This window comes from Psychromonas sp. SR45-3 (genome assembly GCF_014163575.1).
In the GTDB taxonomy this organism is placed as follows: domain Bacteria; phylum Pseudomonadota; class Gammaproteobacteria; order Enterobacterales; family Psychromonadaceae; genus Psychromonas; species Psychromonas arctica.
Genome location: NZ_JACJDP010000027.1, coordinates 1 through 54,473 on the forward strand (window position 1 = coordinate 1; position 54,473 = coordinate 54,473).

Genomic DNA, 54,473 nt, shown 5'->3' on the forward strand with positions numbered 1-54,473 from the left:
CTTAAAACTAACATTAATTAATAACTGATTAATGTTAGTTTTAAGTTTTAAGTTTTAAGTTTTAATTTAACCGTTACTTCTTAATTTAACAGTTATTTATCAAGCGTAGGGCCGGCAGATAATAATACCTTACCTTCTTCCTTGTCCGTATAACGTGCAAAGTTATCAATGAATAGATGTGCTAGTTTTTCAGCTTTCTCATTCCATTCCGATGCATCGCTATAAGTATCTCTAGGGTCTAAAATATTGCTGTCTACATTAGGTAATGCAGTCGGTACTTCTAAGTTAAATAGTGGAATCGTTTTAGTTTCAGCATGTTCAATTGATCCATCTAGAATCGCATCAATAATCCCGCGTGTATCTTTAATTGAAATACGTTTACCAGAACCATTCCAACCCGTATTTACTAAGTACGCTTCTGCACCACATGCTTCCATTCGTTTTACTAATTGTTGTGCGTATTGAGTTGGATGTAAGCTCAAGAATGCTGCGCCAAAACAAGCAGAAAATGTAGGAGTCGGCTCTGTGATACCACGTTCAGTACCAGCTAACTTGGCAGTAAAACCAGATAAGAAGTGATATTGAGTTTGTGCTTTAGTCAATTTAGAAACCGGTGGTAAAACCCCAAATGCATCTGCTGATAAAAAGATTACTTTTTGCGCGTGTCCACCTTTAGAAATTGGTTTTACTATGTTTACGATATGATCTATCGGATATGAAACACGTCCATTTTCAGTTTTACTTGCATCGTCATAATCAACTTCACCTTGCTCATTAATCATCACATTTTCTAGTAAAGCATTACGTCGAATTGCACCATAAATATCAGGTTCAGCTTCGGCGCTTAATCGAATAGTTTTCGCGTAACAACCACCTTCAAAATTAAATACACCATCATCATCCCAGCCATGCTCATCATCACCGATTAATGCACGTTTAGGATCTGTTGAAAGTGTTGTTTTCCCTGTTCCTGACAAACCAAAGAAAATTGCCGTATCGCCAGCTTTGCCTATATTTGCAGAGCAATGCATTGACGCCATACCATTCAGCGGTAATAAATAGTTCATCACAGAGAACAAACCTTTTTTCATCTCTCCGCCATACCAAGTGCCACCAATTACTTGTATTTTTTCTGTTAGATTAAAGGCAACAAAGTTTTCTGAGTTGAGGCCATTTTTTTCCCAATCGGGATTAGTTGTTTTAGATCCGTTCATTACAACAAAATCGGGTTCAAAATCAATTAGTTCTTCAGCAGTTGGGCGAATAAACATGTTCGTTACAAAGTGTGCCTGCCATGCAACTTCCATTATAAAGCGTACTTTTAAACGAGAGTTAGCATTAGCACCACAATAGGCATCAACAACGAACAAGCGCTTACTAGAGAGTTGTTTTGATACAAGGCCTTTTAGATGTGCCCAAGTATCTTGATCAATTGCTTTGTTGTCATTTTTACCCTGATCACTCCACCAAACGGTATCGCGAGTTGTATCATCTTTTACTATATATTTATCTTTCGGTGAGCGACCAGTAAAGATGCCTGTATCAACTGCAACAGTGCCATTATTAGTAATCGTACCTTTTTCATAACCACTTAATGAGTCTGCAGTTTCTTCTGTAAACAAGGTTTCATAACTAGGGTTATAAAGAACTTCTGAAACATCGGTAATACCGTACTGTTGTAACTGTGTGGTCGATAGTGCTATTTGGGTCATAGTTAGCTCCATTATGACGTGTAATTTTATTGTAAAAGAAATGAAAACAAGAGTGTGTAGGGTAGGGGAATTGAAGTTATTTTTGTGGGAGCAGGCTCAAATAATCGATTAAAAAAAAGCCACAATAAAAATTATTATGGCTACTTCGTGATGTGACAACAATAGTTGATCAAATTAGTGTTTTTGATCCGTAGAAGTGAATAAAATCTGTAGATCTTTTTCCTTAAATGAATAAGTGGTTGCGCAATATTCACAACGCATATCAATACTCTCTTGTTCTTCTAAAATTTCTTTTATTTCAGATTCTTGAAGAGATGCTAAAGACGATAAACAGCGTTCTTGAGAGCAGCCACACTTAAAGCTAATGGGTTGTAGCTCAAATAAACGTACTTGTTCTTGATGATACAAACGGAATAATAGTTCTTCATTACTTAAGGTAAAAATTTCTTCTGCTTTAATGGTCCCGGCTAATGCACAAACATGCGCAAAATCTTCTTCATGTGTATCGCTGTGTGCAGGTAACGTTTGTACTAATAATCCCGCTGCTTGTGCTGGTGTTGCTTGACTATCGGCAAATAAACTAATTTTAGTCGCTAATTGCTCTGACTGTACAAAATAATCTTCTAAACACGCCGCTAAACTATCTTTTTCTAATGCCACTATACCTTGATATCGTTCACCGTTCTCTGGTGTGATAGTTATCATCAGGTTGCCTTTTCCAATTAACTGTAAAAAAGATAGCCCAGTGGTATCGCCTTGATAACGCGCCGTACCTCGCACTTCTAAATCTTGATTTGCATTAATGACAGCCATGCTCAGTGGACCATCACCCTGTATTTGAACGGTGATTTTTCCCTCAAATTTTAACGTTGCCGTTAATAAACTGGTGGCAATTAACAATTCACCGATGGTATTAGCTATTTCAACGGGATAGTCATGGTTATTGATGCATTGTTGAAAAGCTGTGTGTGCTTGTGCAATTTCGCCGCGAATTTCAAAATCATCAAATAGGAAGCGTTGTAGTTGGTCTGTCATAGTTTCTCTCAATATTTATTCTGCAACGATTAATCAAAATTCGCTGTGTTACGTTGTGTTTTTGCGTGTATTAATTCACGGCGTTCTTTTTTATTGGGCTTACGGTCTGGATGTGGTGCATTTTGTAAACTGAGTTTACGTAAAACTTGGTATTGTTCTCGCTTAGCGATACTTTTTTCTGTTTCTTTATAAAGCGTTTGCGCAATTGGCGCACCGCGACGCTGTTCTGAAAGGGCTTCAATGCAGACTTCAAATAAAAGCTCACCCTGTCGAATTGACAATAATGCCCCTAACTCTACATTTTTACTCGCTTTACAGCGTTGGCCGTTATAATGGACTTTACCACCTTGCACCATTTCACGAGCTAAGCTGCGGGTTTTATAGAATCTCGCAGCCCACAACCATTTGTCTAATCGTACTGTTGTTTCTTTCATATTTTTCACTCAAAAGCGGATTTTAGTTTAGCAAAAATCAACTTTGTTATTAAGTTAAAAGAAAATAATGAATTATTAAGGTAATTAAATTGGGGCAAAATTTGATAAATCAAGGCATAGTTGTGTGATAATGCTATATTCAAAGGGCTATTCTATCGCCAACTAAAGCATAAAGTTCCAGGATAGATCTCATTATTTGAGCTTACCTAGTTATGTTGATTTATAAAGATTGGCGTTGGCATTAGTATGGTAAATAAGAATGGTTAATATTCAGTGTAAATAAATAGGATGTAAAGAGTGGCGATAATATCCCTACTACCGAAAATAATATTGGCAGTTATCTGTGCTTTAATCGCCTATCAGATAGCGTTATTTACTTGGGCTGTTTATCCCATAAAAGACAGTACATATGAGTGGACTCCTCCTTCCATTGACCCAAAGACAAAAGCGGTAGCATTAAACTCTCAAAAAATTCAGCAACAGCATTTATTCGGAGAATTTCAAGGGCAACGTAAGCTGCCTGTCCAATCTACTCAAACAGATGCGCCTAAAACGCGCTTAAAACTGACTTTAGTAGGCATTGTTGCGGCTTCAGATCCTGAGCTTTCAAGTGTTATCATTGAATATAAAAATGTCCAGGATAGTTATTTTATTGATTCTGAGATTGAAGGGACTGATGCAAGTGTGAGCCAAATATATAGTGATCGAATTATTATTTCGGTAGGTGGTGAGGAACAAACGTTAATATTAGATGGTCTAGAACAAGCCAATAAAAGAATGGCCAGAATTGAAAATGGTCAAATATCTGCAAAAGGTCAAACTAGATCAAGTAAAAGAACTGAAATTGCACTTGATAGGAAGGCATTGTTGAAAAACCCTAGCAAGCTGCTCGATTATATTAGGATCTCCCCCGTTAGAGAAGGCAATCAGATCCAAGGGTATCGTGTGAGCCCTGGTAAAGATCCTAGTTTATTTGAAGAAGCAGGATTACAAGAAGGTGATTTAGCAGTAGAACTAAACGGTATTGATTTAACCGATATCAGCCAAGCGATGGGGCTAATGAAAGAATTCCCCACCATGACAGAAATGAGCTTAACCGTTGACCGCGATGGTGAGTTAAACGAGTTATTTTTTAGTATTCCGTAGTATAAAAATAAGTTTAAGCTGCTGAAACAAGTAAACAATGAGGTTGTTGTAATGATTTTAGGGATAAAGAAAAAATTGGTTGGATTGATCGGAGCCAGTATTTTTGTTTTGTTTTCACAGGCCACTTTGGTACAAGCTGCTGAATATTCAGCGAGCTTTAAAAATGCGGATCTGAATGAGTTCATTAATATTGTCGGTAAGAACCTACAAAAAACGATTATTCTAGACCCAGCTGTGCGTGGAAAAATCAATGTTCGCAGCTATGACTTACTAAATGAACAACAATATTATCAATTCTTTTTAAATGTTTTGGAAGTATACGGATTTGCTGTTGTTGAAATGGATAATGGGGTCCTTAAAGTCATTAAAGCAAAAGATGCTAAAGTAGCCGCAATTCCAGTCGTGGATGATGGAAGTCGCTTTAAAGGTGATGAAATGGTCACTCGAGTGGTGCCTGTTATTAATGTCTCGGTGCGTGAACTTGCGCCGCTATTACGTCAGTTAAACGATAGTGCTGGTGGTGGTAACGTGGTTCATTATGATCCTTCTAACGTTATTATGATCACTGGCCGTGCTTCGGTGGTTAATCGTTTAGTGAAAATTATCCAGCGCGTTGATAAAGCCGGTGACCAAGAAGTTGATATCGTTAAACTAGAGTATGCAAGTGCGCTAGAAATGGTCAATATGATCAATTCTATTCAGCAAACACCAAAAACCTCAAAAAATAGTACGAGTAGTGTACTTAAACCGCGTTTAGTTGCTGATGAGCGTACTAATTCAGTGATTGTTAGTGGTGAACCTAAAACACGTGCCCGTGTTATTAAATTAGTGAGGTCACTCGATAACGAATTAAAGAATAATGGTAATACCCGTGTATTTTACCTTAAATATGCCAATGCAAAAGAAGTCGTCGATGTGTTAACAGGAGTTAGTAAAGGCATTGAAGATGCGTCTGGTGGTCAGTCTGGCTCCTCTAAAAACATGTCTTCTTTAAATATTCAAGCGCATGAAGGGACGAATGCCATTGTGATTTCAGCGCAGCCAGCCTTGATGTCATCATTGAGTAGTATTATTCGTCAGCTAGATATTCGTCGAGCACAAGTATTAGTAGAAGCAATTGTGGTAGAGGTATCGGAAGGGAATGGTATTAACTTAAGTGTGCAATGGGCTTCTACGGCAGGTGCTGGAACGCAGTTTAAGGATAATGGCATAACCGCGAGCGAACTTGCAACTGGCGTTTATGCGATTAACAATGATGAAGACGATTATGAAGACCTCGCTTCATCGCTAGCATCAATTGCTGGTGGTGTGGCTGGTTATGTGGGTAGTGATTGGGGAGTAATATTACAGGCACTAAGTACGACAACAGGGTCTAATATTCTTGCTACACCTAGTTTGACTACGCTTGATAATCAAGAAGCTAGCTTTATTGTGGGTGATGAAGTGCCTGTATTGACAGGCTCTACATCTAGTTCATCGAATGATAATCCTTTTCAAACCATTGAGCGTAGAGAAGTCGGTATAAAACTGAAGGTCACTCCGCAAATTAATGAAGGTGACTCAGTGCAAATGGTGATTGAGCAAGAAGTCTCAAACATTAAAGGAAAAACCTCGGTAGATGTTATTTTTGCTACTCGTGCAGTAAAAACTACTGTGTTAGCTAAGTCAGGTGAGACCATTGTTATTGGTGGATTAATTGATGAAACAGTGAATGAAACTGTTGATAAAGTGCCGTTATTAGGTGACATCCCTTATTTAGGGCAGCTTTTCCGATCGACTAAAAGTAGTACTAAAAAACGTAATTTAATGATTTTCTTACGTGCAACCATTATTAGAGATGATCAAACTATGATGGAATTGAGCCAACGTAAATACGGTTTAATTCGTCAAATACAATTAGGTCAAACTGAAGATGGCATTGAATTGATGCCAAATAGTAATGTGCCAGTATTACCTGAATGGGGACAACCTGTTGAAATAGACCCTAACATGTTCCGTAAAAATCAAGAATATAATAAAGCGAAGCAAGAGGCGGCACAAAACAAAGAAGAGACAGGTCAAGTGAATGAGTAATTTAAGCGATATCGACGCGATTGACGAGGCTGAAGTAGTCGAGTTTACTCCTTCAGGACAGTTGCCTTTTGCTTTTTCCAAAAAGCATGAATTAGTCATGCAGCACAATGGACAACAGAGTGAGTTGTGCTTTAAAAAAACGCCGAATGTTGAGCTATTGATAGAAGTACGCCGTGTTATTGGTCAGGCTTTTACGATTAAACAAGTAGAGAGTGATGAGTTTGATAAGTTAGTGGCTCGCGCTTACCAATCATCTTCCTTAGAAACGCAACAATTGATGGAAGATTTAGGCGCTGACGATTTCTTTACTTTGGCCGAAGAGCTGCCAGCTAACGATGATTTATTAGAAGCTGAAGATGATGCTCCGATTATTAAATTAATTAATGCGATGTTAGGTGAGGCGATTAAAGAAGAAGCGTCTGATATTCATATTGAAACCTTTGAACAAACATTAATTATTCGTTTCCGTATTGATGGTGTATTAAGAGAAATATTAAAACCACATCGTAAATTAGCAGCACTGTTAGTGTCACGTATTAAAGTGATGGCAAAACTGGATATCGCTGAAAAGCGCATTCCACAGGATGGTCGTATTTCATTACGTATTGGCGGTCGCGCAGTAGATGTACGTGTATCAACTATGCCTGCAAGTCATGGAGAGCGTGTTGTACTACGTTTATTAGATAAAAATGCAGTTAAGCTAGAGCTTTCTACATTAGGCATGACCAAAGAAAATCACGTATTATTACAAAATCTTATCCATAAACCACATGGTATCGTATTAGTGACCGGGCCCACTGGCTCGGGTAAAAGTACTACGCTTTATGCTAGCCTATTGGAGATCAATTCTAGAGATAGAAATATCCTCACAGTCGAAGATCCTATTGAGTATGCCATCGATGGTATTGGTCAAACTCAAGTAAATACCAAGGTTGATATGACATTTGCTCGTGGTTTACGTGCTATTTTACGTCAAGATCCTGATGTTGTGATGATTGGTGAAATTCGAGACCTTGAAACTGCTGAAATCGCAGTACAAGCGAGTTTAACTGGGCACTTAGTATTATCTACATTACACACCAATTCTGCAGTAGGTGCGGTGACCCGTTTACGTGATATGGGCGTTGAACCCTTTCTTTTATCTTCTAGTATTTTAGGTGTACTAGCGCAGCGGTTAGTGCGCCGTTTATGCCCACAATGTAAAGCTCCGCATTCAGCAAGTCCTTCAGAAAAAGAAATATTAGGTATTACTGAGCTTGAAGAAGCCACTATTTATCGCCCTGATGGTTGTCGTCAATGTAACCATACTGGATATCGAGGGCGTACCGGGATCCATGAACTGTTAGTCGTTAATGAGGTGGTGCGTGAATTAATTCATACCGGGGCTGGTGAGCAAGCTGTGGAACGAGAAATTCGTAAAACCTCTGCGAGCATTCGAGATGACGGAATTAAGAAAGTATTACAAGGTCAAACGACGTTAGAAGAAATTTTACGTGTGACAAGAGAGGATTAGTGTGGCTACTTTTTCCTATAAAGCGTTAGACGCAAAAGGCAAACAAACTCAAGGAACACAAGAGGCAGACTCTGCTCGAATGTTGCGTCAACAATTGCGTAATGTAGGCTTGATGCCCTTAGAAGTTGAAGCAATAGCCTCAAAACGTAAAAGGGTTGGTAAGGCTTTTATTCAAAGTAAAATAAAAACTGCTGATTTAGCTTTGATCACTCGTCAGCTATCTACCTTAGTTGCTTCTTCCATTCCCCTTGAAGAGTCATTGCAAGCAGTAGCGGAGCAATGTGATAAGCCTAAAATTAAAAGCATGCTAGCGTCGGTACGTGGTGGAGTAATTGAAGGTCATACACTCGCAGATAGTATGCGCAATTACCCTATGATTTTTGATGATCTATTTTGCGCGATGGTCGCGGCGGGAGAAAAATCAGGACATCTAGAAAAAGTACTAGATAGGCTCGCTGATTACGCCGAACAACGACAAGAAATGAAAAGTAAGATGATGCAAGCGCTGATTTATCCGCTCGTATTAACCTTAGTGGCTATCTCTGTTGTTGCTATTCTATTAACGTCAGTAGTACCGCAAGTGGTTGGACAATTTCAGCATATGGGAGCAGATTTACCTGGGTCGACACTTTTTTTGATTGCGGCTAGTGATGCAGTAAGCGCCTATGGTTTGTACTTTGTAGGCTTCTGTATTATTGCTTTGTTGTTGTTTAAACATCATTTGCGAAAAGCGAATAACCAATTACGCTTCGACCGGTTTTTATTACGTATTCCGGTTGCAGGGAAAGTCGCAAATGAATTAAATACAGCACGATTTGCACGTACATTAAGTATTTTAAATAGCAGTGCTGTGCCATTGTTAGAGGCAATGGGTATTGCCGGTGATGTATTAAGCAATCAATATATTCGCTTAAAAGTGAAGGAAGCCGCTGAACGTGTTCGTGAAGGAGCAAGTTTGGGGAGAGCATTAGATAGTACTAAGTTGTTTCCTCCGATGATGTTACACATGATCGCCAGTGGAGAAAGAAGTGGTGAATTAGGTAATATGTTGGAACGATCTGCCGATAATCAAGACAAACAGTTTTCGGCACAAGTAACATTAGCACTAGGGGTATTTGAACCTGCGCTCGTTATCTCAATGGCGGGAGTGGTTTTGTTTATTGTTACAGCCATTTTACAGCCAATTTTGGCTCTTAATAATATGGTTTCAGGATAACTGAACTATACAATTTATATAATAAAAAAAGGTGAAAGCGTGAAAGATTTAAAACCAAAAATGAAACAAAAAGGTTTTACATTATTAGAAATCATGGTGGTTATCGTTATTTTAGGTGTATTAGCAGCAATGGTTGTACCTAACTTAATCGGTAATAAAGATAAAGCAGATGTACAAAAAGTTAAATCAGACATTATTGCCTTAGAAAATGCATTAGATATGTATAAATTAGATAACAGTGTTTATCCGACAACCGATCAAGGTTTAGAAGCATTAGTTTCAGAGCCAAGCGCATCTCCTGCACCACGTAATTATCGTGAAGATGGTTACATCAAGCGACTTCCTCAAGATCCGTGGGGTAATGATTACATTCTAAATAGTCCAGGTGTGAAAGGTAAAATCGATGTACTTTCAGTCGGTTTGGATGGTGAAGAAGGAACTGATGATGATATCGGTACATGGAACCTCAATGATAAATAATGCATAAATGTATTTGTGGCCATTCCAATGCATAATGTGAAAGGTTTCACTTTATTAGAAGTCATGCTGGTATTAGTGTTAATGGGCATGATTTCTGTTGGCGTGGTCATGACATTAACCAGCTCAGGTAACACTGCGCAAAGCAGCCAATGGCATGCGCAACGTTTTAGTACTTTATTACAGCTAGCACAGGATCAGGCATTAATTTTAAATACTGAATTTGGTATTGAGTTTAATGAGCAAGGTTACACTTTTGCTTTTTATAACTTTAGTAAAAGACAATGGCAACCTTTAGTAAACTCGCAGATCAATGGTTACATAACATTCCCAGACAATATTAGTGCCGAATATAATCTAGTGGGCAACGTTTGGGGGGAGTTAGAACAAGCACAGAAAAAAGCGGACTCTGACACTTTTGTAGAGCAATCATATCTAGTTAACATTGACGGTCAAACAAGACAGTCATCTATTAACCCACATGTTTTTATTATGTCTAGTGGTGAAGTGACACCTTTCAGCTATCAATTTTCTAGTACAGAGAATGTATCGCGTAAAGTCACAGTTAAAGTGGGCATGAGCGGTCAAGTTGAATTAACTAATGAGTGATTTATGAGCAAATTATTCACTTATCAAGGTATTAAAAAACATCAAGGCATGACGCTACTAGAAGTGATGTTAGCGTTAGTGATTTTAGCCTCTGCTGGTATTGCGGTAATGCAAGCCGCATCACAATCATTAAGTAATCAAAGTTATTTACAGCAAAAAACATTCGCAATGTGGGTAGCAAGCAACCGCCTTGCAGAGCTTAAATTACAACAGCAGTGGCCTGAATTACACTGGCGTCGAGAGGAAGTTGAGTTTGCGAATACTAAGTGGTATTTGCGCTTTCAAGGTGTAGCAACAGGTAATACGGATTTCAGGGCATTAGATGTTGAAGTGAGTGACCAAAAAGATGGGCAAGCGCTTGGGTATATAAGGACTTACATTGCCAAACCATAAGTACCATCAGCAGGTTAAACAAAATGGCTTTACCTTAATTGAAATTTTGATTGCCATTGCTATTTTTGCAACATTAAGCCTTGCTGCTTACCAGATATTGCAAGGTGTTTTACGCAGTGGAGAAATCAGCCGTGAGCATGATAAGCATTTAGTTGAAATTCAGCGTGGTATGTTATTAATTGAACGTGATTTTGTACAAATGGTGGCACGCATTTCACGAACAGGTAATGCCGAAGATGAAAAATTACAAGTATTGTATGTGGGAAAAAAAGTATTGGATTCAGATTCTGAAGGCATAGAGTTTAATCGCTTAGGTTGGACTAACCCACTTAATTTATTGCCTCGTTCAACTATTTTACGAGTAGGTTATCGCGTTAAGAATAATCAATTACAGCGTTTGTATTATTTACACCCAGATATTGTCGCGGGAGAGAAACCGGAACAACAAGTAATATTAAATGATGTTGATAGTTTAAGTTTTAGATTTTGGGATGATGATTGGATAGATACTTGGAATGCAGATAAAACAATACCTAAAGGTATTGAAATGACGATTAACAGCCAACATTACGGTGAATTAAAGCGAGTTTTTATATTGTCTGATAGTACGGTAGAAGATTAATGGTGAAACATCGTAAGCAACGAGGTATTGCATTAATCACTATTTTAATGATTTTAGCCATCATGGTGACCATTGCTGCCACTATGACAGGGCGAATGACCTCTAGCTTATTGCGCACAGAAGGACTTTCGTATTCAGAAAAAGTATATTGGTACGGGCAAGCGACCGTGGATTTTAGTCGCATGGTATTAGAAGATGATTTTGCCGATAGCGAAGTGATCAGTCTAGATCAAATATGGGCCACGCCAGATATCGTTTTTCCTGTCGACGAAGGATCGATTACTGGCAACATGGTAGATTACCGTCGCTGCTTCAATATTAATGCCATTGCCCAAGCTGACCAAGATGATACTCGTGCTTTACCTATTAGCCAATTTCAAATGTTACTGATTTCGCTAGGTGTTGAAGAGTATGCTGCTGAAATAATTGCAGAGTCTACGCGGGATTGGCTGGATAACAATGATACTGTCGATGTTTCACAGGGTGCAGAAGATAGATATTACGAGTCAGTGGGAGTACCACATTTAACCGCTAACCATTTGATGGTTGATGTTTCAGAGTTAAGAGCAATACAAGGGGTCACTGACCAGATTTATGAACGCATAAAACCTTTTTTATGTGCTCTACCGGCATCAAATCAGTTGATTAATGTGAATACGGTTAATAAAAAGCAACCACAAATACTATTTGCTTTATTTCCACCTGAATTGCTTATTACAATAGAGGATATTCAATCTATATTAGACGATAGACCAATTAGTGGTTGGGCATCTGTTGATGAATTTTTAGCATCAGAATTAATTGCCGATAAGTTAATACCTGATGTAATCAGTTCACAGTTAAGTGTCACGAGTGATTTTTTTCAATTATTTGGTTTAGCAGAGTTTGATCAGCGAGTAATGGTTTTCAAGCTATTATTTAAAGTAGAGAATAAAAAAGCGACGACTATTCGTTTCCAATATGCAGGAGTTGAAGAGGTGGTTGGCATGGAGATGTTCAAGTGAGTGAACAATTAATTATCCGCTTAGCAAGTGAAGCACACCAAACTATCCATTGGTTAGTTTGGTCTGAAAGTGAAAAAGAGATCATTGCGTCGGGTGATTTAGATAATGCACAGGCATTGAAATTGTTAGCGGAAAAAGCACAGTCTCGTAAAGTTATTTGCTTAGTGCCGGGCGTCGATGTCACATTAAAATCAGTAGTGATTAAAGGGACCTATACACGTCAAATGCAACAAGCTCTGCCTTATATGTTGGAAGATGACTTGGCTAGTGATGTTGATAAGTTACACTTTTCAGTTTTAGCTAAAAAAACAGACTTAGTTGAAATTGCCATTTGTTTTAAAAGTAAATTAACAATGTGGTTGGGTTGGTTAGCTGATGCCGATATTTTTTGTCAACGTTTGATTCCAGAGGCATTAACACTGCCCCTACCTACGGAGCAACAATGGCAAGCATTACAACTTGATAACCAATGGTTAATACGTACTGATGAATATCAAGCTTGGTGTTGTGAAAGTGATATGTTAAATAACATTTTGCAATTACACTTACTAGATAAACCAGAACAGCAAATTGAAAGTTATAGTGCCATACCCCATGATTGTATAGGCCAGTGGCAGCAAAAAGCAGTTGTATTGCCGATGCAATTGTTAGCAGAGGGGTGTCTTAATAATTCTATTAATCTGTTAACCGGTGAGTTTAAAGTTAAAAAAGAAAGTAATTTTCAATTCGCTAAGTGGAAGCTACCTGCAATTGCCGCTGCTATCTTGTTTATTGTGGTATTAATTAATGCTGTTATCACCACAAAACAAGCAGATCGAGAAACCTTATTAGTAAAACATCAAGTAGAGACTCTCTACCAAAAAGCTTTTGCTAATCAATCACCTTTACGATACAGCCGAATTAAGAAAAAATTGAAAAGTTTGTTGGCTGAGTCATCGATTGGTACACAGGCAGATGGTTTGTTACCGATGTTAAATGATTTGCTTCCAGTTTTTCAAGCGGTACCGAGCTTACAAATTTCAACGTTAAAATTTAATCGTGCAAACCAACAAATAAGTTTAGCGGTTAGTGCCGATAGCTTTCAGGCCTTTGAATTACTCGCCAAAAAAGTTCCTACTAAATATACGCTTGGCCAAGGGGCATTGAGTAATAATAAAAACCGTGTCAGCGGTGTATTAACGGTGAGGGTTAACTAATGTTTGAACAAATCAAAGAGTGGTGGGATAACATTTCAGAAAGAGAGCAACAGCTGACCTTTATTTCGCTGGTGGTTGTATTCATTGCGATTATTTATTTTCTTATTTGGCAACCTATTGCGACTAATTTAGCAGAGAGTCAGCAAAAACTACAAAGTAGCCAACAAACATTACATTGGGTAGAAAGTAATGCTAATAAACTCGTTGCTGCGGGTGTTGGAAATAATAAGACAACGGCGAGAAAACAAAATTTATCACAGTTGATTAGTAGTACTGCAAAGCGTAATAAAATTGTTATTTCTCGTATTCAAAACCGTAATGGCAGCGTTGATATTTGGATTAATCAAGTTGAATTCAACCAATTCTTAAAATGGATCACTGCATTACAAAATCAATACCAAGTACAAGTTAATAGTGCTGATTTAAATCAGGATAAAATACAAGGTATGGTTAAGATTAACCGTCTGTCATTAAGTTATTAGCATTGTAAAAGGGTTCAAATGAAAGTCAAAATAGCGATACTTGTTGTATTGGTTTACTGTGGTAGTTTATTAGTTAATCTACCTGCTGCAGCTGTTGTCAGCTGGATGCCAGCTTCAACGGTTAAAATCAATAATGTTTCTGGTAGCCTATGGAATGGACAAGCCAAACAAATTATCATCAACCCTAAGGTTACGCTCCATAATGTGCAATGGAATGTTCAATTAAAAGCATTATTGAATTTAGCAATAGGTGCTGATGTCTCCTTTTATAATGGCCCTAATAAAATGTCAGGCAAAGGTTTTGTGCAATATGGTTTAACAGGTGCAAGCGCATCAAATGTTATGGTTGATTTAACCTCCGCAGAATTACTCACATTGATACCAACTAAATTACCAGTAAAAATAGAAGGTGATTTTTCTGCAGTTATTCAGCAGATAAAGCAAGGTGACCCTTATTGTGAGCAATTACAGGGAAGAGTGGTATGGCATAATGCCTTTGTTTATAGTCAAATGGGTAATGTAAATTTAGCTTCTCCTTCCGTAGACTTAGGATGTGATAATGGCAATATTACTGCTTTTGTCACTCAAGAATCTGAGCAATTAAATACAAACTTAGATATTAATCTTGGCGAGGGTGGTATCTACCAATTAAATGGTGAAATTCAAGGCACAGATAAACTCCCCCCATCGATAGCACAATCATTAACTTGGATTGGTCCTAAAAACGACAGCGGTGCAACCACTGTTAGTTTTAAAGGTGTGTTATAAGCGGTCTACGTTGTCTGAATTCACTCGCGAGCTCTTCGACGTGCAGTCTAAAATCGGCTTGCCGTTCCGTTCACTGATGATTGTAAGTGGAATGGTGAGTGGGATGAATAAATGTCGAATTTTAGAGGCCTGTGGTTTTTTATTGTTACTTCGAACAGTACGCCCTTTGTCCATTTCTGAGCTTTTTAAATAGGTTTAAAATCATTAATCTATTCAAACTGATAGTAGTCGCATAAATTCCTATAAAAACGGCGCTAAAGAGAAACAGCCCCTAGTAATTATCCATGTATAAATATACACTGTGTTTGTTTACAGTTTTTTATTGCTTGGAGTTCATAATGAAAGAATTAACCAAACGCCAAGGCGAAGTCTTAGACGTTATTAAAGATCAGATTGCAAAAACTGGCATGCCTCCTACGCGTGTTGAATTAGCGAAAATACTTGGGTTTAAAAGCGCCAATGCAGCAGAAGAGCATTTGAAAGCTTTAGCACGTAAAGGTGCAATTGAAATATTGTCAGGCACCTCTCGTGGTATTCGTGTTGTTAGCGACCATAAAGATAATGAAATAGTGGCCGATGAAGGTTTACCTTTAATTGGCAAAGTCGCTGCTGGTGAGCCTATTCTTGCTCAAGAGCATGTAGAAGCACATTACGATGTTGACCCCGCTTTATTTCATCCTGCGGCAGATTTTTTACTGCGCGTTGAAGGTGAAAGCATGAAAGATATTGGTATTATGGATGGCGACTTATTGGCTGTACATAAAACTCAAAACATAAACAATGGCCAAGTTGTAGTTGCGCGTGTTGAAGACAATGTCACCGTAAAACGTTTTTATCGTGATGGTAAGCAGATAACATTAAAAGCAGAAAATGCTTTATTTGATGCGATAAAGGTCGACTTAGAGTATCAATCTTTTGATATTGAAGGGATTGCGGTTGGGGTTATTCGTACTGCAGATTGGATGTAATTGGCAATTAGTGTTATTAATAACCCTCTTCCAAACTTATAGTGTGAATTAAATGAAACGTTTAATAATAATTTTTAGTGCGCTGTTAATGATTTTATTTTTTATTATCGGTAGCACCCAATCTTTTCATTTAGTTCACAGTAAAAATGATGCCTTAGTGTTACAACAGACACGGCAGCCATTACCTGAATTTGCCTTTGAAAAAGCTGGGGAAGTCGCTTTTACCAACCAATCTTTAAAAGGAAAGTGGACCTTATTTTTTGTGGGTTATACTTATTGCCCCGACGTTTGTCCAACCACATTAGCAGACCTAGACCGTATTTACCCAAGCTTAGCCAATGATCGAAATACAACCACACAAGTTGTATTTATTTCTGTTGATCCTAATCGAGATAAAGCAGAACAACTGGCAGATTATGTGCACTATTTTAATAAAGCATTTATTGGCGTAACCAGCACCCATCAACAACTTTGGCCATTTGTTACTCAATTAGGATTGATTTATAGCTTGGTTGAAGAGGGGGAAACTGATGATTTTTATTTAGTTGACCATAGTGCTTCTATTGTTCTAATCAATCCTGAAGGTGAGTTTCATGCCACGTTTAAATCGACAATTAATGCACAGGGCATTAATCATGTTGATATGGATTTAATGGTTGAAGATATTAAAGCAATACAGGCGAATTATTAAAAGCGCTAATGGATTTAGCCTCATTTAGGGTTGCTGCTAAATCAGTAAGGGCTGTTTACCGTTGAGTTGATGTATAAACTAAACGGTAGGTGATCGCAGTTTATAACTTTTTTGTCCAAAATAATGCACTACCAAACTCAGGATCCAGCTGATAATCAGAAAAGCCAAGGCGCTGATAAGCTTTACAAGCAATGGCATTACCACTTAATACTTCTAGCGTTATTTTGCAGCAATCCTGCTGTTTTGCGACTTCTTCAATTTTTTCAAATAAATGTTTAGTAAGGCCTTGGCCTCTAAAATCATTGTGTACGACAACATCATGAATATTAAATAATGGCTTACAAGCAAAAGTAGAGAAGCCTTCTATCGCAGTTAGTAATGCAGCTGGATGCTCATCACTAAAAATTAAAACAATAAAAACATCATTCCTAGCAAGCAAGTTTGTGATTAAGTTCTCTTTGGCAAAGTCACTCAAATCTTCACCTCCACCCATAGGGTCACAAGCATAATGCGACATTAAGCTTAAATAAGCCTGTGCATGTTGTGGATTATGTAAGTCCGCTACAACCGTTTGAATATTAAGCATTACTATTCCTTTTATTTTTAATTATTGGTGTTTTTTTAGTCTAACTAATGTATCAAAATTATTCTACATAAAGTGAGGACAAGCTGGTGGAAGCGCTAGCATCGATAAAAATAATCAAGGATCAACATAGGAAGTAGTTAACTTTTGACAATAATTGAGGTCAAAAAATAGAGATAAAAAATAAATACAGCTGCTAAATTAGATTTAAGTATTTAAAATAGTTACTTTAGTGTTAGACTTCTAGATGTCTAAAAGGCCATTTTAAGGAAGTAATTATGCCAATTCGTATTCCAGATGATTTACCTGCATCAAGTATTTTAAAATCTGAAAATATTTTTACGATGTCAGAAACACGAGCTAGTCACCAGAACATTCGTCCTCTGCGCGTTCTGATCCTTAATTTAATGCCTAAAAAAATTGAAACTGAAACGCAACTCATGCGTTTATTATCTAATACTCCCTTACAAGTTGATATTGAACTGTTACGAGTGGACGCTAGAGCAACACGAAATACACCGCAAAAGCATTTAGATAAGTTCTACGGTGACTTTGAGCGAATCAAAAATCGAAAATGGGATGGCTTTATTATTACTGGCGCACCACTTGGCACCATTCCGTTTGAAAATGTATATTATTGGGAAAAGTTCACGGAAATAGTTAACTGGTCTCGCCATAACGTTACCTCAACGCTATTTTTATGTTGGGCGGCACAAGCAGCATTAAACATACTGTATGGATTAGAGAAAGAAACCCGTGATGATAAACTCTCTGGTATTTATTCACACCGAACGTCACATCATCATCATCCACTAGTAAGAGGGTTTGACGATGAATTTTGGGCGCCATTATCTCGTTATGCTGAATTTAATAGCCGTACTATTAAAGATAAAACAGATTTAACAGTATTTGCAGATGCGCCTGATGCGGGAGTATATCTTGCGGCAAGTCCTGATTGTCGTCAGGTTTATATCACTGGGCACCCCGAATACGATGCAAATACACTAAATAACGAATATTTAAGAGACCTTGAAGAAGAGCTAGATCCGGTCATGCCAATTAACTATTACCCGAATGATGATGAGAATGAAATTCCACATGCAATTTGGCGTAGCCATGGAAATCTCTTATATAGCAACTGGCTAAATTATTGTGTTTATCAGGTAACACCATACGATCTCAGTGACTTAATCTAAATTTTGTAAATAATTTATAAAGATGAAAAATAGTACTGGAAAAGGTAAAAAGCTCTCCTACAATTATTAGTAGCTAAGAGAGCTTAAGAGGAGTAAAGTCAAATATAGGCAGTGCTTCTGCGCAGTTAGCAAGTTGGTTATTCAGGAAGCTTAGTTATTAAAATTAACTTCACAATCGCATTAAATGCACTTGACCAATTTAAGCATTTTCACGTTAACAAACATAAAACGGAGGTATAAGATTATTTTAAATTTTACTCGTACCAGTGTACTGAAACCGCATCAAAAACTGAGTTGTTAATTTAAACACTCACCTACCCAACGGGGTAATTAGATACAGTTTTAGAAGTTAATACTGGTTGTATTCATTAATACAGGAGGATTAATTATTTTTACGTTTTATCATTTTATTGAAAGTGGGTGTCAGAGTTAGGAGTTTATATTAGTTAACTCATTGCCAACGGGCGTTTCTAACATTCACTTTTATCAAATTAGATAGTGGATTATTTGTAAAGTTTTATTAGTATCAAGTTAGTTTTTATTATCGATATTAATGCCTCTTTTAATAGTCACAACTCAATTGTTCTTTATATTTTAAAGCGAGCTAAGTAGCTCGCTTTTTTTATATACAATTTTTACGACTCGATTGAAATCTTCCCTTTAAGCTAAGTTGCTTTCCTGCGCTGCCTAGATCACTTCCCTAATATAATTGCTATTACATTAGTGAATATATGACCTGTTTCAACCATCAAAAAATTCATAATTTATAACAGAATATTTCAAGATAGAAATGGCTTTGAAAGGTTATGACTACAAGTTTTATGCTATTATTGACACTCATTTTTTACTCAGAATAAAGTAGCAGGGAACTCTATGTCGATAAGTGATCGTAGTGCATTAATTAAAGCACAGTTAGAAAAGCACATTCTTCTGATCGATGGTGGTATGGGAACCATGATCCAGGACCATAAATTTGAAGAAGCTGACTTTCGTGGCGAACGTTTTAAAGACTGGAAAAGCGACTTAAAAGGCAATAACGATCTATTAGTTTTAACGCAGCCAGAAGTCATTGCTAATATTCATCGTGAATATTTAGATGCGGGTGCAGACATTCTTGAAACCAATACATTTAACGCAACAACCATTGCTATGGCTGATTATGCAATGGAATCTATTTCTGCTGAAATCAATTATGAAGCCGCACGTATTGCGCGTCGTGTTGCCGATGAAAAAACCGATGAAACACCTGACCGTCCTCGTTTTGTAGCGGGTGTGCTAGGTCCAACAAACCGTACTTGTTCAATCTCTCCTGATGTTAATGATCCTGCTTTTCGTAACGTTACTTTTGACGAACTGGTTGTTGCTTACATTGAATCGACTAAAGCCTTAATTAAAGGTGGTAGTGACTTAATTCTGATTGAAACTATCTTTGATACTTTAAACGCAAAAGCCGCTGTTTTTGCAGTTGAAACGGTATTCGAAGAGCTCGGTTATAAAATTCCTGTGATGATTTCCGGTACTATTACCGATGCATCGGGTCGTACATTATCAGGTCAAACAACAGAGGCTTTCTACAATTCATTGCGTCATGCGGAACCCCTAACATTCGGTTTAAACTGTGCCTTGGGTCCCGATGAGTTACGTCAATACGTACAAGAGATGTCGCGTATCTCAGAAACTTATGTTTCTGCACATCCTAATGCCGGTTTGCCCAATGCCTTTGGTGAATATGACTTAGAAGCCGATGAAATGTCGGTGCATATTAAAGAGTGGGCTGAAAGTGGCTTTTTAAATTTAGTGGGCGGTTGTTGTGGTACAACGCCTGCGCATATTAAGGCGATGGCTGATGCCGTTGCGGGTATCAAACCGCGCGAATTACCAGAGATTGAAGTTGCTTGTCGTTTAAGTGGTTTAGAGGCGTTAACTATTCGTTCTAGTTCACTCTTCCAAAATGTTGGTGAGCGAACAAACGTAACCGGTTCTGCCCGTTTTAAACGTTTAATTAAAGATGAATTATACGATGAAGCGCTTGAAGTAGCGTTGCATCAAGTAGAAGCTGGCGCAGATATTATCGATATTAATATGGATGAAGCGATGCTTGATTCATTATTTGCGATGAAGCGTTTCTTAAACCTATGTGCTTCTGAACCTGATATTTCACGCGTACCAATCATGGTTGATTCTTCTAAGTGGGAAATTTTAGAAGAAGGGCTTAAGTGTGTTCAAGGGAAAGGTATCGTTAACTCAATCAGTATGAAAGAGGGCGTTGATAACTTTATTCATCAAGCTAAATTGATTCGTCGTTACGGTTTTGCGGTAATTGTGATGGCCTTTGATGAAGACGGACAGGCGGATACCCGCGAGCGTAAATATGAAATTTGTAAGCGCTCCTATGACATTTTAGTTAACCAAGTTGGCTTTCCACCGGAAGATATCATTTTTGACCCTAATATTTTTGCTATTGCCACCGGGATCGAAGAGCATAATAACTATGCTGTAGACTTTATTGAAGCAGTGAAAGATATTAAAGATAACTTACCTCATGCAATGATTTCTGGCGGTGTTTCAAACGTATCTTTCTCATTCCGTGGTAACAATCCTGTACGTGAAGCGATTCACGCTGTATTTCTTTATTACTGTATTCAAAACGGGATGGATATGGGGATCGTAAACGCTGCACAGCTTGCGATTTATGATGATATTCCCAAAGAATTAAAAGATGCCGTTGAAGATGTGGTCTTAAATAAACATGCTAATGGCACAGATGCTTTATTAGAACTTGCAGAAAAATACCGTGGTGATGGCGCTGAAAAAGCAGACGAGACCAAAGTATTAGAATGGCGTAGTCTGCCCGTTAATGAACGTATTGCACATGCATTAGTTAAAGGCATTACAGAATTTATTGAAGAAGATACCGAAATAGCACGTCAAAATGTGGATATGCCAATCGAAGTGATTGAAGGGCCATTGATGGATGGCATGAATATCGTTGGTGATCTGTTCGGCGAAGGTAAAATGTTCTTACCGCAAGTGGTTAAATCTGCGCGGGTAATGAAGCAAGCCGTTGCTTATTTAAATCCATTTATTGAAGCGACTAAAGCAGTGGGTGCAACCAACGGTAAAGTAGTGATGGCAACCGTAAAAGGAGATGTACACGATATCGGTAAAAATATCGTAGGTGTTATTTTACAATGCAATAACTATGAAATTATCGACTTAGGTGTAATGGTACCCACTGAGAAAATCATTAAAACTGCGTTAGAACATAATGCGGATCTGATTGGATTATCGGGTTTGATTACTCCGTCATTAGATGAAATGGTATATGTAGCAAAAGAGATGCAACGGCAAGGACTAACTATTCCGTTGTTAATTGGCGGAGCAACCACTTCTAAAGCACATACCGCAGTAAAAATTGAACAAAATTACGATCAACCCGTGGTCTATGTATCGAATGCTTCTCGTGCGGTAGGTGTATGTCAAAAATTATTGAGTCCAAAGCATAAACCTGAATTTGTTGAAAAACTGAATTTAGATTATGACCGTGTACGAGTACAGCATGCCAATAAACGCCCACGCAGTGCACCAATTGGTTTAACACAAGCACGTGCTAATGGTGCTAAATTGGATTGGGTAAATTACAAACCCACTGTGCCTAATCAATTGGGTGTGCAAGTAGTAAAAAATATGTCGATTAATGTGTTACGTGATTATATCGACTGGACACCATTCTTTATGACATGGGGATTAGCAGGTAAATACCCACGTATCTTAAAAGATGAAGTCGTAGGTGAAGAAGCAACACGTCTGTTTGCAGATGCACTCGCTATGTTAGACACGGTTGAAGCTGCCGGTGAAATCAGTGCATCGGGTATTGTGGGGATTTTCCCCGCAAATCGTGTTGACGATAATATTGAAATTTATAGCGATGAAACGCGCTCTGAAATCTTGCAAGTGAGTCATCAATTACGTCAACAAACAGAGAAAAAGCCCCCCTTTGTGAATCACTCTTTAGCGGATTACATTGCTCCTAAATCATCAGGTGTCGCGGATTATATTGCAGCTTTTGCTGTAACAGGCGGGATTGGTGAGCGTGAAGTTGCTGAGCGATATAAAGCAGATAATGACGACTATAATGCCATTTTAGTGCAAGCTATTTGTGACCGTTTAGCCGAAGCCTTTGCTGAATATCTACATCAAAAAACACGTAAAGAGTATTGGGGTTTCGCCGCAAATGAGACCTTAGACAACGACGATTTAATTCGTGAAAAATACCAAGGTATTCGTCCTGCACCAGGTTATCCTGCATGCCCAGAACACAGTGAAAAAGCTGTGATTTGGGATTTAATGAATGTTGAGCAAGAAATTGGAATGGAATTAACATCAAGTTACGCCATGTACCCAGGTGCAGCTGTTTCGGGATGGATATTCTCTCATCCTGAAAGTCGTTATTTTGCTGTTGCCGGTATCCAACAAGATCAAGTAGAAGACTATGCACAACGTAAAGGTTGGGATATGTTAACTGCAGAACGTTGGTTAGGTCCAAACATCGGTTAGATCCATAGTTTGTTAATAAAATATTGAAGAATACGGCCAGTTTAGCTGGCTGTATTCATTTAAAACCTATCAAATGGCTGAACATATAGTAGCTATAGCTACTTAGTCGTTATGTACTTCAATGTTGAATCCGCCCATTATCGTTCATCATCTGAGTGCATATTTTTCACATAGATGTAGGTTTTGGTAAATGAATTAATGTTGTGATCTTGTCTTACGCAGGGTAAATAAATTAATTCAGTGCATGGCTAGAAACTTATTCAAGCTAACGCGCCTCTGCATATTTTTTATTGGAATGTCTTCAGAGTACCGGAATTTGTGTGGAATCAAAAAATATAGCCCCCTATCTAGAAATTGTCATTTATTTTGATTTTGTTCACATTTTTGATTCAAAGTATCGTCGTTAATTATCCTTAGCAGCAATCTAAAAAGAAGGCTGATACCAACATTTTATTTCACTCGATGTGAGCATTTTATTCTTCAGCAGTTTGTTTTAGCTCAGCAGGCGAGTCGGGTGGAGTGTAAGCTAACCCTATGAATAAAGGCGTAAACGATTTTTTTAGCCGCAAAAGGTAATTAGAACGATTATTCCCTATGTTTTTAATCATCTATCCGAAACTGACTGCTCTTTATTTTGAATCAGTTAATAAAATTAGGATCTGTGAGTGAATTAAATTCTCAGTTTTAACATTATGATTTGTTTTGATTTTGTTCACGTTTTTGGTTTTAGGTTTAATGGATAATCTTTGCTCAACATTAATCTTATGAGAGTGGCTGATGGTAGAGTTTGATCTGAGTACGGATAAGAATCGAATCATTCAGGAGTTTGTTCCTGGTAAGCAGATCACTTTAGCCCACCTCATTGCAAATCCTACTGAAGAGCTATGTGAACGAGTCGGTGTTGATAGCCAAGGAGCGATTGGAATATTGACTCTTACTCCAGGTGAAACATCGATCATTGCAGGTGATATTGCTACAAAGGCTGCTGATGTTGGAATTGGCTTTCTAGATCGATTTTCTGGTGCGTTGGTAATTACTGGTTCAGTTGCTTCCGTTGAAGAGGCCCTTAAAACGGTTATTCAAGTACTGGATGACAACCTTTCTTATACCACCTGTAAGCTAACCCGAACTTAGGTATTTATATGAGCAAAGATGGTTTAGCTAGTATTGCGATTATTGGAGAAGTTGATGCGGGTAAGTCTGCATTATTGGATAAGTTAATTGCTCAGAAAACTGCTACTGGTAAAACTCAGGCTCCTATCTTTTATTGCGGTCATGTTGTTGATACTCCTGGTGAATTTGTAGATAACAGGTCTTGGAACGGCGCTTTATTATCAACAATCGCCAGTGTTAAAACCATCGTTTGCTTACAACCTGCAAATGCGAAGCATTTTGCTGTCCCTAGTGGGCTGCTCAGAGTTTATCCAAATAAAAATATTGTTAGTGTGATTAGCAAAATTGACGCAAACGATGCTGATATTGCCAAAGCCTCTAAGCTATTCAAGCAGAATGGTTTACCTGAGCCATACTTGCAAATTTCGATTTTTGATCAAGCATCGATTGATAGTCTCTATCAACATTTATTAGCGCTGCAGTCCGACCCAGTGCATGTTGTATAAATACCAATAAGGATTGTAGTTAATGAAAATACTTATTTCGGCAGCTGATATTCGACGCGTAAAGTCTGAAAAAAAAACGTATATAGTTGCTCCTGCTAAAGATTTTATTATTACTCCAGAAGCTCGGGATCTAGCCAGTACCAACGAAATTGCTATTCTTGAACACGAAGTTGAGACTAATCTTAATCCTGCCTCTATGGCCACTAAAGAAGTAGAAGCTTCAACAACGTTAACGACCGCACAATCTATACAAGCAGAAATTGAGGCGAGATTACCCAATGTAGATGGAAGCCAAAGTGACTTAATAAAGTCGTTAGTGGCTAAGGCAATGGCTAATTTTGATAGTAAAGCGCCAGCTTCTCCACGTCAGATTAACGATGATGGAATCGTGATGATTCGTGGTAATGCGGTTGAATTAGAGGAGTTTGATGGTGCGCCCGGCAAGAATATTGGATTGACGGATGTTTTAGGCGCTGCAGATGGCAGTAACATGGGGGTGGGTTATATGGGCTGGGAAAATGCTTTTTTTCCTTGGACCCTAAATTATGATGAAGTTAATGTGGTACTCGAAGGTGAATTACATGTGAAAACTGCATCCGGTACTACGATAGGTAAACCGGGTGATGTGGTTTTTATTCCTAAAGGTAGCTCTGTAGAGTTTGGTACACCAACCCACGTCCGTTATGTCTATGTGACCTACCCAGCAGAATGGTCGTAACCAATGACTAGTGTGTCTGACCCTAAATTTATTACTGAAGATTATCTACGTCAGCACTTCGGTTTAGCCCATGGTAGTGAGATTCAACTTACCCCTGGGTGTCGATTCACGCCCGCTGCACATGGGCTTTTGAACGATAAGAATATCAAAGTGCGCTGGCGTGACGAAAAAGGTCAGATGTTTATCGCTGAAAGTAGATCTGTTTCCAATGATGAGTCCGCAGACGTGCTAGTTAAGGTACACCCATTAAAAAGCAATAACATACGTCCTAAGAATGGCTGTTTGTTATGTGGCTCAGAAGTTGTAGATAAGCCTGCACTCATGACGCATCTTAATGACAAATTACTGGTACCCAAAACACATCCTAGAATTGAGCTGCGAGGCAAACTAGATAGCTGCATTAGTTATTGTGTCATCGTACAAACACAGATGGAAGAAAGCCCTCCCATGTTAAAAGGGTTTGTCGCAGATATTCGTTCCTATCTTGGACATGTACTACAAGCTGAAGTAACAGAACGAGAGTTGGAATTACCTGGATTAGGCGATTTTTGTGCTGACACAATTCATCAGTGGTCACATTATCCTCTCAAGTATTTAGAGCATGACCATATGCTACCAGATGTGAGTTATGGACCACTCGTTGCTCAACTGAATTACCTGCGTGCACTCATTCGAGAGCTGGAATTAATTTCTAGCCGAGTCTTTTTAGATGCCAGCATGCAACTTTCTCGTCCGGACATCATTGCTGGTCTCAATAGATTGTCGAGTGCAGTCTACGTGGTCATGATTCTGACCTGGCAATGTCAGAACGGGAAACAATCGTTGTTAGGGGAATTGCATAATGGAACTGCTTGAACGCTGTAGGGCTCAGTGCCGAAAACAGCCGAAGCGCATTGTTTTCCCTGATTCTGCAGATGTCCGTTTGTTGCATGCTGCTAATGAACTTAAATTACAGGGGTTAGCTGAGCCTATTTTGTTAGGTAACCCTTTTATGTTACGTGATCGGGCCCATCAAAGTGGGATTGCAGTACCCAGTTTAACTACTCTGACACCGGAATTTGCAGGTTGTTTTGATCAGATGGTTAGCCTTTATATGGCAAAGCAGAAGAAACCGATTAGCAAAGAGGATGCAGAGGAATTATTAAAACAACCACTGTATTTTTCTATGATGATGGTTGAACAGGGGTATGCCGATATTTGTATTGGCGGCAATATTTCTTCTACTGGTGACATGATCCGAGCCGCTATTAAAGGTGTTGGTGTATTACCTGGAGCCAAAACGGTCTCAAGCTTTTTCTTGATGCTTTCTCCCGATGGCAGTCAAGTGCATGCATTTTCAGATGCTGGGGTGATTCCTGAACCTACAGTCGAACAGTTGGCTGATATCGCCATCGATACAGCCACTAATTATAAGCGTTTAACTGGAATAGAGCCAAAAGTCGCGATGTTGTCTTTCTCGACTAAAGGCAGTGCGAAACATCCGGCTGCCAGTAAGATGCTAGAAGCGACGGAATTAGTAAAGCAGCGCGCGCCAGATTTGATTATTGACGGTGAAGTACAGTTCGATGCTGCATTTGTGCCTTCTGTCGCAGCTCAGAAAATGCCTAACAGTCCTTTGGTTGGGCAGGCTAATGTATTTATTTTCCCGTCGTTAAATGCGGGCAATATTGCGTACAAGGTGGCGCAGCGTCTGGGGGGGTATATCGCCCTAGGGCCTATGCTACAAGGGCTTGCACACCCTGTACACGATTTGTCACGTGGTTGCAGTGCTGACGATATTGTAGACATTGCCGTATTGGCATCAAATATATGTGATTAACATATTAACTTGTTGAATTTTAAGGAGAACATAATGGAAGCACTGGGCATTATTGAAACAAAAGGCATGACTGCATTAATTGAAGCGTCGGATGCGATGGTAAAAGCCGCGCGTGTTGAGCTGGTTGGTTACAAACAAATTGGTTCGGGTATCGTATCTGCCATGGTACGTGGTGATGTGGCTGCCTGCAAAGCAGCAACAGATGCAGGTGCTGCTGCTGCACAACGACTTGGTGAATTGGTTGCAGTACATGTAATCCCTCGTCCGCATTCAGATCTGGAAGGTATTTTTCCAATTTCTAATGCTGAAAAAACGACAGTTCCAGCAACTAAATCGACTAACAAAAAATAATTAACTCATTTTAAGGAAATAAAAATGGATGCTTTAGGTATTTTAGAAACAAAAGGTCTTACTGCACTGATTGAAGCATCAGATGCAATGGTAAAAGCCGCACAGGTTGAATTAGTGGGTTACCAGCAAATTGGTTCTGGCTATGTCACTGCTTTTATCCGTGGCGATGTCGCCTCTTGTAAAGCGGCGACTGATGCAGGTTCTGTTGTCGCTCAACGCCTTGGTGAGTTAATTGCTGTTCATGTGATTCCTCGCCCACACAGTGATCTGGAAAAAATATTTCCAATTAAAGCTAAGTAGTAGCCTCCTTCCAAGCCATATAGGGCTGAAGGTGGTGTTGAATAAAAAGGATAACTCATGAGAATAGCTCGCGTAATTGGCCATGTAATCGCCACAGTACGAAGTAACAACATGAGAATGGATAAGTTGTGTTTAGTTGAGTATATCGATAAACAAGGCAAGTCTTCTGGTGATGTTCATGTGGCAATGGACCAACTTGGGGCGGGTGAAGGTGAATGGGTCTTGGTTGTTGCAGGTAGTTCTGCACGAACTGCTTATAGCAGTGCGGAACAAGCCTCCCCAGTTGACCTTTGTGTTGTTGGTATTATTGACATAGTCGCATCTGAAGACGGGCAAATATATTGCAAATAGCAACAGTAAAAATAGTTAAGTAGCGATAACTCGTGTGTAGCGAGTTTGAATAAAAACTTAAACAACACTGGATTTAAGCAATGTGATATAGCGAAAAATTGCAGGAGTATCTCTACATGAAACAACAGGAAATAGAAGAAATTGTCAGACGCGTGGTAACGCAGTTGAGTGGACAGGTTACTGCTCCTGCATCGTTGAATGGTAATGATGGTGTATTTGAAAGTCTGGATGATGCGGTTGCTGCTGCAACTCAAGCACAAAAGCAGATTCGCAATGTCGCAATTCGAGATAAGATTATCCAAGCTATTCGTCGGATGACAAAGAAATATTCGCGTGAGCTGTCAGAAATGGCAGTAAAAGAAACGGGTTTTGGACGAGTTGAAGACAAAATTAAAAAACATCTTTTGGTCGCTTGTCGTACTCCAGGCACTGAAATTTTGGTCCCACAAGCTGTAACCGGCGATGCGGGTATGAGTTTGATGGAAAATGCGCCTTGGGGTGTTATTGCATCGGTGACTCCGAGCACCAACCCAACCTGTACTGTAATCAATAATGCTATCAGTATGATTGCATCAGGCAACTCGATTGTTTTTGCACCCCACCCAGCTGCAAAAGGTGTTTGTCAGCATACGATCCAATTGATCAATCAAGCATCGGTAAGTGTTGGCGGTCCAGAAAATATTTGCACTACTGTTTTGAAACCCTCATTAGATAATGCACGTGCCTTATTTACCTATCCAGGAATTCGTCTTTTAGTGGTTACTGGCGGTGATGCAGTAGTAGATGCTGCTCGCGAAATTACCGATAAACGCATGATTGCAGCAGGCCCTGGTAATCCACCAGTCGTTGTAGATGAAACTGCTGATATCGAACGTGCAGCTATCTCTATTGTCGATGGTGCTTCGTTTGATAATAATATTGTTTGTGCATTAGAAAAAGAAATTATTGCAGTGGACTCAATTGCCGATGAGTTAAAGGCAGCAATGTGTCGCAATGGTGCATATGAGTTGAGCGCTACGCAAGCAGAAGCGATTGCTCGTGTCGTATTAAAAGGATATCCAGGTGATAAACCATCTGCTGATCCTCGTTGGGTTGGTCGCGATGCCTCAAAAATTGCAGCCGCTGCTGGTATCGAAGTCCCGGATGAAGTCCGTCTATTGATATTTGAAGCAGACAAATCACATGTTTTTGCTGTGACAGAACAGATGATGCCTATTTTACCGTTGATCAGAGCGGCTAACGCGGATCAGGCAATTGACTGGGCTGTTGAATTAGAAAATGGAAATCGTCATACCGCTGCTATTCATTCAAAAAATATTGATGTATTAACTCGCATGGCACATGAAATGGATTGTAGTTTGCTGGCAAAAAATGGTCCTGCTCTAGCTGCAATTGGTGCAGGTGGAGAAGGTTGGACTACCATGACTATTTCAACACCAACAGGAGAAGGGGTAACCAATGCATTAACCTTCACCCGCAAACGTCGTTGCACGCTAGTTGACTCCTTTAGGATTGTGTAAATGACAACTACGACAATGATACCAACCATGGTAAATGACACAAAGCAGATCGTCGATAGTCAACGTCTTACTCTGATTGATCAGTATCTGCTGACAATCGAGAAGTTAGTTAATGATGTAACACCCGTGAAAGCACCAGCAACTTGGCAGGTCGGCATTGATCTTGGGACAGCGGATATTCAGACTGTTGTGGTAGATGGTGAAGGAGCCCCTATTGCAGCCTTTTTAGATTGGGCCGATGTGGTTCAGGATGGTGTAGTGGTAGATTATTTTGGTGCGTGTCAGATCGTGCGTAAACAACTAGAAAAAATAGAGCTAAAACTAGGATGCTCTGTGACTGAAGCGGTAACATCATATCCTCCTGGTACCGATGCTCGGATCTCTATCAATGTGGTGGAGTCTGCCGGCGTCGAGGTGACGAAAGTGATCGATGAACCAGCCAGTGTTGCTGCTTTATTAGATATTAACAGTGGTGCCGTTGTTGATGTTGGTGGTGGTACAACGGGTACTGCCATTATCGAAAATGGTGAGCTGGTTGTGTCACTAGATGAACCCTCCGGTGGGCGGCATGTTACCTTGACCATTGCGGGTGGCATGAAGATAACCATTGAAGAGGCAGAGCAGTTAAAACGGGGTGGTGAAAACGATCTAGTTATTGCCTCAATGACTAAACCTGTGATTGAGAAAATGGCTGATATCGTTGCAGGACACATAACAGGCTATCAACCGAATGCTATTTACCTCACTGGTGGTGGCACACTGATCAGTGGTTTTGCTCAAGTATTTAAGAAACGACTTCCAGATATTGACATTATTGAATTCTCCAAAGCACTATATTTAACCCCATTGGCGATAGCTAGTTATGGCTTAATGATCAAAGGGAATAGTTAAGTTATGGAAAAACACATGTCTGCTAACGATATTGCAACCGTGGTAAATCAGACTATCACACAATATTTGAGTGAATCTGGTGAGCAGCAAACAAAACGACCATGCTCAGGTAAAAGTTTTACCTTCCGCTCTCCAGCAATAACGGTAACAGGTGCTTATTGTGTTAGCCAGTTGGGGGATACGCTTCTAGAATTAGGCGCGACTCATGTGCTACTCGTTGCGGACAAGCTTGTACATCAACTAGGTCTGGTGTCTGGCTGTGAACAATCAATCACTCTTGCTGGTATCGGCTTGACTCTTTTTACTGAAGTGGAAGGAGAGCCGGATACTGTAATTATCAATCAGGGAATTAAGGTCTTAAAGCAAAGTAAAGCTGATTTTGTGGTTGGTATCGGAGGTGGATCTGCACTTGATGCAGCCAAGGGAATGGCGGTGATGATTGATCATCAAGGGCCTTTGGCTGATTTGAAAATTGGTGGTATAGCGTCACGTAAAGTGGGTCTTGGATGTATTCCAACTACTGCAGGTACGGGATCTGAAACGACCGATATTACGGTTATTCAAGATCTAGAGTACGGTATTAAGGTACCAGTAAAAGGACCTGCCTTGGTACCTGATTTTGCATTACTCGATCCCGTGTTAATGCTAGGGGTGCCCGATCATGTTACTGCTGCGACTGGTATCGATACCCTGACACATGCAATCGAAGCATATGTATCACGTGAGACTAATCCTTTATCTAAAGCTTACGCCTATCACGCAATTGAAACGGTTATTAAGTCTCTTCCGGTAGCTGTTGGATGTGGAGATGATTTGGATATGCGTTATGAGATGTCTATTGCCGCATATAAGGCTGGAATCGCGTTTAGTAATGCAGGACTTGGGTTAACTCATGCGATAGCACACCAAATTGGTGCTCAATACCATATACCGCATGGTGTTGCGAATGCGATCTTGTTGCCTTATGTGATGGCATTCAATGCACTGACCTGCGAAAAAGGTTACGCCGAACTGGCCGTTGCGATGGGCATCAAAGTTGAATCCATGACCCAGCGTGAGAGTTGTAATGCGGTTATTCAGATGGTTCGAAGCTTAGTGCAGGATCTAGGGTTACCAAACTCACTAACTGTTTATAATATTAATACAGGTGACTTACCGCAACTTGCTGAAAGAGCAATGTTAGATATCTGCCTCATCGGGAATCCACGCCAAGTCACTGCCACACAAATAGTCGTCTTACTTAATCGCGTACTTGCAAATGACTTTCCTGAAGGGTACTGCTAATGGAACGCAAAATCATTCACAGTGTCGGTATTGATATCGGCACCACAACAACACAAGTAATTTTTTCTGACTTGACTGTGGTTAACCGCGCACCTGCTAGCCAAGTCGCTGTTTATGAATTTGTGGATCGTTATATTTCTTATCAAAGCCCTGTTGTCTTCACGCCAATTAATCATCAAGGCATGATTGATACCGATCGTTTGCGTGTTTTTATTGACAGCCAGTTTGAATTGGCGGGTTTAGCGGGTAAAGGGGTAGAAAGTGGGGCAATTATTATTACTGGAGAGACGGCCAAAGCAGATAATGCGCGTGTCGCTGTGATGGACTTGTCTCAACAGCTAGGTGATTTTGTCGTTGCGACGGCAGGCCCAAATTTAGAATCTGTGATTGCAGGACGTGGTAGTGGTGCACAGAAGTATTCTCAGGATAATCACCAAAAAGTGATGAATATAGATGTGGGCGGTGGTACTTCAAATTTTGTTATTTTTGATTGCGGTCGGGTTGTTGATACTGCTTGTCTCAATATCGGTGGTCGCTTGATTGAGCTTAATGAACAGGGAGGATGTCATTACATTCACAAACCAGGCGTTGCTGTGATCAAAGAGTTGTTTGGTGACAGTTTTAACCCACGTGACTTGACACTTGATCACCTTAATCGTGTCGCAGTTCGAATGGCGGAATTAATTGTTGAACTGATTCAGGGCAAGATGACAAAGCTTACAGCACATTTACTACAAACTCCTGAACTCAAAGATATTGCTAATATTGATGCAATTTTCTTTAGTGGTGGCGTTGGTGAGTGTTACTACCAACAACAAAAAAAATCATTTGATAGCACTCAATTTGGAGATATTGGCCCCCTATTGGCACGTGCGTTATTACGCAATAGTGCGATCAGTGCAATGCCTATTTGCAAGCCAAGTCAAACATTACGTGCCACCGTTATTGGCGCAGGCGCTTACTCTTTGTCACTGTCCGGATCAACCATCTGGTTATATGCCGATGAATTACCACTAAAGAATATACCCGTCGTGCATCCGGCGATCGATTGGCAACAACCTACACCTGATATATGTAATGAAATTGTGATTGCCGCAGAGCGTATGGATCTGGTGCTAGGTTGTGACCGTTATGTGGTTGCACTGGATACCGGAATGCCTGAAAAATATTATGCGGTTCAACATGCAGCTAAAGAATTGGCCAAGTTTTATCGTGATCATGGCAACCATAATGATCCGGCATTGGTTGTTGTACAGAATGATATTGGCAAAGCATTAGGTATGGAATTACAACCTTTGCTCCTTCCTCAGGCGTTAACGGTTATCGATGAAGTGATAACGCGTGAGGGAGATTATATAGATATTGGTAAAAGTTATTTTGGCGGGGAGATAGTTCCTCTTACAGTGAAATCACTCGCTTTCCCGTCTTAAAAAGGAGTTGTGCATGAAATTGAAAACGAGCCTATTCGGTCAGACTTACCAATTTAAGGATATTAAAGAGGTACTTGCTAAAGCTTCGGATTTACGTTCTGGTGATATTTTAGCTGGCATTGCCGCAAGAACCGCACAGGAACGAGTTGCAGCTAAGTATGTTCTGTCTGAATTAACCTTGAAAGATCTCAGGGAAAATCCAGTGGTAAGTTATGACATTGATGCCATTACCCGAATCAATCAAGACGGGCTTAACCATTATGTTTACCAACAAATTCAGAATTGGTCTGTTAGTGAATTAAGGGAATACGTGTTATCCGATGAACCTTCTCTGGAAGAATTTCAGCGTTTACGTAAAGGTCTTAGTGCAGAAATGGTATCTGCGGTCGCTAAGATTTGTTCAAATTCAGACCTAATGTACGGTGCGAAGAAATTGCCTGTAGTTTCAAAAGCAAACGGCACTTTGGGGATTCCTGGGCGTTTTAGTTGCCGTTTACAGCCCAACGATACTCGCGATAATGTTGCATCAATCATGGCGCAAACCTATGAAGGGTTGGCTTATGGGTGTGGTGATGCTGTTATTGGGATTAACCCTGTTACTGATAGTGTCGAAAATACCACGCAGATGCTTAACTCTATTCAAGACGTGATCGATAAATGGAATATTCCAACACAGCCTTGTGTACTTGCGCATATTACTACGCAGATGGAAGCGGTACGCAAAGGCGCACCAGGTGGTTTACTGTTCCAAAGTCTTTCCGGTTCTGAAAAAGGGTTAGCCGAGTTTGGTGTTGACATTGATATGTTAGATGAAGCCTATGAAGTAGGCAAAGAGTATTGTCGATTGGCAGGTGACGATATGATGTATTTTGAAACTGGACAGGGTTCTGCATTGTCCGCAGATGCGCACTATGGAGCAGATCAAATGACATTAGAGGCGCGTTGTTACGGTTTAGCTCGACGTTATAAACCCCACATGGTGAATACGGTTGTCGGCTTCATTGGACCTGAATACCTGTATAACCACCAACAAATTATTCGTGCAGGTTTAGAAGATCATTTCATGGGTAAACTTTCTGGTTTGCCAATGGGTTGTGATGCTTGTTATACCAATCATGCAGATACTGATCAAAACTCCAATGAAAACCTAGTCACATTATTGGCCGCATCGGGTATCAATTTTGTTATTGGCATGGGTATGGGTGATGACATTATGTTGAATTACCAGACGACTTCTTTTCATGATACCGCAACGACTCGACAGCTGTTGGGGTTACGTCCTGCACCAGAATTTGAAGCATGGATGGAAACTATGGGGCTGATGGAAAATGGCCGCTTAACTAAAAAAGCGGGCGATCCGTCAATCTTCTTTAAGTAAGGGCGTGGCAATGAACGAACAAAAAATTCAGGATATTGTATCAACTGTGTTATCGCAGTTAGGGGAAACCAGCATTACGCCATCTGCAGTTACTAAAATTGTAGATGCGACCTTAGCTCCTCAACCGACGAAAAATGATGATGCACTACCAGATTTGGGTGGAATAAAATTCAAAAAATGGAACGGTGTCGTTGATGCATTGGATCCTAAAATTAATGATGACCTGATCAATCAGACCGATGCTCGAGTATGTAAAGGCCGTGCTGGGCCACGTCCGCGTACATCTGCACTTTTACGCTTTCTTGCGGACCACTCTCGCTCGAAAGATACCGTGATTAAAAATGTTGAATCATCTTGGTTACAGGAGCGAAATTTAATAGAAATTCAATCCTGTGTGACCGATAAGGATGAATATTTAACACGTCCAGATTTGGGGCGAAAACTGAATGACGAAGCAAAAAGCTTGTTACAGGAAAAATGTATTAAATCGCCACAGGTACAGGTCATCTTGTCTGACGGCCTGAGCTTAGATGCCGTAACGGTTAATCATGATGAAATTCTACCCGCATTGATGAATGGCTTGAAGAATGCGGGACTTACGGTAGGTTCACCTCTGTTTCTTCGCTATGGTCGGGTTAAAGCGCAAGATGAAATCGGGTTGTTGCTAAATGCGGAAGTAAATATATTGCTTATTGGAGAGCGGCCTGGATTGGGCCAATCGGAGTCGCTCAGTTGTTATGCAATATATAAACCTACTGAAGAAACAGTCGAATCCGATCGAACTGTAATTTCAAATATTCATGCGGGTGGTACACCGCCAGTTGAAGCTGCCGCTGTGATTGTAGATCTTGTCAAAACCATGTTGGCTCAAAAAGCTAGCGGTATTAATTTAAAGCGTTAATAGGAGTTAAGGATGGCTATTTTAGACAAAATTCAATCCTCGGTATTAGCAACGCGAGTGATCGCCTCAGTTGATCCTGCCTATGCAAAAGAGTTGGGCTTGAAACCTCACCATTACAGCATTGGTCTGATCACCTCTGACTGTGACGATGTTACCTACTGTGCCCTCGACGAAGCTACTAAAGCGGCTAACGTTGATGTGGTATATGCCAAATCTTTTTATGCGGGCGCCGACAATTCATCGGGCCCAACATCAGGCGAAGTGATCGGTATCATTGCGGGTAGTTGTCCTGCAGATGTAATAGCTGGGCTTGAGCGCTGTAAAGAATTTATTGAAAATGAAGCGGCTTTTCAATGTGCAGATGAAGCGGGAGAGCTCGTTTTTTTCGCTCATCTAGTTTCTTCGACAGGTTCATATCTATCGAAAGAAGCAGGTATTGATGAAGGTGGAGCACTGGCTTACCTTATTGCGCCACCGCTTGAAGCTATGGTGGGCTTAGATGCAGCGCTCAAAGCTGCCGATGTGAAGCTGATGAATCTATTTGCTCCCCCTTCTGAAACTAACTTTGGTGGTGGTCATTTAGCTGGTTCACAGGCTGCTTGTTTGGCTGCCTGCGAGGCATTTAAAGCTGCTGTTTTAGATATCGCCCAGAACCCAATCGCTAACTAATACGAGAATAACTAAATGGATCAATTCTTACAGAAAATTCAAGCTGGTGGCGTGATCGGGGCCGGTGGAGCTGGCTTTCCTACTTACGTGAAACTCGAGTCTCAAGCGGATGTTGTGATCGCTAACGGGGCAGAATGCGAACCATTACTGAATAAAGATCAGGTTTTGATGCAATGTAGTGCTCCATCGTTGATCGGTGGCATGATGTTAGCAATGCATCAAGTGGGTGCAAGTCGAGGCGTGATTGGTATTAAGAAAAAGCATGCGGACACGATCGCTGTGCTCCGTGATGCCATACCTGACAACATTGAATTGTTGGAGATGGATGATGTTTATCCTGCCGGTGACGAAGCTGAAATGGTTTATGAAGCAACAGGTAACCGTATTCCATCCGGTGGTCTTCCCAAAGACATCGGGGTGATGATCAACAATGTAGAGTCTTTTATCAATCTATTTCATGCGGCACAGGGGATACCTGTTACCGATACTATGGTCACCGTACATGGCGAAGTGAAAGAACCGTTCACTGCTTGGTTGCCGATAGGCATGAGTTATAGTGAAGTCATTGCACTTGCGGGTGGCATCACCTGCGATGACTTTGTAGTCGTCGAAGGTGGTCCGATGATGGGCTCTGTTACAGATGACTTAAGCAAACCTATCACTAAAATATCTAGTGGGTTATTAGTATTACCTGCCAGTTCTCGCGTCGCCACGATCAAAAATCGTAGTGAAGCTGCGCTTCGTCGAATTGGTAAATCGGCGTGTGATCAGTGTTCTATTTGTACTGATATGTGCCCTCGAAATCTGTTGGGTTACCCTATACATCCTCATTTAGCGATGCGCTCATTACAAGTTTCTGCCAATGATAACTCCAGCCTAACACAGGCTGCGCAACCTTGTTCAGAATGTAATTTATGTACTATGTGGTCTTGTCCAGAAGGGCTAGATCCGAGTCAAGTTTGTGCTACGACGAAACGTGACTTACGTGAAAATAATCTACTCATGACGCCCGCCCAGTTACAGGCAAAAACTAAAGATGTACATCCATTAAGGGATTACCGAAAAATACCTACTAAGCGCTTAATGCAACGATTGGAAGTATTGCAATACAGTCATAGGACGGCAAATCTTCTTGAGCCAATGTTAAATTTGGAAAAAGTATCAATACCGTTATCTCAACATATCGGTGCCCCCGCTTTAGCGGTCGTCAAGGTTGGAGACATTGTGAGCAAGGGCCAACTAATCGGAGCTGCAGTGGATCAAGCACTAAGTGTTTCTGTACATGCCAGTATCGACGGCACAGTGACTGAACTCAGTAATATCGTGGTAATTGAACGCACCGCTGACTTAATAAACAATAATTAGAAGAGTGAAAAAATGATAAATGCCATTGGTTGTATTGAATTGAATTCGATTGCGCGAGGCTACGTAGTGGCAGATGCAATGTTAAAAGCCGCAGAGGTTAACATCTTGTTTAACCGCACAATTTGTCCCGGCAAATTTATGGTGATGGTAAGTGGTGATGTTGCATCTATCAATGCCGCAGTTGCGACTGGATTACAGGTTGGTGCAGGTGAGGTTGTTGATGATTTAATCATTGCGAATGTACATCCTGATGTATTTCCTGCCATTTCTGGATCTCGCATTATTGAGCGTTCAGATGCATTGGGAATCATCGAAACATTTTCGGTTGCTGCAATAGTAGAGGCTGCCGATGCAGCGGTGAAAGCGGCAAATATCGAACTGTTAGAAGTACACATGGCAATGGCGATTGGTGGTAAAGGTTTTGTGACCTTCACTGGTGATGTTGCTGCGGTACAGGCAGCTGTGGATGCCGCGGTTGAGTGTATTAAACATAAAGGTGTTTTAGTGAATATGGAAGTCATTGCACAACCACGAAAAGAAATTCTAGAAGGAAAAGTTTAATTTCAAGCTAATACTTGAAAATAAAGCATGAAGAAGAAGTCAAATACCACTTGGAAAATAGGTTTGATGTAGGGATTGAAAGGATGCTGTTCAATTTGGAGGTCTCCGCCAAATAACCTTAACGCCAACATAATAATTTTAATTAAAGGGAAAATTTATGTCAAATCACGAAGAGTCATCAGGTATTGGTTCCAAAGAGTTTATGGAACATCGACAGCTGAAAAAAGGGGTAGCGGGTTGGATGCTACTTGCGACACTCGGCGTATCATATGTAATATCTGGTGATTATGCTGGTTGGAACTTTGGTATCGGAACTGCTGGTTGGGGTGGTATGCTTATTGCCACAATCGCGATGGGGCTGATGTATTTTACATTAGTTCTAGTCTTAGCCGAATTATCAGCTGCTATTCCGACTGCAGGTGGTGGCTATAGTTTTGCTCGTCGAGTTATGGGGCCTGTTGGTGGGTTTGCGACTGGGTTAGCGGTGTTGTTGGAATATGTAATCGCACCAGCTGCGATTGTTATTTTTATTGGTAATTATGTTGAAGCACTAACTGGCTTGAATGGACCAATGGTTTACGCTGTTTTCTACATCGTCTTTATCGGTGTGCATTTGGTTGGTGCCGGTGAAGCGATGAAGACCATGATGGTAATTACTGCATTTGCCGTGGTGGCGATCATCGTTACAGCAATAGGTCTGCTTCCGCACTTTGAAGCGGCTAACCTATTTGATATTGCCCCCAATCCAGAAGTGATTGGTTCAACAACATTCTTACCTGAAGGTTGGGTTGGTGTTTGGGCTGCATTACCTTTTGCCATGTGGTTATTCTTGGCGGTTGAAGGTGTACCGCTAGCTGCAGAGGAAGCGAAAGATCCAGCAAAAGATTTACCTCGCGGTATTATTGTCGCAATGGTATTCCTACTCGTTTCAGCTGGGGTTGTATTGTTCCTCGTTCCCGGTGTTGCAGGCGCCTCTGCTGCTGGTGGTTATGGCGCTCCATTGGTTGATGCGTTGCGTGTTGCTTATGGTGAAAACTCAATGTTAGCTAACTTTGTTAATGTTGTTGGTTTAAGTGGTTTAATTGCTTCTTTTTTCTCTATTGTTTATGGTTATAGTCGTTTGGTATTTGCACTTTCTCGTGCTGGGTATTTACCTGCGTCATTATCCCTTACAACGAAAACTAAAGTACCACTGTGGGGCTTGATCGTACCAGGGATTGTTGGCTTTATTGCCTCGCTTACTGGTGAAGGCGATATGATGATCCAAATTGCTGTATTTGGCGCCACGATCTCTTATGCACTACAAGCTTATAGTTTTATTTTATTACGTCGTAAAGAACCTGATCTACACCGTCCTTACCGAGCTCCTGGTGGTGTTGTGACTGCATGGATCACTATTGTTCTTGCATTGATTGCATTAACATCTTGTTTTGTTTATGACATCCGTGCTGCATTTTGGGCAATGGGACTTTATGCCGTTGGTATGGCATATTTCTTTGTATTTAAACATAAAGAAGTATCAAAACATTCAGCTGCTGAAGAGTTTTCTGCTATTCAGCAAGCTGAAAACGAGCTAGATTAAGTTTCAAATCTTTTACAAATAATGATTCATGATCTTTTTATTTGGTTACGCATGAATAAGCTGTTGCGGTGTTCGCCCGACAGCTTCGTACAAAGATATATACCCATCCCACTTCACGATGCAGACGTTATCTTTTGAAAGTTGCCATTAATTAGACTCAATAATGAGTCTTCTATTTCTGGCAGTTTTCTTTCAAAAAAATCATCTATTTATTCTCGAAACTCTTTCGCTTTATTTTTAATAATATTAGCGCGATGGCAAGCTGCACCATCTACTACTAAATGAACACAAAGATTAGATGGATGCTGTGCTCTCAGCTCCTCTAAGAATAAATTAATATATTCACTGTTCACTTTTTCATAACGTTTCACAATGGCTGACCCAATTTAATTCAAACTTATGCACCTATGATGTTTAGTCGCGTTAGGCTTCCTGTTGTCTTAATGCTTTTATCATGACCGGTTCGAATCTATCCTCATGTCACTTTAGTCGAATGAATGGGGGCATTGTATCCATGAATAAAATAGGCTTTTTACCTGAATTGGCTTTAAGGTGATCGTAATATTCAATAAATTTTCAGCATCAAATTTATGAGGGACACCTTTGGGATATTTATAGCTAAATTCATGTTGATGTAACTATTTATTTAACCCAGAAATACTGAATGATATGCGCCAAAGGTCAAAAATATAATCAATAATTTGATACGAATATCGATAAGTATTCTGGGATAAATGAAGTATTAACGTTTCTGTTTGAGCAATGGATAAATAACCTCGGGAGCTTCCATTTTCAGGTTTTAATTCACCCTTGAAAGATCCTCATTGATATGTCGAATAACACTTATATCATGAATAAATAACGCTTCGGCAATCGATGGGTAGACCAGCCATTTGAATGGTGGATAATTGCATTAATACGGTCACAAACTTGCTTATCACTAGTTGAATGATGCAACTGCATTAATGTATGTTTTTGGTCAGAGGTTAAGTTGATTTTTTGCATTGAGATAGCATGATCATCATTAGACCAAAAAATTAAGTATCTTCATTGATCTCGGGTATAGGTTGCTAAATAACCTCAGTTATGGATAAGCAAAGCGATACAACACCGCTATTTCTGCGAATTTCTTCGTTAAATTACCTATCAATAACCAGTTATTGCTTCAATAATTCGCCTTGAACTACGCAAAACTAGCGGCGCTGTGTAGCCAAAAAATATAATGTTATGATTTTAAATATAATTTCGCTTTTATTAATCAGAACTGAGGTTTTTTAAGAATAAAATTAATGTCGAAACCAAGGTGTTTGTTAATTAATCAAGGTATTTGTTAGTTAACTCTTAATTGGCTCGTTGTTTATTACTTCAACCCTTTCTTGATCAAATAGCGGTAAGGCAGTGTTTCAATTTGTGCTTCTACTAATTGATGTTCCATAAAGCGACAAAAACTAGGGATATCGCGTGTGGTGGCTGGGTCGTCTGCAATAATTTCTAATAAATCACCCGCTTCCAATTTACGTACCGTTTTTCTGATCACCATTACTGGTTCAGGGCAGCGTAATCCAAGTGCATCCAGTTGTTGTATTGCTATATCGTTAGTCATCTTTTTACCGAGTTCTTGTCAAAAATGGATTTTATCATATTCACTCTTATCTAAACCACCATAAAAAAGTTGAAAATAAAGACATCGTGTTATCAGACGAAAGCTAAGCAGGTCGAGTAATTAAAGCAGGGCTGTGACAATATAATTTGTTTGCTGCTTTGGTGATTGAAGATTTGGTTACTGAGTTACTACGTTATTTGGCTATTTAATTTTAATGTGGACAGAAGATGAGGATAATTATCAGCAGGGACAGAGCAGAATATAATTAATGATAAAAAAACAGCCCTTTTATATCATTACAAAAGGGCTGCTAAAGCAATATGATAAAATTGCTATTTTAGTTGTTTATTAAACCTTAACCTGTATTACGTAAACCAGCCGCGATACCTGCAATAGTCACCATTAACGCTTGGTCAATATCTGGGTTAATCGTTTCATTTTTCTCACATGAACGTGAACGAGACAATAACTCAGCTTGCAACATATTTAGTGGATCAACATACGGGTTACGTAGTTTGATTGACTCTTTTATCCAAGGTTGTTCTTGCATTAACTGGTGATCTGGAATGGTTTCTAAAACCGTTTCACGTGTTAACTTCAGGTTCTCACGTAGGCGTTCGCCTAAAGGCCATAACTCTTTTGGTACTAAACGTTCTTCATAAAACTTAGTTAACTCTTCATCAGCCTTCATGAATACCATTTCAAACATTTCTAAACGAGTATGGAAGAAAGGCCAGTTAACATACATTTCTTGCAACAGGTCTTTTTTACCTTCGTCGAGTAATGTTTTAAGTGATGTACCTGCGCCTAACCAGGCTGGCAACATCAAACGGTTTTGACTCCAAGCAAAAATCCATGGGATTGCACGTAAACTTTCAACGCCGCCGTTAGGTTTACGCTTAGCTGGACGACTACCCAAAGCTAATTTTCCTAACTCTAACTCTGGTGTCACGCTACGGAAATAAGGCACAAAGTCAGGCTCATCACGTACAAAGTGGCGATACTCTTCACATGACTGCTCTGCAAATTGTTGCATTACATCTCGCCATTCTTGTTTTGGTGCTGGTGGTGGCAGTAAGTTAGCTTCTAAAATAGCCGCGGTATAAAGGTTCAAACTGTGTACCGCTACTTTTGGTAAGCCAAACTTAAAGCGGATCATCTCGCCTTGCTCTGTTACACGTAATCCACCTTTTAAAGAACCTGGAGGTTGTGACAATAATGCTTGTTGTGCTGGTGCACCGCCACGACCAATTGTACCGCCACGGCCGTGGAACAATACTAATTGAATGTCGTTATCTTCACTGATTTTAATTAGCGCTTCTTGTGAGGTGTATTGCGCCCAGTTAGCCGCCATTACGCCAGCATCTTTAGCTGAATCAGAATAACCAATCATGACATGTTGCTCACCGTTAATATAACCACGGTACCAGTCAACTGCATATAAGCGTTTCATCACATCGGCTGCATTATTCAAATCGTCCAATGTTTCAAATAATGGAGCAACAGGAATACGGAATGGACAACCGACTTCTTTTAGTAGCAATTGCACTGCTAGCACATCAGAAGCTTGGCGAGCCATTGAAATAATATAAATGCCTAAGGCTTCGGGGTCAGTTGCTGCAACAACTCTACAGGTATCTAATACTTCTTGAACGTCAGCGGAAGGCTTCCAAGCAGAAGGAATAAGCGGGCGTTTACTATTTAGCTCTTGTAATAAGAAGGCTTGTTTGTCCTCTTCATTCCAAGCGTTGTAATCGCCAATACCTAAGTAACGTGTTAGTTCAGATAAGGTATCACCATGACGTTCACCATCTTGACGGATATCTAACTTAACCAGGTTGACACCAAAACAGTTTACACGGCGCAAAATATCTAATAGTAACCCGTTCGCAATAGAAGCCATGCCCATATTGATCAGAGAGTTGTAACATAACTCTAATGGCTGTTTAAGCTGCTTAGTTGTGATGATGATATCTTTTGCGTTGCTTTCATGGCCTTGCAAGGTTGCACTTAATGCCGTTAAGGTTTCTTTTAGTTCTGTACGTAATTTACGTAGGATTGCACGGTAAGGTTCATCAACACCTTCACCCACAATAGCGCGTAAAGTTGGATCGCAGTTATCCATTGATAACTCTTTTGTTAGTTCCTGAATATCTTCAAGGTACAAACTGACAGCGACCCAACGACTAGTAATTAATACTTCTTTGGTAACTTCAGCCGTTACAAATGGGTTACCATCTCGGTCTCCACCCATCCATGACGTAAACTTAATTGGCGATGCATCAAGTGGCAATGAGATACCTAAACCATCTTGTAAGGTTTTGTCTAATTCTCGCACATATTGAGGAACTGCTTCCCATAAGCTGTTTTCAATAACCGCAAAACCCCATTTTGCTTCATCAACAGGTGTCGGGCGGTTTTTACGAATGTCATTGGTGTGCCAAGCTTGTGTAATTAACTGTTCAAGGCGTACTAACAGTTGGTCGCGCTCTTTATCAGAGATATCAGTGAGTTCTAAAAGACTCAAGCATTGGTTAATGGCACTGTGTTTGTGGATCAAAGTACGACGTGTTATTTCCGTTGGGTGTGCTGTTAGCACCATATCCATTTTTAATTCAGCAACTGTTTTTTGCATCTCTTCTTCTGAGATATCGCTGCTTTTTAATTTTGAGATTAATTGCTGTAGCGGCTCAGGTGCACAAACACCAGTATCACAATGGCGAGAAATGCCATGGAATTGTTCTGCGATATTGGCTAGGTTTAAAAAGTGCGTGAATGCACGTGCCACTGGTAATAATTCATGGTCACTTAAGTTTGATAACACTTCAATCAAACGCTCGCCATCTTGGTTATTACCTGCGCGAGATGATTTAGAAAGCTGACGGATGTTTTCAATTTTTTCAAGGAATGATTCACCCAGGTGGTCGCTAATACTTTTTCCAAGTAATTGACCTAATAAACTAACATTGCCTCGCAGGTTTGCATATTCTTCTGTCATCGTACTTCCCTATTCCTGTAATAAAATTACAATTTCTTGTCGTAGAACTAAATAAAATACCACAATGAAGAGGCTAGTCAATCTAGCTTCGCTTGCATTGCGTATTTCTTTTCTTGTAAATAATTTTCTCGTAATTTAATTACGGAAAAAATACACTTATATTTTATGAACAATAATGTTGAATAAGTTTTGTTATTACCTCTTGCGTTGGTTTTACAAAGGAAAGATCTAAAAATTCATTAGGTTGATGTGCTTGAGTAATATGACCCGGGCCTAGGACGATGGTATCGCAACCTAATGCTTGAATGAATGGCGCTTCAGTACAGTAATTGGCGCTGGTCGCTTTATTACCGGTATAAATCTCTGCATTATCGATCAAATCTGAATGAAGTGGGCACTGATAAGATGGGATCGGCTCATGTAAATGAAACATTTCTATACTATTCGGGTAGCGTTTTTCAATTTCAGTTAATGCCTGTTTCACCGTAATAAATAATTCATTAGTGGTGACACCAGGAATAGGACGCATATCAATATGTAATTCACAGCAGCCACAAATACGGTTAGGGCTATCACCCCCAGTGATCGCACCAAAGTTGAGTGTCGGGTAGGGCACTTCAAAGTGTGGGTTGTTATATTTTTCTTTGAAAGTTTGCTGTACTTTCTTAAGTTCAGACAATACTAAATGCATTATTTCAATGGCATTCAAGCCTTTATCCGGATCTGAGCTATGGCCGCTTTTACCGGTAATGCGGATCCCTTCAGACATGTGCCCCTTATGCATGGTCACCGGTACCATCCCAGTTGGCTCACCAATCACCGCATAATCAGGCTTGAAATGTTTTTGCTCGGAGATCTGTTGTGCACCAGACATGGTCGTTTCTTCGTCTGCGGTAGCTAAAATACGTAACGGTTTGGTGAGTTTGCTTCGGTCGATTGTTTTTAATGCTTCTATAACAAAAGCAAAAAAACCTTTCATATCGATAGTACCTAAACCATATAAACGGTTGTCCTTTTCTACCACTTGGAATGGATCCGTCTGCCATTTTCCTTCGTCATAAGGAACCGTATCGGTATGGCCTGCAAGCAATAAGCCACCGTCACCTGAACCTAGGGTTGCCACCAAGTTAAACTTTCCCGGTGCAGCTTTTACTTCTGTTATTTCGGTACTAAAGCCGAGGTCAGTTAACCATTCTGCAAGTTGATTGATCACGGCAACGTTACTTTGGTCCCATGCACCATCTGTAGAGCTAATGGAAGGTAGTTTGATAAGGTCTTTATATAAGTCGATGAAAGCTGGTAATGACATACTGTTCCTTAATATTGAGCTTAAGCTCATTGTATTAACTCACTGTTCCACTGTTGTGGCTAAAATAAATGATCTATTAATAGGAAAATCACTTATTTTATTGATACAAGATCACACTCTTAATACAACGAGTCATAAAGATGATATTTATTAATGAATAAACCTACTTTGGCATATTCTGTGTTTACTACAATTTTTTACATTACTCTGTGGTGGCTCTAAATACTTAAGCATTTTTATTTTATGCCTGATTGTGCGTAATATTAAAGCTATTTTTATGCTCATAAAAAAATAATGGATTAGCTGACTTTTTATCTTTTATTCAACGCAATCAAATTTATCATTTTATTGGACCTGTAAAACAGGGCGGTAATTAGCTATAACACGGTAATAACCAATAAAAGAATGAATTTAAAAATAAGATTATTAAAAGAAAATCGCTTTATATTCATATCCTTACAATAGATTTTTGTGTGGCTTTTATAAGTCAAAATAAACAAAGTGATACAAGCAAAAAACAACTTAACATTTTTTATATATTTATTCACATTTATTGAATAAATAGTCACTTTGATTTAGAGTATAGCTTTATATCAAGTGACTCTACCTTTATACTGTTAATCGAGTTTATTTATCACGTATTAAGTTAGTAATTAAACAGGAATTTTCTTTATGTTAAAAGCGATTGTAGTGGGAGCTAGCGGTTACACGGGAGCAGAATTAGCGACGTTTTTAACGCGCCATCCGAGTATCGAATTATCTGGATTGTATGTTTCTGAAGGTAGCTTAGATAAAGGCAAAAAAATCTCCGATTTATACGGCAATTTACGCGGTTGCGTGGATTTACCATTACAACCTCTTGGTGTAAGCGGAATTAAAGCGGCCTGTGAAAATATTGATATCGTTATTTTAGCGACCGCTCATGAAGTGAGCCATGACTTAGCACCTTTGTTTTTAGCTGAGAATACGGTGGTATTTGATCTATCAGGTGCATTTCGTGTTCAATCAGTAGGTTTCTATGAAAAATATTACGGCTTTACACATCAATACCCTGAATTATTAGCACAGGCTGTTTATGGTTTAGCAGAATGGAACGCTGAACAGGTAAAAGAGACTGACCTAATTGCAGTACCTGGCTGTTACACAACAGCTTCTTTAACTGCATTAAAACCTTTGTTTGAAGGTGGTTTTATTAAACAAGGTATAAAACCAACGATTAATGCAACTAGCGGTGTAAGTGGTGCAGGGCGTAAAGCGAATGTTGCGAGTAGCTTTTGTGAAGTGAGCTTACAGCCTTACGGTGTTTTCACTCATCGTCATAAACCTGAGATTGATCAACACTTAGGCACTAACGTGGTATTTACACCACATTTAGGCAGTTTCAAACGTGGTATTTTAGCCAGTATTAATGTGGTACTAAATGAAGGTGTCACGGCTGAACAAGTAAACCAAGCATATCAAACTGCTTATGCAGATAAACCGATAGTGCGTTTAATGGAAGGGACTTTCCCTGCACTGAAGAATGTAGTCGGCACCCCATTCTGTGATTTAGGTTGGGCGCTTGATGGCCAAGACCTAGTGGTATTTAGTGCAATTGATAATTTGCTTAAAGGCGCTTCTTCACAAGCAATGCAATGCATTAATTTACGTTTTGGTTTTGATATGACGACTTCTATTTTATAAAACGGATTTTCAATGACACAATCACAATCACAATCACAATCACAACAAAAACCACTGCTCATTAAGCTAGGTGGAGCAGTATTAGAAAACAATCAAGCATTGACCAATTTATTCACTGCGTTAACGGAATATTTAGCAACACAACAGCGCCCGTTATTGCTGGTACACGGTGGTGGTGTGATTGTTGAAGACGTGCTCAGTAAAATGAACATTAAAAGTGAAAAGAAAAATGGTTTACGTATTACACCATTTGATCAAATTCCTTATGTTGCAGGTGCCCTTGCAGGTACATCAAATAAATTATTGATGGCAAAAGCATTACAAGCAGGTTTGTCAGCTGTTGGCTTATCACTCGCAGATGGCTTTAGTTGTTCAGTAAAACAGATGGATCCAGACTTAGGTGCCGTAGGCATATGTAGCCCTAATAACCCGACACTGATTAATACGTTATTAGCGGGTAACTTCTTACCGGTTATTTCTTCAATCGCAATTGGTGAAGATGGTAATTTATATAATGTAAATGCAGACCAAGCGGCTATTGCTATTTGTGAGCTAGTGGGGGCAGAGTTGGTATTTTTATCCGATGTTGATGGCGTATGGGACGCACAGAAACAGGTTATTCCTGAGTTAAATACGCAACTAGCTGATACACTTATCGCTGAAAATGTGATTCAAGATGGTATGGCTGTGAAAGTAAAAGCCGCATTACAAGCCGCCGATGAATTAGGTTATGTGATGTTAGCAAGTTGGAAGAATCCTGAAAATTTAGTGTCATTGCTTGCAGGTAAAGCAGTGGGAACCAAAGTAATTAAATAAAGATTAAATAGAGAGTGACAATGGAAAATTTATTAACCGGCATGGAAATGACTCAACAACAAGCATTAGACTTGATTGCATTGGGTAAAGATTTAAAAGCAAATCCAAGTAAATATGCACAGGCATTAGCCGGTAAAAGCGTTGTTACTTTATTTGAGAAACAATCACTGCGTACGCGTGTCACCTTTGATATTGGTGTGAATAAATTAGGCGGTCATGCGGTTTATTTAGATCAGACTAATGGTGCAATGGGTAGCCGCGAAGACGTTAAAGATTTTGCCGCAAATATATCTCGCTGGGCAGATTGTATTGTTGCACGTGTATTTGACCACAATACATTGGTTGAGATGCAAGAGTACGCTTCAGTACCTGTTATTAACTCATTATGTGATTTATACCACCCATGCCAAGGCATGGCTGACTTTTTAACCATCTCGCAAAACTACGATGATTTAACAAAAGTGAAATTGGCTTATATCGGCGATGGTAATAATGTTACACATTCGTTATTCATTGCTGGTGCTATCTTAGGTGCAACCGTGACTGCAGTTTGTCCATTAGGACATAGTCCAGATGCACAAATTCTTAAAAAAGCAGAAGAAATCGCAAAAGAAACAGGTGCTACAATTACTGTAACTAATAATATTGAAGATATTAAAGGTTATGACGTTGTTTATGGCGACACTTGGTTATCAATGGGCGATGATACGCCATTAGAGCAAATCAAAGCTAAATTTATGCCATACCAAATTAACCAAGCATTACTTGATGACACAGGTATTAAACATATTTTACATTGCCAACCTGCACATCGTGGTTTAGACATCACGTCTGATGTAATGGATGGTCCAGCTTCATTGATTTTTGATCAAGCTGAAAATAGAATGCACATACAAAACGCTATAATGCTTACCTTAATTAACAAATAGATGTAGACGAAAGGAAATAATCAATGAGTAAAGTTAAAAAAGTTGTTCTCGCTTATTCAGGCGGTCTAGATACATCAGCAATCATTCCATGGTTAAAAGAAACTTATGATGATTGTGAAATCGTAGCGTTTTGTGCCGATGTGGGCCAAGGAGCAGAAGAATTAGTTGGTTTGCACGAAAAAGCAATTGCTTCAGGTGCTTCTGAATGTCACATCGTTGACTTGAAAGAAGAATTTGTTAAAGACTACATCTACCCAACGATTGCTTCTGGCGCGGTATATGAAGGTACTTACTTATTAGGTACGTCTATGGCGCGTCCAATCATCGCTAAAGCACAAGTTGAAGTTGCTTTAAAAGTAGGTGCTGATGCCGTTTGTCATGGTTGTACGGGTAAAGGTAATGACCAAATCCGTTTTGAAAGCTGTTTTGCTGCACTAGCACCAGAGCTACGAGTTATTGCACCTTGGCGTGAGTGGGATATGGTTTCTCGTGAAGATTTATTGGACTACCTTGCTGAGCGTAATATTGAAACAACAGCAAGCGCGACTAAAATCTACAGCCGTGATGCAAATGCATGGCACATTTCGCACGAAGGTGGCGAGCTAGAAGACCCATACAACGAACCAAGTAAAGGTGTTTGGACATTAACGGTTGATCCGCTTGATGCACCAAATGAGCCTGAATACGTTACGTTAAAAGTTGAAAATGCACGTGTTACTGCGGTTGATGGTGTTGAACTTTCTCCTTACGATGCGTTAATGGTATTAAACGAGAAAGCAGCCGCTCATGGTGTTGGCCGTATCGATATCACAGAAAATCGTACGGTTGGTATGAAGTCTCGTGGTTGTTATGAAACGCCAGGAGGTACAGTGATGGTCACTGCACTGCGTGGTATTGATGAACTAGTACACGACAAACCTTCTCGTCGCTGGCGTGATCAAGTGGGCCAAGAATTTGCTCACTTAGTTTATGATGGTCGTTGGTTCACACCACTTTGTGGTTCTTTATTAGCGGCATCTGAGTCACTAGCAAAAGATGCAAACGGTGAAGTGGTTGTTCGTCTTTACAAAGGTCAAGCAACAGCTGTGAAGAAACGTTCTCCAAATAGCCTTTACTCTGAAGAGTTTGCTACATTTGGTGATGACAACGTTTACGACCAAAAACATGCTGAAGGTTTCATCCGTTTATATTCACTGTCTAGCCGTATTCGTAAGCTAAACAGTAACAAATAAACAAAATATGTTATAAAATTCCTGCTCTCGGTTATCGAGGGCAGGAATTTCTATTTATAAGCGTTTTTAAAAAACAGTGCGTTTATAAATAGATGTGAAATTAATAGTAATCCCTTAACAAATGGATTTGGCATGATTGCCAAGTCAGAATGGAGTAACAAATGGCACTATGGGGCGGACGTTTTAGCCAAGCGGCAGACGTAAAATTTAAATTATTTAATGATTCCTTGAAGTTTGACTACCGTTTAGCTGAACAGGATATTATTGGCTCAATAGCATGGTCAAAAGCGTTGTTAGCGGTAAATGTATTAACTTCTGATGAACAAATTAGTATTGATAAAAGCTTAAATGAATTACTAGTTTCAGTGCAAGCCAACCCAGAGCAAGTTTTACAATCTGACGCTGAAGATATCCATTCTTGGGTTGAAGGGCAGCTAATCAATAAAGTCGGTGATTTGGGTAAAAAACTACACACTGGACGCAGCCGAAATGACCAAGTTGCTACCGACCTAAAATTATGGTGTAAAAAAACTGCACAAGAGTTAATTGTTCACCTTAATACATTAGAAGCTAAGTTGATTGAATTAGCACGTATTCATCAATCTGTTGTCTTACCAGGTTACACGCATTTACAACGTGCTCAGCCGGTGACATTTTCACATTGGTGTTTAGCGTATTTAGAAATGTTAGAGCGTGACCATAGTCGTTTAGAAGATTGTATTGACCGTATGGATACTTGCCCATTAGGCAGTGGCGCATTAGCCGGTACTGGTTATCCGATGGATAGAACCGTACTAGCGCATTCGCTAGGTTTTAAACGCGCAACACGCAATAGTTTAGATTCAGTGTCTGACCGTGACCACGTTGTTGAATTGATGAGTTGTGCAACATTATCAATGGTACATCTATCACGTATGGCTGAAGATTTAATTTTCTATAACAGTGGTGAGTCTGGCTTTATTGAAATGTCAGATCAAGTGACATCAGGTTCGTCATTAATGCCACAAAAGAAAAATCCAGATGCAATGGAGTTGATTCGTGGTAAGTCTGGACGTGTATTTGGTTCATTAGCAGGTATGTTAATGACATTAAAAGCGTTACCGCTTGCGTATAACAAAGATATGCAAGAAGACAAAGAAGGGCTATTTGACGCATTAGATACATGGGGCGATTGCCTAGAAATGGGTGCAATGGCCTTAACAAACCTTAAGGTTAATGAAGAGCGTACTAAAGAAGCTGCACAAGGTGGTTACTCAAATGCAACAGAATTGGCTGACTATTTAGTAGCCAAAGGGATCCCTTTCCGTGAAGCTCACCATATCGTAGGTGTCGCTGTTGTGTCGGCGATCGAAAAAGGCGTACCATTAGAAGAGTTAACCGTAGCAGAGTTTAAACAATTCTCTAGCGTGATTGAAGATGATGTTTATCCAACCTTAACATTAGAAGCAACGTTAGCTGCGCGTACTGCATTAGGTGGTGTTGCACCACATCAAGTGGAGTTTGCATTAACAGAAGCTGAGCAACGTTTATCTAAACGCGGCAAGTCAGGTATTGTGATTAGATCAGCAAATGTTGACGATATAGACCGTATTGAGTCAATGGTTAATTACTGGGTGGAAAAAGGTGAAAACTTACCACGTGATAAATCAGATTTAGCAAAATCAATTGATGAGTTTGTTGTCACTGAATTGGACGGAATAGTCGCAGGTTGTGGCTCGGTTCATATTTATGACACTGGTTTAGCTGAAATTCGTTCAATAGGTATTGAACCTGGTTATGAAGGTCGTGGCCAAGGTAGTGCAATCGTAGAGCTTCTAGTTAAACGTTCTGAAAAATTAGCGATTAAACGATTGTTTGCATTAACTCGTATGCCAGATTTCTTTATGAAACTAGGTTTTAGTCCTGAAAGTAAAGCAACCATGCCTGATAAAGTGTTAAAAGATTGTGCGATGTTTGTCAGTGAGCATGCTAATAGTGAAAAAGCGCTAGAGTTAAACTACAAAACAAGTATGTTATTGCATAAAGAAATGACTAAAAGCTAAAACAAGAAAAAAGGTGTTATTTCTGTTTAAGAAATAACACCTTATCTTATTAAATAGGTTGGTCTGCACTGGTGTAGATCAACTATATTGAGAATTAACTCTTAATATAAGCACCTAATACAATTTTTAACTGTTATGAAGTACCGCGTCAGGAAAGTGTTGACGTAAAATACGATTTTGAAAGGTATCGTTAAAACGAGCATTAATAATAATGATAAATCGCTCAAAAGGTTGTTGTTGATCGAGTGGTTGCACAGATGAGATGTTATGAAAAACCTCATTATCGCGAATATGCATCATTTCACCCGGCGCTAATGTGCTATCCGCTATTAACTGTTTGCCCGCTTTATCCTTATAGATAGTATTTAACCCCCCAGTTACATTTTCTCTATTAATCACCAGAATACTTAAAAACTGACTACCATCTTGATGGATGCCTTGACCTTGTAAAGGATCTAACGACTGCTTTCCTTTGACACCTGTGATTTGCATCAAGATCGGCTCTTGTGGGTTGATATTCCAAAGTTCCGCCCATGCTTTAATAAACTCTTGCACATCTTCACGCTGTAAAAAGGTCTTATCCATTGCAGGATAGTGACGTAATTTATCAGCCATCGTATCGGCATCGTTATAAGCACCACCCTGTGCCATAGGACAGTTATCTAATGTTTTAAGATCGCCACCCTCAGTAAAATAAAGCCAAGACATACTTTTCCAACGCGTCTCAACATAAGGGTCTTTTGGTAAGTCATGCAAATATTGTTGCCATTCAGCTAAATTTATCTGCTCATTAATATCCGTTTGACTCCAGCTGCGCGCTGCAATATCTCGTTTAACATGCGTTGGCCAATAAGGAAGTTTTGCTAGTAGTGAAGGTATTGCTGGGGTTTGGACATGATCAAAGTATACATTTTTCATCGTATTTCCTTTTATAAATAGATTGTTTAAAGAAAGCCGTTAGAGGTGTTTATGTTCTAACGTGACAAAAGGTATAGCCTTGTTATTTAGGTATCAATTTAGAGGTGTAAAATAAAACCCTTATTAATGCAGAAAGTGAGAGCAAACGAACGCGAGAGACAGAAAAATAATGTGGTAAGTAGGTAGCTGAAAATAAGTAATATTTAAAAATAATGAAATTGAATCATCAAGTGGATTTAGCGGCTTAATATAAAGTGCGTCATTATTGGCTGCTCACTAAAGTTGTTAGAACAATGCGAATTAATAGGTAAGCGGCAATCATTTAGGTGTTAGTAATGTGACCGCTTATTTGAATTGCTGACGGAAAACATCGCAATCACATAACAACGCTTTAAATAGCTATTATTTATATGAATAAGAATCCAGTGATTACAAAACACAGATAAGAAAGTACAGATAAGAAAATAAGGATAGAACTGATAAAGGTATAGATATAGGTAATGTAGAGGTGACGAAGAAACGATAGGTTTTGAGTAAAAAGAAGTAGCAGTACATGGGGCTTAATATAAAGAGTCCAATATACTGCTTAATAATCTAGCGCGATTTAATAATATAAGTATGAAAGTTGTTTCTACTTATGACTATCACCGTTATGAAGGTGTTTCTTCAAGATACTCATTTTTTAAATTAACATAGTGGCTAGCAGAGCGTTTTAAAAAAGCAAACTCAGCTTCTGTTAATGCACGAGCAGGTTTTGCAGGTGAACCCACATATAAAAAGCCAGAAGCTAATACTTTATTAGGGGGCACTAATGAACCAGCCGCAATAATAACATCATCTTCAATGTGTGCATTGTCTAATATAATGGCTCCCATACCAATCAAAACACGATCGCCAATTTGGCAGGCATGTAACATTGCCTTGTGTCCTACAGTAACGTCTTCGCCAATGACCAGCGAGTAGCCAGTAGAAGAAGCTTCTCCTTTTCTGGCTACATGTAATACAGAAGCATCTTGAATATTGGTGCGAGCACCAACAGAAATAGAATGTACATCACCGCGTAATACACACATAGGCCAAATACTGACATCATCAGCGAGTGTTACATCACCAATAATAGAAGAAAAAGGGTCAATATAAACAGCATCACCGATTGTAGGATATATATTCTTATAAGGACGTAGTGTAGGAAACATAATAAACCTTCTTGATCGACATAATAAAAGGCCACTATACGACACAAAAGTGTGGATAACAAAACCAAAATTGTGGATAACTTGTGTTCAAACTAGGTATAAAAATTAATTGCAAATAATCGTAATAAAACACTTGCCAATGTGATCTCAATCCCTATAATGCGACCCCACAGACACGGGATGTAGCGCAAGTTACCCACCGAGTTTTAGAATAGTTTTTAACGTATTAACGCTTCGTAGTTCGCTTCGAAATTAAGTTAAATTAAAACGTTGACAATGTTCGAAAGGCGCGTAATATACGCCGCCTAGCCGAAAGGCACGCTCTTTAACAAT

General features: G+C 39.6%; 49 protein-coding genes. 39 read left to right on the forward strand and 10 right to left on the reverse strand.

Annotation, left to right across the window (positions count from 1 at the left end; translation table 11 throughout):
- Positions 1–92: 92 nt before the first annotated feature.
- The 3 genes from pckA to hslR all read right to left on the reverse strand — a co-directional run bounded on the left by pckA (position 93) and on the right by hslR (position 3,181).
- The gene (gene pckA, locus H5084_RS13700; RefSeq protein ID WP_182690827.1) at positions 93–1,712 is read right to left on the reverse strand and encodes a phosphoenolpyruvate carboxykinase (ATP); all 1,620 of its coding nucleotides are present in this window, start codon (positions 1,710–1,712) and stop codon (positions 93–95) included.
- Positions 1,713–1,886: 174 nt separating this feature from the next.
- Positions 1,887–2,747 (reverse strand): Hsp33 family molecular chaperone HslO, encoded by an 861-nt coding sequence (gene hslO / locus H5084_RS13705; protein ID WP_028867810.1) that lies wholly within the window; start codon positions 2,745–2,747, stop codon positions 1,887–1,889.
- A 29-nt stretch (positions 2,748–2,776) separates the two neighbouring features.
- Complete coding sequence (gene hslR / locus H5084_RS13710) at positions 2,777–3,181, reverse strand: ribosome-associated heat shock protein Hsp15 (protein ID WP_037070927.1); 405 nt, start codon at positions 3,179–3,181, stop codon at positions 2,777–2,779.
- A 297-nt stretch (positions 3,182–3,478) separates the two neighbouring features.
- On the opposite strand from hslR, the gene gspC reads away from it, so the two are divergent.
- From gspC to H5084_RS13780, 14 genes are all read left to right on the forward strand, one after another.
- On the forward strand, positions 3,479–4,327 hold the full coding sequence (gspC, locus tag H5084_RS13715) for a type II secretion system protein GspC (RefSeq protein WP_182690828.1): 849 nt from the start codon (positions 3,479–3,481) through the stop codon (positions 4,325–4,327).
- A gap of 51 nt (positions 4,328–4,378) precedes the next feature.
- Positions 4,379–6,400 carry a type II secretion system secretin GspD gene (gspD, locus tag H5084_RS13720; RefSeq protein WP_182690829.1) on the forward strand — a complete coding sequence of 674 codons (2,022 nt, stop codon included), beginning with the start codon at positions 4,379–4,381 and terminating at the stop codon, positions 6,398–6,400.
- Complete coding sequence (gspE, locus tag H5084_RS13725; RefSeq protein WP_028867806.1) at positions 6,393–7,913, forward strand: type II secretion system ATPase GspE; 1,521 nt, start codon at positions 6,393–6,395, stop codon at positions 7,911–7,913. The genes gspD and gspE overlap by 8 nt, the downstream gene beginning before the upstream one ends.
- A 1-nt stretch (position 7,914) precedes the next feature.
- Positions 7,915–9,129, forward strand: coding sequence for a type II secretion system inner membrane protein GspF (gene gspF, locus H5084_RS13730; protein ID WP_182690830.1), 1,215 nt, complete (start codon positions 7,915–7,917; stop codon positions 9,127–9,129).
- A gap of 60 nt (positions 9,130–9,189) precedes the next feature.
- Positions 9,190–9,609 carry a type II secretion system major pseudopilin GspG gene (gspG, locus tag H5084_RS13735; RefSeq protein ID WP_182690869.1) on the forward strand — a complete coding sequence of 140 codons (420 nt, stop codon included), beginning with the start codon at positions 9,190–9,192 and terminating at the stop codon, positions 9,607–9,609.
- 27 nt (positions 9,610–9,636) lie between these two features.
- Positions 9,637–10,215: a type II secretion system minor pseudopilin GspH gene (gspH, locus tag H5084_RS13740; protein WP_182690831.1), complete on the forward strand. Its 579-nt coding sequence runs from the start codon at positions 9,637–9,639 to the stop codon at positions 10,213–10,215.
- A 3-nt stretch (positions 10,216–10,218) separates the two neighbouring features.
- A complete protein-coding gene (gene gspI, locus H5084_RS13745; RefSeq protein WP_051368997.1) occupies positions 10,219–10,608 on the forward strand; it encodes a type II secretion system minor pseudopilin GspI in 390 nt (129 codons plus the stop codon).
- On the forward strand, positions 10,595–11,230 hold the full coding sequence (gspJ, locus tag H5084_RS13750) for a type II secretion system minor pseudopilin GspJ (RefSeq protein ID WP_182690832.1): 636 nt from the start codon (positions 10,595–10,597) through the stop codon (positions 11,228–11,230). The genes gspI and gspJ overlap by 14 nt, the downstream gene beginning before the upstream one ends.
- Complete coding sequence (gspK, locus tag H5084_RS13755; protein ID WP_182690833.1) at positions 11,230–12,234, forward strand: type II secretion system minor pseudopilin GspK; 1,005 nt, start codon at positions 11,230–11,232, stop codon at positions 12,232–12,234. Before gspJ ends, gspK begins: the two co-directional genes overlap by 1 nt.
- Positions 12,231–13,430, forward strand: a complete 1,200-nt coding sequence (gene gspL / locus H5084_RS13760; protein ID WP_182690834.1) for a type II secretion system protein GspL — start codon at positions 12,231–12,233, stop codon at positions 13,428–13,430. Before gspK ends, gspL begins: the two co-directional genes overlap by 4 nt.
- Positions 13,430–13,912: a type II secretion system protein M gene (locus tag H5084_RS13765; RefSeq protein ID WP_182690835.1), complete on the forward strand. Its 483-nt coding sequence runs from the start codon at positions 13,430–13,432 to the stop codon at positions 13,910–13,912. The genes gspL and H5084_RS13765 overlap by 1 nt, the downstream gene beginning before the upstream one ends.
- Before the next feature lie 18 nt (positions 13,913–13,930).
- Positions 13,931–14,680 (forward strand): type II secretion system protein N, encoded by a 750-nt coding sequence (locus H5084_RS13770; protein ID WP_182690836.1) that lies wholly within the window; start codon positions 13,931–13,933, stop codon positions 14,678–14,680.
- A gap of 338 nt (positions 14,681–15,018) precedes the next feature.
- Positions 15,019–15,648, forward strand: a complete 630-nt coding sequence (lexA, locus tag H5084_RS13775) for a transcriptional repressor LexA (RefSeq protein ID WP_028867796.1) — start codon at positions 15,019–15,021, stop codon at positions 15,646–15,648.
- 52 nt (positions 15,649–15,700) lie between these two features.
- Positions 15,701–16,339, forward strand: a complete 639-nt coding sequence (locus H5084_RS13780) for an SCO family protein (RefSeq protein ID WP_182690837.1) — start codon at positions 15,701–15,703, stop codon at positions 16,337–16,339.
- 100 nt (positions 16,340–16,439) lie between these two features.
- On the opposite strand, the gene H5084_RS13785 is transcribed toward H5084_RS13780, so the two are convergent.
- On the reverse strand, positions 16,440–16,925 hold the full coding sequence (locus tag H5084_RS13785; RefSeq protein ID WP_182690839.1) for a GNAT family N-acetyltransferase: 486 nt from the start codon (positions 16,923–16,925) through the stop codon (positions 16,440–16,442).
- Positions 16,926–17,200: 275 nt separating this feature from the next.
- Between H5084_RS13785 and metA the strand changes: the two genes are divergently transcribed.
- The 20 genes from metA (at position 17,201) to eat (ending at position 39,414) form a co-directional block, all read left to right on the forward strand.
- A complete protein-coding gene (metA, locus tag H5084_RS13790) occupies positions 17,201–18,118 on the forward strand; it encodes a homoserine O-succinyltransferase (RefSeq protein ID WP_182690841.1) in 918 nt (305 codons plus the stop codon).
- 873 nt (positions 18,119–18,991) lie between these two features.
- Positions 18,992–22,675 (forward strand): methionine synthase, encoded by a 3,684-nt coding sequence (metH, locus tag H5084_RS13795; protein WP_182690843.1) that lies wholly within the window; start codon positions 18,992–18,994, stop codon positions 22,673–22,675.
- Between the two features lie 792 nt (positions 22,676–23,467).
- Positions 23,468–23,809 (forward strand): ethanolamine utilization microcompartment protein EutS, encoded by a 342-nt coding sequence (gene eutS, locus H5084_RS13800; RefSeq protein ID WP_409077639.1) that lies wholly within the window; start codon positions 23,468–23,470, stop codon positions 23,807–23,809.
- A gap of 8 nt (positions 23,810–23,817) precedes the next feature.
- Positions 23,818–24,294, forward strand: coding sequence for a EutP/PduV family microcompartment system protein (locus H5084_RS13805; protein WP_028867790.1), 477 nt, complete (start codon positions 23,818–23,820; stop codon positions 24,292–24,294).
- 22 nt (positions 24,295–24,316) lie between these two features.
- Entirely contained in the window at positions 24,317–25,012 is a 696-nt protein-coding gene (gene eutQ / locus H5084_RS13810) for an ethanolamine utilization acetate kinase EutQ (protein WP_182690845.1), read from the forward strand.
- A 3-nt stretch (positions 25,013–25,015) separates the two neighbouring features.
- Positions 25,016–25,867, forward strand: coding sequence for an ethanolamine utilization cob(I)yrinic acid a,c-diamide adenosyltransferase EutT (gene eutT, locus H5084_RS13815; RefSeq protein WP_028867788.1), 852 nt, complete (start codon positions 25,016–25,018; stop codon positions 25,865–25,867).
- A complete protein-coding gene (gene pta, locus H5084_RS13820; protein WP_028867787.1) occupies positions 25,854–26,831 on the forward strand; it encodes a phosphate acetyltransferase in 978 nt (325 codons plus the stop codon). The genes eutT and pta overlap by 14 nt, the downstream gene beginning before the upstream one ends.
- A gap of 33 nt (positions 26,832–26,864) precedes the next feature.
- Positions 26,865–27,182 (forward strand): ethanolamine utilization microcompartment protein EutM, encoded by a 318-nt coding sequence (eutM, locus tag H5084_RS13825; RefSeq protein ID WP_028867786.1) that lies wholly within the window; start codon positions 26,865–26,867, stop codon positions 27,180–27,182.
- Positions 27,183–27,206: 24 nt separating this feature from the next.
- Positions 27,207–27,482, forward strand: coding sequence for an ethanolamine utilization microcompartment protein EutM (gene eutM / locus H5084_RS13830; protein ID WP_028867785.1), 276 nt, complete (start codon positions 27,207–27,209; stop codon positions 27,480–27,482).
- Positions 27,483–27,539: 57 nt separating this feature from the next.
- Positions 27,540–27,833, forward strand: a complete 294-nt coding sequence (locus H5084_RS13835; protein ID WP_182690847.1) for a EutN/CcmL family microcompartment protein — start codon at positions 27,540–27,542, stop codon at positions 27,831–27,833.
- A gap of 116 nt (positions 27,834–27,949) precedes the next feature.
- Positions 27,950–29,353, forward strand: coding sequence for an aldehyde dehydrogenase family protein (locus H5084_RS13840; RefSeq protein WP_028867783.1), 1,404 nt, complete (start codon positions 27,950–27,952; stop codon positions 29,351–29,353).
- On the forward strand, positions 29,354–30,244 hold the full coding sequence (eutJ, locus tag H5084_RS13845) for an ethanolamine utilization protein EutJ (RefSeq protein WP_245600365.1): 891 nt from the start codon (positions 29,354–29,356) through the stop codon (positions 30,242–30,244). It abuts the gene before it with no gap.
- Positions 30,245–30,259: 15 nt separating this feature from the next.
- Entirely contained in the window at positions 30,260–31,528 is a 1,269-nt protein-coding gene (locus tag H5084_RS13850; RefSeq protein ID WP_259396806.1) for an iron-containing alcohol dehydrogenase, read from the forward strand.
- Complete coding sequence (locus tag H5084_RS13855) at positions 31,528–32,958, forward strand: ethanolamine ammonia-lyase reactivating factor EutA (RefSeq protein ID WP_028867780.1); 1,431 nt, start codon at positions 31,528–31,530, stop codon at positions 32,956–32,958. Before H5084_RS13850 ends, H5084_RS13855 begins: the two co-directional genes overlap by 1 nt.
- 13 nt (positions 32,959–32,971) lie before the next feature.
- The gene (locus H5084_RS13860) at positions 32,972–34,336 is read left to right on the forward strand and encodes an ethanolamine ammonia-lyase subunit EutB (protein ID WP_182690851.1); all 1,365 of its coding nucleotides are present in this window, start codon (positions 32,972–32,974) and stop codon (positions 34,334–34,336) included.
- A 10-nt stretch (positions 34,337–34,346) separates the two neighbouring features.
- Positions 34,347–35,237, forward strand: a complete 891-nt coding sequence (gene eutC / locus H5084_RS13865) for an ethanolamine ammonia-lyase subunit EutC (protein WP_182690853.1) — start codon at positions 34,347–34,349, stop codon at positions 35,235–35,237.
- A 12-nt stretch (positions 35,238–35,249) separates the two neighbouring features.
- Positions 35,250–35,906 carry an ethanolamine utilization microcompartment protein EutL gene (eutL, locus tag H5084_RS13870; RefSeq protein ID WP_028867777.1) on the forward strand — a complete coding sequence of 219 codons (657 nt, stop codon included), beginning with the start codon at positions 35,250–35,252 and terminating at the stop codon, positions 35,904–35,906.
- Between the two features lie 15 nt (positions 35,907–35,921).
- Entirely contained in the window at positions 35,922–37,271 is a 1,350-nt protein-coding gene (locus tag H5084_RS13875) for a 4Fe-4S dicluster domain-containing protein (RefSeq protein ID WP_182690855.1), read from the forward strand.
- A gap of 12 nt (positions 37,272–37,283) precedes the next feature.
- Positions 37,284–37,832, forward strand: a complete 549-nt coding sequence (locus H5084_RS13880; protein WP_028867775.1) for a BMC domain-containing protein — start codon at positions 37,284–37,286, stop codon at positions 37,830–37,832.
- Between the two features lie 157 nt (positions 37,833–37,989).
- Entirely contained in the window at positions 37,990–39,414 is a 1,425-nt protein-coding gene (gene eat / locus H5084_RS13885) for an ethanolamine permease (RefSeq protein ID WP_182690857.1), read from the forward strand.
- Positions 39,415–39,623: 209 nt separating this feature from the next.
- Here the strand turns inward: eat and H5084_RS19530 are convergent, their stop codons facing one another.
- From H5084_RS19530 to argE, 4 genes are all read right to left on the reverse strand, one after another.
- Positions 39,624–39,785, reverse strand: a complete 162-nt coding sequence (locus tag H5084_RS19530; RefSeq protein WP_220485970.1) for a hypothetical protein — start codon at positions 39,783–39,785, stop codon at positions 39,624–39,626.
- Between the two features lie 989 nt (positions 39,786–40,774).
- Positions 40,775–41,017 carry a sulfurtransferase TusA gene (tusA, locus tag H5084_RS13895; protein ID WP_028867773.1) on the reverse strand — a complete coding sequence of 81 codons (243 nt, stop codon included), beginning with the start codon at positions 41,015–41,017 and terminating at the stop codon, positions 40,775–40,777.
- A 355-nt stretch (positions 41,018–41,372) separates the two neighbouring features.
- Positions 41,373–44,015 (reverse strand): phosphoenolpyruvate carboxylase, encoded by a 2,643-nt coding sequence (ppc, locus tag H5084_RS13900; RefSeq protein ID WP_182690859.1) that lies wholly within the window; start codon positions 44,013–44,015, stop codon positions 41,373–41,375.
- A 163-nt stretch (positions 44,016–44,178) separates the two neighbouring features.
- Complete coding sequence (argE, locus tag H5084_RS13905) at positions 44,179–45,324, reverse strand: acetylornithine deacetylase (protein WP_182690860.1); 1,146 nt, start codon at positions 45,322–45,324, stop codon at positions 44,179–44,181.
- 672 nt (positions 45,325–45,996) lie between these two features.
- Here argE and argC point away from each other — a divergent pair.
- The 5 genes from argC to argH all read left to right on the forward strand — a co-directional run bounded on the left by argC (position 45,997) and on the right by argH (position 52,026).
- Positions 45,997–47,007 (forward strand): N-acetyl-gamma-glutamyl-phosphate reductase, encoded by a 1,011-nt coding sequence (gene argC / locus H5084_RS13910; protein WP_182690862.1) that lies wholly within the window; start codon positions 45,997–45,999, stop codon positions 47,005–47,007.
- Between the two features lie 12 nt (positions 47,008–47,019).
- Positions 47,020–47,823 carry an acetylglutamate kinase gene (gene argB / locus H5084_RS13915; RefSeq protein WP_182690864.1) on the forward strand — a complete coding sequence of 268 codons (804 nt, stop codon included), beginning with the start codon at positions 47,020–47,022 and terminating at the stop codon, positions 47,821–47,823.
- 20 nt (positions 47,824–47,843) lie between these two features.
- Positions 47,844–48,752, forward strand: a complete 909-nt coding sequence (locus tag H5084_RS13920; protein WP_028867768.1) for an ornithine carbamoyltransferase — start codon at positions 47,844–47,846, stop codon at positions 48,750–48,752.
- A gap of 23 nt (positions 48,753–48,775) precedes the next feature.
- Positions 48,776–49,984, forward strand: a complete 1,209-nt coding sequence (locus H5084_RS13925; protein ID WP_028867767.1) for an argininosuccinate synthase — start codon at positions 48,776–48,778, stop codon at positions 49,982–49,984.
- Between the two features lie 161 nt (positions 49,985–50,145).
- Positions 50,146–52,026 carry an argininosuccinate lyase gene (argH, locus tag H5084_RS13930; RefSeq protein WP_182690867.1) on the forward strand — a complete coding sequence of 627 codons (1,881 nt, stop codon included), beginning with the start codon at positions 50,146–50,148 and terminating at the stop codon, positions 52,024–52,026.
- 126 nt (positions 52,027–52,152) lie between these two features.
- Here the strand turns inward: argH and H5084_RS13935 are convergent, their stop codons facing one another.
- Together H5084_RS13935 and H5084_RS13940 are read right to left on the reverse strand one after the other, a co-directional pair.
- Positions 52,153–52,944 carry a 2OG-Fe dioxygenase family protein gene (locus H5084_RS13935; protein ID WP_156916072.1) on the reverse strand — a complete coding sequence of 264 codons (792 nt, stop codon included), beginning with the start codon at positions 52,942–52,944 and terminating at the stop codon, positions 52,153–52,155.
- Between the two features lie 650 nt (positions 52,945–53,594).
- Positions 53,595–54,140 (reverse strand): gamma carbonic anhydrase family protein, encoded by a 546-nt coding sequence (locus tag H5084_RS13940; RefSeq protein ID WP_028867764.1) that lies wholly within the window; start codon positions 54,138–54,140, stop codon positions 53,595–53,597.
- Between the last annotated feature and the right edge of the window lie 333 nt (positions 54,141–54,473).

Excerpts from the sequence above, each read along its gene's own strand:
- pckA (WP_182690827.1), bottom strand. The coding sequence starts at position 1,712 with ATGACCCAAATAGCACTATCGACCACACAGTTACAACAGTACGGTATT.
- hslO (WP_028867810.1), bottom strand. The coding sequence starts at position 2,747 with ATGACAGACCAACTACAACGCTTCCTATTTGATGATTTTGAAATTCGC.
- hslR (WP_037070927.1), bottom strand. The coding sequence starts at position 3,181 with ATGAAAGAAACAACAGTACGATTAGACAAATGGTTGTGGGCTGCGAGA.
- gspD (WP_182690829.1), top strand. The coding sequence starts at position 4,379 with ATGATTTTAGGGATAAAGAAAAAATTGGTTGGATTGATCGGAGCCAGT.
- gspE (WP_028867806.1), top strand. The coding sequence starts at position 6,393 with ATGAGTAATTTAAGCGATATCGACGCGATTGACGAGGCTGAAGTAGTC.
- gspG (WP_182690869.1), top strand. The coding sequence starts at position 9,190 with ATGAAACAAAAAGGTTTTACATTATTAGAAATCATGGTGGTTATCGTT.
- gspH (WP_182690831.1), top strand. The coding sequence starts at position 9,637 with ATGCATAATGTGAAAGGTTTCACTTTATTAGAAGTCATGCTGGTATTA.
- gspI (WP_051368997.1), top strand. The coding sequence starts at position 10,219 with ATGAGCAAATTATTCACTTATCAAGGTATTAAAAAACATCAAGGCATG.
- gspK (WP_182690833.1), top strand. The coding sequence starts at position 11,230 with ATGGTGAAACATCGTAAGCAACGAGGTATTGCATTAATCACTATTTTA.
- H5084_RS13765 (WP_182690835.1), top strand. The coding sequence starts at position 13,430 with ATGTTTGAACAAATCAAAGAGTGGTGGGATAACATTTCAGAAAGAGAG.
- H5084_RS13770 (WP_182690836.1), top strand. The coding sequence starts at position 13,931 with ATGAAAGTCAAAATAGCGATACTTGTTGTATTGGTTTACTGTGGTAGT.
- lexA (WP_028867796.1), top strand. The coding sequence starts at position 15,019 with ATGAAAGAATTAACCAAACGCCAAGGCGAAGTCTTAGACGTTATTAAA.
- H5084_RS13780 (WP_182690837.1), top strand. The coding sequence starts at position 15,701 with ATGAAACGTTTAATAATAATTTTTAGTGCGCTGTTAATGATTTTATTT.
- H5084_RS13785 (WP_182690839.1), bottom strand. The coding sequence starts at position 16,925 with ATGCTTAATATTCAAACGGTTGTAGCGGACTTACATAATCCACAACAT.
- metA (WP_182690841.1), top strand. The coding sequence starts at position 17,201 with ATGCCAATTCGTATTCCAGATGATTTACCTGCATCAAGTATTTTAAAA.
- metH (WP_182690843.1), top strand. The coding sequence starts at position 18,992 with ATGTCGATAAGTGATCGTAGTGCATTAATTAAAGCACAGTTAGAAAAG.
- H5084_RS13805 (WP_028867790.1), top strand. The coding sequence starts at position 23,818 with ATGAGCAAAGATGGTTTAGCTAGTATTGCGATTATTGGAGAAGTTGAT.
- eutQ (WP_182690845.1), top strand. The coding sequence starts at position 24,317 with ATGAAAATACTTATTTCGGCAGCTGATATTCGACGCGTAAAGTCTGAA.
- eutT (WP_028867788.1), top strand. The coding sequence starts at position 25,016 with ATGACTAGTGTGTCTGACCCTAAATTTATTACTGAAGATTATCTACGT.
- pta (WP_028867787.1), top strand. The coding sequence starts at position 25,854 with ATGGAACTGCTTGAACGCTGTAGGGCTCAGTGCCGAAAACAGCCGAAG.
- eutM (WP_028867786.1), top strand. The coding sequence starts at position 26,865 with ATGGAAGCACTGGGCATTATTGAAACAAAAGGCATGACTGCATTAATT.
- eutM (WP_028867785.1), top strand. The coding sequence starts at position 27,207 with ATGGATGCTTTAGGTATTTTAGAAACAAAAGGTCTTACTGCACTGATT.
- H5084_RS13835 (WP_182690847.1), top strand. The coding sequence starts at position 27,540 with ATGAGAATAGCTCGCGTAATTGGCCATGTAATCGCCACAGTACGAAGT.
- H5084_RS13840 (WP_028867783.1), top strand. The coding sequence starts at position 27,950 with ATGAAACAACAGGAAATAGAAGAAATTGTCAGACGCGTGGTAACGCAG.
- eutJ (WP_245600365.1), top strand. The coding sequence starts at position 29,354 with ATGACAACTACGACAATGATACCAACCATGGTAAATGACACAAAGCAG.
- H5084_RS13850 (WP_259396806.1), top strand. The coding sequence starts at position 30,260 with ATGTCTGCTAACGATATTGCAACCGTGGTAAATCAGACTATCACACAA.
- H5084_RS13855 (WP_028867780.1), top strand. The coding sequence starts at position 31,528 with ATGGAACGCAAAATCATTCACAGTGTCGGTATTGATATCGGCACCACA.
- H5084_RS13860 (WP_182690851.1), top strand. The coding sequence starts at position 32,972 with ATGAAATTGAAAACGAGCCTATTCGGTCAGACTTACCAATTTAAGGAT.
- eutC (WP_182690853.1), top strand. The coding sequence starts at position 34,347 with ATGAACGAACAAAAAATTCAGGATATTGTATCAACTGTGTTATCGCAG.
- eutL (WP_028867777.1), top strand. The coding sequence starts at position 35,250 with ATGGCTATTTTAGACAAAATTCAATCCTCGGTATTAGCAACGCGAGTG.
- H5084_RS13875 (WP_182690855.1), top strand. The coding sequence starts at position 35,922 with ATGGATCAATTCTTACAGAAAATTCAAGCTGGTGGCGTGATCGGGGCC.
- H5084_RS13880 (WP_028867775.1), top strand. The coding sequence starts at position 37,284 with ATGATAAATGCCATTGGTTGTATTGAATTGAATTCGATTGCGCGAGGC.
- eat (WP_182690857.1), top strand. The coding sequence starts at position 37,990 with ATGTCAAATCACGAAGAGTCATCAGGTATTGGTTCCAAAGAGTTTATG.
- tusA (WP_028867773.1), bottom strand. The coding sequence starts at position 41,017 with ATGACTAACGATATAGCAATACAACAACTGGATGCACTTGGATTACGC.
- ppc (WP_182690859.1), bottom strand. The coding sequence starts at position 44,015 with ATGACAGAAGAATATGCAAACCTGCGAGGCAATGTTAGTTTATTAGGT.
- argE (WP_182690860.1), bottom strand. The coding sequence starts at position 45,324 with ATGTCATTACCAGCTTTCATCGACTTATATAAAGACCTTATCAAACTA.
- argC (WP_182690862.1), top strand. The coding sequence starts at position 45,997 with ATGTTAAAAGCGATTGTAGTGGGAGCTAGCGGTTACACGGGAGCAGAA.
- argB (WP_182690864.1), top strand. The coding sequence starts at position 47,020 with ATGACACAATCACAATCACAATCACAATCACAACAAAAACCACTGCTC.
- H5084_RS13920 (WP_028867768.1), top strand. The coding sequence starts at position 47,844 with ATGGAAAATTTATTAACCGGCATGGAAATGACTCAACAACAAGCATTA.
- H5084_RS13925 (WP_028867767.1), top strand. The coding sequence starts at position 48,776 with ATGAGTAAAGTTAAAAAAGTTGTTCTCGCTTATTCAGGCGGTCTAGAT.
- argH (WP_182690867.1), top strand. The coding sequence starts at position 50,146 with ATGGCACTATGGGGCGGACGTTTTAGCCAAGCGGCAGACGTAAAATTT.
- H5084_RS13935 (WP_156916072.1), bottom strand. The coding sequence starts at position 52,944 with ATGAAAAATGTATACTTTGATCATGTCCAAACCCCAGCAATACCTTCA.
- H5084_RS13940 (WP_028867764.1), bottom strand. The coding sequence starts at position 54,140 with ATGTTTCCTACACTACGTCCTTATAAGAATATATATCCTACAATCGGT.